Origin of the sequence: Congzhengia sp. (assembly GCF_037235575.1) — a bacterium.
In the GTDB taxonomy this organism is placed as follows: domain Bacteria; phylum Bacillota; class Clostridia; order UBA1381; family UBA9506; genus Congzhengia; species Congzhengia minquanensis.
In genome coordinates this window covers 1-40,942 of sequence record NZ_JAXUNN010000022.1, presented here as the reverse complement: position 1 = coordinate 40,942, position 40,942 = coordinate 1, and the positions used below count along the sequence as shown (strand labels likewise).

42 protein-coding genes and 1 tRNA gene are annotated in these 40,942 nt (G+C 47.5%); 26 read left to right on the top strand and 17 right to left on the bottom strand.

Going from position 1 to position 40,942, the window contains the following annotated elements:
- The 5 genes from WIG73_RS04155 to WIG73_RS04135 form a co-directional block, all read left to right on the top strand.
- Window positions 1-5,044: S-layer homology domain-containing protein (locus tag WIG73_RS04155; RefSeq protein WP_337399410.1), on the top strand; the 5,044-nt coding region annotated here is incomplete at its 5' end.
- A 49-nt stretch (window positions 5,045-5,093) separates the two neighbouring features.
- On the top strand, window positions 5,094-6,752 hold the full coding sequence (locus WIG73_RS04150) for an S-layer homology domain-containing protein (RefSeq protein WP_337399409.1): 1,659 nt from the start codon (window positions 5,094-5,096) through the stop codon (window positions 6,750-6,752).
- 12 nt (window positions 6,753-6,764) lie between these two features.
- On the top strand, window positions 6,765-7,679 hold the full coding sequence (locus tag WIG73_RS04145) for a DUF4430 domain-containing protein (protein ID WP_249311182.1): 915 nt from the start codon (window positions 6,765-6,767) through the stop codon (window positions 7,677-7,679).
- A gap of 3 nt (window positions 7,680-7,682) precedes the next feature.
- The gene (locus WIG73_RS04140) at window positions 7,683-8,564 is read left to right on the top strand and encodes an energy-coupling factor transporter transmembrane component T (protein WP_337399408.1); all 882 of its coding nucleotides are present in this window, start codon (window positions 7,683-7,685) and stop codon (window positions 8,562-8,564) included.
- Window positions 8,546-11,212, top strand: a complete 2,667-nt coding sequence (locus tag WIG73_RS04135) for an ECF transporter S component (RefSeq protein ID WP_337399407.1) — start codon at window positions 8,546-8,548, stop codon at window positions 11,210-11,212. The genes WIG73_RS04140 and WIG73_RS04135 overlap by 19 nt, the downstream gene beginning before the upstream one ends.
- 68 nt (window positions 11,213-11,280) lie before the next feature.
- Here WIG73_RS04135 and WIG73_RS04130 read toward each other — a convergent pair whose 3' ends face one another.
- The 5 genes from WIG73_RS04130 to WIG73_RS04110 form a co-directional block, all read right to left on the bottom strand.
- The gene (locus tag WIG73_RS04130; protein WP_337399406.1) at window positions 11,281-12,972 is read right to left on the bottom strand and encodes an FAD-dependent oxidoreductase; all 1,692 of its coding nucleotides are present in this window, start codon (window positions 12,970-12,972) and stop codon (window positions 11,281-11,283) included.
- Window positions 12,972-13,301: a rhodanese-like domain-containing protein gene (locus WIG73_RS04125; RefSeq protein WP_337399405.1), complete on the bottom strand. Its 330-nt coding sequence runs from the start codon at window positions 13,299-13,301 to the stop codon at window positions 12,972-12,974. Before WIG73_RS04125 ends, WIG73_RS04130 begins: the two co-directional genes overlap by 1 nt.
- 137 nt (window positions 13,302-13,438) lie before the next feature.
- A complete protein-coding gene (locus WIG73_RS04120) occupies window positions 13,439-14,101 on the bottom strand; it encodes a Crp/Fnr family transcriptional regulator (protein WP_249311177.1) in 663 nt (220 codons plus the stop codon).
- A 122-nt stretch (window positions 14,102-14,223) separates the two neighbouring features.
- Window positions 14,224-14,310: transfer RNA gene (locus WIG73_RS04115), tRNA-Leu, on the bottom strand.
- Window positions 14,311-14,433: 123 nt separating this feature from the next.
- Window positions 14,434-15,204, bottom strand: a complete 771-nt coding sequence (locus tag WIG73_RS04110; RefSeq protein WP_337399404.1) for a sugar phosphate isomerase/epimerase family protein — start codon at window positions 15,202-15,204, stop codon at window positions 14,434-14,436.
- 247 nt (window positions 15,205-15,451) lie between these two features.
- Between WIG73_RS04110 and WIG73_RS04105 the strand changes: the two genes are divergently transcribed.
- Window positions 15,452-16,735 (top strand): copper amine oxidase N-terminal domain-containing protein, encoded by a 1,284-nt coding sequence (locus tag WIG73_RS04105; RefSeq protein ID WP_337399403.1) that lies wholly within the window; start codon window positions 15,452-15,454, stop codon window positions 16,733-16,735.
- Between the two features lie 92 nt (window positions 16,736-16,827).
- Here WIG73_RS04105 and WIG73_RS04100 read toward each other — a convergent pair whose 3' ends face one another.
- The 6 genes from WIG73_RS04100 to WIG73_RS04075 all read right to left on the bottom strand — a co-directional run bounded on the left by WIG73_RS04100 (window position 16,828) and on the right by WIG73_RS04075 (window position 22,216).
- Window positions 16,828-17,787: a P1 family peptidase gene (locus WIG73_RS04100; RefSeq protein WP_337399401.1), complete on the bottom strand. Its 960-nt coding sequence runs from the start codon at window positions 17,785-17,787 to the stop codon at window positions 16,828-16,830.
- On the bottom strand, window positions 17,784-18,389 hold the full coding sequence (locus WIG73_RS04095) for an ECF transporter S component (protein ID WP_337399399.1): 606 nt from the start codon (window positions 18,387-18,389) through the stop codon (window positions 17,784-17,786). Before WIG73_RS04095 ends, WIG73_RS04100 begins: the two co-directional genes overlap by 4 nt.
- A gap of 81 nt (window positions 18,390-18,470) precedes the next feature.
- Window positions 18,471-19,220 carry a class I SAM-dependent methyltransferase gene (locus WIG73_RS04090; protein WP_337399397.1) on the bottom strand — a complete coding sequence of 250 codons (750 nt, stop codon included), beginning with the start codon at window positions 19,218-19,220 and terminating at the stop codon, window positions 18,471-18,473.
- A gap of 39 nt (window positions 19,221-19,259) precedes the next feature.
- Window positions 19,260-19,796, bottom strand: coding sequence for a DUF5662 family protein (locus WIG73_RS04085; protein ID WP_249311172.1), 537 nt, complete (start codon window positions 19,794-19,796; stop codon window positions 19,260-19,262).
- Window positions 19,789-20,991, bottom strand: a complete 1,203-nt coding sequence (locus WIG73_RS04080; protein ID WP_337399395.1) for an MFS transporter — start codon at window positions 20,989-20,991, stop codon at window positions 19,789-19,791. The genes WIG73_RS04085 and WIG73_RS04080 overlap by 8 nt, the downstream gene beginning before the upstream one ends.
- Before the next feature lie 109 nt (window positions 20,992-21,100).
- The gene (locus WIG73_RS04075) at window positions 21,101-22,216 is read right to left on the bottom strand and encodes a serine hydrolase domain-containing protein (RefSeq protein ID WP_337399394.1); all 1,116 of its coding nucleotides are present in this window, start codon (window positions 22,214-22,216) and stop codon (window positions 21,101-21,103) included.
- A 159-nt stretch (window positions 22,217-22,375) separates the two neighbouring features.
- On the opposite strand from WIG73_RS04075, the gene WIG73_RS04070 reads away from it, so the two are divergent.
- The gene (locus WIG73_RS04070) at window positions 22,376-24,580 is read left to right on the top strand and encodes an alpha-galactosidase (protein ID WP_337399393.1); all 2,205 of its coding nucleotides are present in this window, start codon (window positions 22,376-22,378) and stop codon (window positions 24,578-24,580) included.
- 63 nt (window positions 24,581-24,643) lie between these two features.
- Window positions 24,644-26,305 (top strand): helix-turn-helix domain-containing protein, encoded by a 1,662-nt coding sequence (locus WIG73_RS04065; protein ID WP_337399392.1) that lies wholly within the window; start codon window positions 24,644-24,646, stop codon window positions 26,303-26,305.
- A gap of 49 nt (window positions 26,306-26,354) precedes the next feature.
- Here WIG73_RS04065 and WIG73_RS04060 read toward each other — a convergent pair whose 3' ends face one another.
- Window positions 26,355-27,536 (bottom strand): iron-containing alcohol dehydrogenase, encoded by a 1,182-nt coding sequence (locus WIG73_RS04060; protein WP_337399391.1) that lies wholly within the window; start codon window positions 27,534-27,536, stop codon window positions 26,355-26,357.
- A gap of 115 nt (window positions 27,537-27,651) precedes the next feature.
- Entirely contained in the window at window positions 27,652-28,572 is a 921-nt protein-coding gene (rbsK, locus tag WIG73_RS04055; RefSeq protein ID WP_337399389.1) for a ribokinase, read from the bottom strand.
- Window positions 28,573-28,711: 139 nt separating this feature from the next.
- Here rbsK and WIG73_RS04050 point away from each other — a divergent pair, with 139 nt between their 5' ends.
- Window positions 28,712-29,527: a sugar phosphate isomerase/epimerase gene (locus WIG73_RS04050; RefSeq protein ID WP_337399387.1), complete on the top strand. Its 816-nt coding sequence runs from the start codon at window positions 28,712-28,714 to the stop codon at window positions 29,525-29,527.
- Window positions 29,528-29,604: 77 nt separating this feature from the next.
- Here the strand turns inward: WIG73_RS04050 and WIG73_RS04045 are convergent, their stop codons facing one another.
- The 4 genes from WIG73_RS04045 to WIG73_RS04030 are packed head-to-tail and all read right to left on the bottom strand — an operon-like array spanning window position 29,605 to window position 32,881.
- Complete coding sequence (locus WIG73_RS04045) at window positions 29,605-30,297, bottom strand: 5'-methylthioadenosine/adenosylhomocysteine nucleosidase (protein ID WP_337399386.1); 693 nt, start codon at window positions 30,295-30,297, stop codon at window positions 29,605-29,607.
- On the bottom strand, window positions 30,294-30,770 hold the full coding sequence (locus WIG73_RS04040; protein WP_337399385.1) for an S-ribosylhomocysteine lyase: 477 nt from the start codon (window positions 30,768-30,770) through the stop codon (window positions 30,294-30,296). The genes WIG73_RS04045 and WIG73_RS04040 overlap by 4 nt, the downstream gene beginning before the upstream one ends.
- Before the next feature lie 3 nt (window positions 30,771-30,773).
- A complete protein-coding gene (locus tag WIG73_RS04035) occupies window positions 30,774-31,907 on the bottom strand; it encodes an aldo/keto reductase (RefSeq protein ID WP_337399384.1) in 1,134 nt (377 codons plus the stop codon).
- An 11-nt stretch (window positions 31,908-31,918) separates the two neighbouring features.
- Window positions 31,919-32,881 (bottom strand): RluA family pseudouridine synthase, encoded by a 963-nt coding sequence (locus WIG73_RS04030; protein ID WP_337399383.1) that lies wholly within the window; start codon window positions 32,879-32,881, stop codon window positions 31,919-31,921.
- 539 nt (window positions 32,882-33,420) lie between these two features.
- Between WIG73_RS04030 and rpsJ the strand changes: the two genes are divergently transcribed.
- The 17 genes from rpsJ to WIG73_RS03945 all read left to right on the top strand — a co-directional run.
- Window positions 33,421-33,735 carry a 30S ribosomal protein S10 gene (gene rpsJ, locus WIG73_RS04025; RefSeq protein ID WP_177679181.1) on the top strand — a complete coding sequence of 105 codons (315 nt, stop codon included), beginning with the start codon at window positions 33,421-33,423 and terminating at the stop codon, window positions 33,733-33,735.
- A gap of 137 nt (window positions 33,736-33,872) precedes the next feature.
- The gene (gene rplC / locus WIG73_RS04020) at window positions 33,873-34,502 is read left to right on the top strand and encodes a 50S ribosomal protein L3 (RefSeq protein WP_177679178.1); all 630 of its coding nucleotides are present in this window, start codon (window positions 33,873-33,875) and stop codon (window positions 34,500-34,502) included.
- 29 nt (window positions 34,503-34,531) lie between these two features.
- Window positions 34,532-35,155 (top strand): 50S ribosomal protein L4, encoded by a 624-nt coding sequence (gene rplD, locus WIG73_RS04015; protein ID WP_337399382.1) that lies wholly within the window; start codon window positions 34,532-34,534, stop codon window positions 35,153-35,155.
- Complete coding sequence (gene rplW, locus WIG73_RS04010; RefSeq protein ID WP_249311154.1) at window positions 35,155-35,448, top strand: 50S ribosomal protein L23; 294 nt, start codon at window positions 35,155-35,157, stop codon at window positions 35,446-35,448. The genes rplD and rplW overlap by 1 nt, the downstream gene beginning before the upstream one ends.
- Window positions 35,449-35,478: 30 nt before the next feature.
- Window positions 35,479-36,312: a 50S ribosomal protein L2 gene (gene rplB, locus WIG73_RS04005; protein WP_177679812.1), complete on the top strand. Its 834-nt coding sequence runs from the start codon at window positions 35,479-35,481 to the stop codon at window positions 36,310-36,312.
- Between the two features lie 63 nt (window positions 36,313-36,375).
- Window positions 36,376-36,651 (top strand): 30S ribosomal protein S19, encoded by a 276-nt coding sequence (rpsS, locus tag WIG73_RS04000; protein WP_177679813.1) that lies wholly within the window; start codon window positions 36,376-36,378, stop codon window positions 36,649-36,651.
- A 30-nt stretch (window positions 36,652-36,681) separates the two neighbouring features.
- On the top strand, window positions 36,682-37,023 hold the full coding sequence (gene rplV / locus WIG73_RS03995; RefSeq protein WP_177679814.1) for a 50S ribosomal protein L22: 342 nt from the start codon (window positions 36,682-36,684) through the stop codon (window positions 37,021-37,023).
- 25 nt (window positions 37,024-37,048) lie between these two features.
- Complete coding sequence (gene rpsC / locus WIG73_RS03990) at window positions 37,049-37,705, top strand: 30S ribosomal protein S3 (RefSeq protein ID WP_177679815.1); 657 nt, start codon at window positions 37,049-37,051, stop codon at window positions 37,703-37,705.
- Window positions 37,706-37,708: 3 nt separating this feature from the next.
- Window positions 37,709-38,134, top strand: a complete 426-nt coding sequence (gene rplP, locus WIG73_RS03985; protein ID WP_177679816.1) for a 50S ribosomal protein L16 — start codon at window positions 37,709-37,711, stop codon at window positions 38,132-38,134.
- 4 nt (window positions 38,135-38,138) lie between these two features.
- Window positions 38,139-38,333 (top strand): 50S ribosomal protein L29, encoded by a 195-nt coding sequence (rpmC, locus tag WIG73_RS03980; protein WP_177679817.1) that lies wholly within the window; start codon window positions 38,139-38,141, stop codon window positions 38,331-38,333.
- Between the two features lie 26 nt (window positions 38,334-38,359).
- On the top strand, window positions 38,360-38,620 hold the full coding sequence (gene rpsQ, locus WIG73_RS03975) for a 30S ribosomal protein S17 (RefSeq protein WP_177679818.1): 261 nt from the start codon (window positions 38,360-38,362) through the stop codon (window positions 38,618-38,620).
- A gap of 29 nt (window positions 38,621-38,649) precedes the next feature.
- Entirely contained in the window at window positions 38,650-39,018 is a 369-nt protein-coding gene (rplN, locus tag WIG73_RS03970; protein ID WP_177679819.1) for a 50S ribosomal protein L14, read from the top strand.
- Between the two features lie 35 nt (window positions 39,019-39,053).
- Window positions 39,054-39,377 (top strand): 50S ribosomal protein L24, encoded by a 324-nt coding sequence (gene rplX, locus WIG73_RS03965; RefSeq protein ID WP_177679820.1) that lies wholly within the window; start codon window positions 39,054-39,056, stop codon window positions 39,375-39,377.
- A gap of 27 nt (window positions 39,378-39,404) precedes the next feature.
- On the top strand, window positions 39,405-39,947 hold the full coding sequence (rplE, locus tag WIG73_RS03960) for a 50S ribosomal protein L5 (RefSeq protein ID WP_177679821.1): 543 nt from the start codon (window positions 39,405-39,407) through the stop codon (window positions 39,945-39,947).
- A gap of 22 nt (window positions 39,948-39,969) precedes the next feature.
- Window positions 39,970-40,155, top strand: coding sequence for a type Z 30S ribosomal protein S14 (locus WIG73_RS03955; protein WP_177679822.1), 186 nt, complete (start codon window positions 39,970-39,972; stop codon window positions 40,153-40,155).
- A 30-nt stretch (window positions 40,156-40,185) separates the two neighbouring features.
- Window positions 40,186-40,581 (top strand): 30S ribosomal protein S8, encoded by a 396-nt coding sequence (rpsH, locus tag WIG73_RS03950; protein WP_177679823.1) that lies wholly within the window; start codon window positions 40,186-40,188, stop codon window positions 40,579-40,581.
- Between the two features lie 28 nt (window positions 40,582-40,609).
- On the top strand, window positions 40,610-40,942 hold a 333-nt coding region (locus WIG73_RS03945), incomplete at its 3' end, for a 50S ribosomal protein L6 (RefSeq protein WP_337399380.1).

Here is a 40,942-nt window from a genome sequence, read left to right as displayed (position 1 = left end):
CACTGCGCTTGAAAACATTTCTATCGGCGTATGGGAAAACGGCACTTTTTCTGCAATTGAGGGCAAAACGACTGACAGCAACGGAAACGTGACCTTGTCCTTTGAAGAAGCCGGAACCTATACTGTTTCTGCCGAAGGCTTTGCAGAAGATGTGGTCACCGATTATAATTTAATGAATATGTCTACGCAGGATAATCCTGTATATGGTGTGATGGACTTCAGTACATACGAGACACAGATGGCATATACAGAGGCGGATTATGGCGACGGCCCATATCCGGCGGATGAGGTCCGGTATGTGGACTTCATGGAGTGGAAAGAAAACCAAGAAAGCTACCATACGCTCAGAAGCAACCAGCTTATTGCAGACTGCCCGATTATTGCACCCGTCTGCGTTGTAACGGTTGCAGGCGACGCTCCGCAGATGAGTGACGAAGATGCGGTAAATTCCATTTATGAAGAGTTTTCAAAATCGGAGTATGCCAACCTTACCAAAACCCCTCTGATTTTTCCTCTTGAATATAACGGGACAACATATACCAATGTTCTGTCTTATTTAAAGGCTTGGGCACTTTACGAAACGGGACGAGATGTAACAATCGACTATACGCCGTACATCTATACAACCAATTATAGCGACTGGAGTACCGGAGCTTTAAAAAGCCTGTCCTATGACGGCATGGATATCAACGGTGAAATAACACAGGATTACTTTACAAACAATGCAAATAAAAATATGAACCGTCTGGACAAGGTGACGTTTACAGTCGGCTCGGCATCCTCTGAAGAAATTTCAAAGCTTTGTGTAAGCGTTCAGTCACTGCAAAGAACTCCGGAGGAGCTGGTTAACTATGTTGCAGGCCAGCTGCCGTTTCATCGGATTATTGGTTCAAACGCCTCTGCCAATTCGGTGGTTTCGGCGTTGGGAGAGAAATCTGGTTCGAGCACGGCGCTGCCGAACGCATGCGGCCTTTACAATACGACGGCGGTCGATATAAAATGGACAGCCGAAAACGTAAGCGGAAAAAGTGACGCATTCACAATCAATGAAAGAACAAGGGCTACAACGGTTACACGTCCGAATGTGGGTGAAGAGGATGCTGTTTTCGATTTAACGGCAACCGTTGCTTCAAAAGCAGATACTGCAGTGCGCACAAGCATTACGCATAGAATTACGATTCCGGCGTTTGAAGCAGTAACAGTTCCCTTTCACATTACCGAAGGCGCTTCGCTTTCGCTCACTGACAGCTACTATGGCAATGCTGCAGTAGAGGATAAATATATTGTAAAAACGGACGGCGCGCCGGAGGGCTATGACCGATATACCTGTATGCTGCACACAAGCGCGACAGGCAGTGCACAAAAATTTACATATACAGTATCCAAAGAGGGATATATTACAAAAACAGGAACAATCAGTGTAACGGACGGCGGACTTGAGCCAACGGTGGTTGATTTGCCCATCTCCTCCGAAGATGATACCAAACTGAAATCGTTATCGGTCACCGCTCCGTCAGAAGGTTCGTCAGATTTTGTTACAGGCCTTGTTTTTGACCCGGATACATACGAATATCATATGGATGTTAAGGGAATAAGAACGCTTAAATTTGCAGGCGAAGCGGCCGCGGAAGGCGCAGACATTAAAATTACATCCTATTACAAAAGTCTGGCCGATGCAAACAGCGGCACGCTGACAACAAGCGGAAAGGCAATCACAACCCTTTGCTATCTGCCGGACGAAGCAGATACGAGTTCTGCCATTGTGATAACGGTAACCGCACCTGAAAGCAGCACACAGCAGGAGAAGACGCGCACATATACCATTCATGTAAATAAATCGGCCGCCAGCGGACCTATGACGGCGTTTGCAATTACGCCTTCCTCCACAACAGGCGGAAAGAAAGATAACTGGGCCGGCAAGGATGGCGAAATGCCGTTGGAAGAGGAGCTAACGCCGGTATTCGTGAACGGATCGCTTGTGCTGGGCACCTATACGGTTAATTACTGGCGCGACCAGATTACAGTGAAGCCAACAGCGGCAAATTGTACGATTTTAGTAGGAACTGAAACGGTGGCAAGCGGAAAAGCCTCCTCCGAAATTGCGCTGAATGTGGGTGAAAATAAAATCCCCATTCAAATAACTGATGAAAACGATGTTGTCACCGAATATACCCTTACTGTTTACAGAAAAAGCCAGCTTGATATAACGGCCGTTGAAATAGAAAACGGCGCTTTAAACACAGAATTTGGAGAAAACGGTTCCAATCGCACCGGTAACGGAAGATTCAGCAACGATTCTGATACCCTGCGGTTAAAATTTGACACGAATGTAGCGCAGGACGAGGAAGTTGATATCCGCATTGCATTAAAAGATCAGTCCTACACCGGCAAAGCGGGAGAATTCGTCAACGTGCCGGTAAAAGATATGGACACAGCAATGCTTTATGTGTGGCTCTACCGCACGGTCGACGGGGTGAAGGAAGGGCAGGTATATATTATTAACATGTCCCGCATGCCTGCTGACTCTCCCAGCAGTGTAGCGTCATATCTTCCGGCGCCCGGCCAGTTTGTAAACCAGCCTATCTATGCAAATCCGAACGCCACTTTGGCGGGCAAACAGGCGGTTACCCTGGGCGCTTTCGGCGGCAACGTTGTGTACCGGTATGACACCCCAATAGAAAACAACCCGATGAATCCGTACGGCATTGATTTTATTGTAGAGGGTAATGTGTTTACAAATGCAGATGGTACCAGCTCCCAGTCTGCAAGCGAACCGGCGGCAGTTATGGTATCTCAGGACGGGGAACATTGGTATGAGCTGGCAGGCAGCGAATATTATGACGCGAATACCGTTCATAATTTAACCGTGACCTACACCAACCCGGATCCTTCCTTTGCAGGTGCGGTTCATGTGCCGTGGACCGACAATCAAGGCGGCTCAGGCACCATTTTGACAAACGACCATCACACGCAGCCATATTATCCAAATCCCGCCGTATATCAATCGTTTCAAAACGGCATTGGTAAAAACGACACCTACACGGACAAAAGCGTTTCCTTTACCGGCACAAAAATCTCGGATATGGTACTTCCGTCCTTTGGCTATGCAGACAATCATGCAGCCGGCGATGATTCAAACAGCCCTGCCGCCAACCCAAAAGGAAACGCGGCGGCAAATCCATATATCGAAAACCACTATGCTGTGTATAACGGCGATGGTTTTGATTTGGATTGGGCAGTAGACGGCGAGGGAAATCCTGTAAAGTTAGACAGCATTTCGTATATTAAAATATATAACCCCTGGTTATACGACGGCGGAGCCATCGGTGAAAAATCGCCGGAAATTTTGCAGGTGCTCCGCGCTGCGCCTGCGGAAGAAGCTGTTGGTAAAACAGCGGGGCTTGCCGCTTTAAGCATCAATGGGAAATCCGTTGCGCTGGAAGATGGAACATTTACATATGAAGTGGACGCGGAGGGCGCCAATTCCCTTACCGTTACCCCCACAGCGGCAAATGCGGAAGCGAACATCTATGTTTCTAACCAGAGAGTCAGCTCGGGAGCAAGCACAAAAGCGTTTGCTGCCGTGGAAAAACTGAGAATTATTGTTCAGGAGGAAAAGAAAGAACCGGCAATTTATCTTTTGAACCTCACCAATGTGAAAGCCGGTGAGAGCAATGCCGACTTAAAATCGCTGACGCTGACTCCGGGCGATGATGTAAAAACTCCCGATGAAAACGGAAAGCTTGCATTTTCCGTTTCAAATTCAGTAAAATCGATCCGATTTGCCCCTGAAATGAATTATCAGCAGGCGACTGCCGTTTTAACCGGTGAAAACATAGAAGATATTGCGCTTCAAAACAAAACAACAAGCCCTGCCATTGCTGTAAGCGTAGGGGAAAATCATTTTATCCTTACGGTTACGTCTGCGGATCAAAGCGAAACAAAAAGTTATTCCGTCACAGTAAACAGAGCGGGCAGCGGCTCGTCTTCGGAACAAGATACGATTGACGTAAAATTCTCTCTTACAGGAGACAAGCTGCACTATGATAAAGAAACCGGCTCCAATACAGGAAAACACACAGACCCGGTATGGATCAAATCCCAGTCGGTAAACATACCCGCAGGTTCCACAGTGAAATATATTACGGAAATGATGCTGAACAATGCGGGGCTTGATTACATTTCCGATGGTATTTATATTTCGGAAATAGACGGGCTTGGTGAATTTGACAACGGGCCAAAATCCGGCTGGATGTATAGACACAACGGCAAGATTGCCAACGAAGGCTATGCCACAAGGGTCTTGTCTGAAAGTGATCAGATTGAGTGGTTCTATACCGACGACTACACCAAAGAAAAAGACTATGAAGAGTGGGATCCCGACGAAGAAGACGGCACAGGCGGTGGCTCCGGCGGCGGTTCTGGCAGCAGCTCGGGGCACAGAGGCAGTGGAACCAATGTTGTTTCGCCGGAGGAACCGGACAAGACAGATCAGACATTCCGTGATGTACCGGAAAGTCACTGGGCGGCTGCCTACATCAAAGACCTGGCTGACAAGAAACTGATAAACGGTAAAAGCGAAACAGAGTTTGCGCCGGAGGATAATATCACCCGTGCGGAATTTGCGGCAATCCTTTCCCGCATGAGCGGCGATGATCTTCCAGCGGCAGAAAGTAACTTTACCGATGTTGCAAATGACGCATGGTATGCGGCAAATGTCACATGGGCAGTAACAGCGGGCGTTGTAAAAGGCGTAAGCGAAACCGAATTTGCACCGGACGCCAACATAACCCGTCAGGATATGGCGGTTATGATTGAGCGTTATGCGGCGTATAAAGCATACACGTTTGCGGCGGAGAACGAAGCGGAACGCTTTGCGGACGAAAACGAAATTGCAGAATATGCAAAGAACGCGGTCAGCACCATGCAGCAGGCGGGCATTATCTCCGGCATGGGCGACAACACGTTTGCACCGCTCTTGTTTGCAACCCGTGCACAGGCGGCAAAAATGCTTGGCGTTTTACTGGTTGATATGGACAAATAATCCATTGATACAACGGCTGCAGAAGCGCAGAAAAACGGAGGTATTGAAATTGAAAATCAGAATGAAAAATAAAATCACCATTCTTCTAACAGCAATCATCATACTGAGCAGCTGTATGAACGTGTTTGCGTCAAGCAATCCGAAGTTAGATGAAGCAATTGCTGAAACGGCAGGCTATCTGTATGAAACCGTGCAAAATCCCCAGATTGGCGCAATTGGCGGTGAATGGGCGGTAATCGGGCTGGCCCGAAGCGGATACGATGTGCCGGACAGCTATTATCAGAACTATTACAGCAATGTGGAAACGTATGTAAAGAATTGCGGCGGCAAGCTGCACGATAAAAAATATACTGAATATTCCAGAGTGATTGTTGCATTAACTTCCATCGGCAAAAATCCGGCGGATGTGGCTGGGTATAACCTGCTTACAGCAATAGGGGATTACGACAATACCATCTGGCAGGGGCTGAACGGCCCTATCTGGGCGCTGATTGCTTTAGACAGCGGCGGCTATGAAATGCCGCAGAATTCCGATGCGAAAACACAGGCAACACGTGAACTGTATCTAAACCGCATTTTAGAATGTCAGCTCCCTGACGGCGGATGGTCGCTGTTCGGCGGTACGGCGGCGGAAGAGAGCGGAAATAGTGTTTCCGATCCGGACATCACCGGAATGGCGCTGCAAGCCTTAGCGAAGTATCAGGACAGGCCGGAGGTTAAAAAGGCAACCGAAGAAGCGCTCGCCTGCATGTCTGCCATGCAGAACGAAAACGGCGGTTATTCCCATGGCGGTGCAGAAAATTTAGAAAGCAGCGTGCAGATGCTAACGGCTTTGTGTGAACTCGGTATTTCTGCAGATGATGCAAGATTTGTGAAAAACGGAAACACTCTGTTAGATGCTGTTTTATCATTCCGAAACAGTGACGGCAGTTTTCAGCATACATCAAACGACAGCGGCAACAGCCAAATGTCAACCGAACAGGGATTTTACGCCATGGTTGCCGCCCAGCGTGCATTGGAGGGCAAAAGCAGTTTGTACCGTATGAGCGATTCGCCCGTTTCTGCCGAAGACGGGGAAACGGATAACGCGGCTGGTCTGCCCGGCAAACACGCAGATGTGTCGGTGAAACCGCTTACAAAACCCGGCGTCACCTTTGCAGATATTGCAGGCCACAGCAATCAGCAGGCCATTGAAGCCTTAGCGGCCCGGGAAATTATTAACGGCAAAAGCGCAGATGCCTTTGATCCGGATGCAACCATGACGCGGGCGGAGTATGCGGCAATTGTGGTAAAAGCGTTAGGGCTTCCCATGAAAGAGGAAGCAAAATTCGAAGATGTAACAAAAACGGACTGGTTCTTTCCGTTTGTAAATACGGCATGCAGCTATGGAATTATCAACGGAATTTCCGAAACGGAATTTAACCCCAACGGTACCATCACCCGTGAAGAAGCAGCTGTGATGACTGCCCGGGCAGCAAAGCTGTGCGGTATGAACACGGAACTTGAAACAGCCGCAGTAAGAGATGTTTTAGCCGGTTTTACCGATTATGTGACGGCCAGCGATTGGGCAAGAAGCGCATTGGCATTTTGCCTGCGCGAACAAATTTTATCTGAGGAAGAAATTGAAATTTTGCCAAAGCAGGAAATTAAGCGCTGTGAAATCGCGCAGATGCTCTATCAGATGTTAGGAGCAGCAAACCAATTGTAGAGGTGGAGCGGCATGAGAAAATACAGGAACAAAATAATCCTCGGCGCGGCAGTTTTGGCGGTTTTGGCGTTTGTGTTCTGGTGGGGCGGCAACGCCCCGGGGCTTCGGGGCTGGAATCCGCAAAGCGAACCCGTTGTTACATCTCCCTCTGTTCCGCCGCAGGAAACAGAAATTCCACCGGAGCCAGAGCAAACATCGCTTCCGTCGGAAGCGCCGGCAGAAGCTTCTTCCGCTGCGCCGGAGGCGAAAAAGTCAAACGAACCCGCAACTGTGGAAAACAAGCCGGGCGGCAAGGCGAATAAGCCCTTAACAGCAGAGGAAAAGATTGATTTAGCAGAGAAAATCGCCGGAGAAAACCCGCCGGCAAATGAGGCGGGCAGCAAGCAATATGCAAAGCTGCAGGGAATGGACATTAACGACGCAACCGGGAAAGACCAATATCGCACAGAACCTGTGCCGGAGGGCAGGCCTGCGCCGCTGGAGCCGCAAGATGCGGTGATTACCGATACCGCCCATACCTGTACGATTTCCGTGCGCTGCGATTCCATCTTGAAAAATATGGCGTGGCTCGACCCGGAAAAGACGGAGCTCGTTCCTGAAGACGGCGTAATTCTTCCGCCTACGGAGGTCACCTTTTACGAGGGAGAAAGCGTATTTAATTTGCTGGTGCGCGAGATGAAAAAAAATAAAATTCATTTGGAGTTTGTCAATGCTCCAATTTACAACAGCGCATACATAGAGGGAATTCACAATCTGTATGAGCTTGACTGCGGAGAACTGTCGGGCTGGATGTATCAGGTCAACGGCTGGTTCCCCAATTATGGCTGTTCCCGCTATGCGCTGCAGCCCGGAGATAACGTGGAATGGGTATATACCTGCGATTTAGGCGTGGATGTAGGCGGATATTACGCCTCGGCAGGAGATTAAACAATGAAGCATGCTTTTATGGGCTATCACCCAATTGTGAATTTTACATATTTTACGCTGGTGCTGGTGTGCGCAATGTTTTTGCGGCACCCCGCATGTCTGCTGATTTCTCTTTTGTGCAGTTTTTTTTATTCCGTGAAACTGAATGGAACAAAGGCATTAAATTTCAATTTGTTCTTTCTGGTGCCCACGCTGCTTGTTTCTGCACTGATGAACCCTGCGTTTAATCACGAAGGCGTGACGATTTTAGCATATCTGCCCAGCGGAAATCCCTTAACACTGGAATCTGTCATGTATGGATTGGCGGCGGCAGCCATGCTGGTAAGCGTTATCAGCTGGTTTTCCTGCTACAATGTAATTATGACCAGCGATAAGTTTCTTTATCTGTTCGGGCGCATCATTCCGTCATTGTCGCTGATTTTGTCTATGGCGCTGCGGTTTGTGCCGAAATTCAAGGCGCAGATTCAGGTGGTGTCCAATGCGCAGCGGTGCGTTGGACGGGATGTGTCAAACGGAACTGTTTTTCAGCGTGCAAAAAATGGGTTGACAATTTTGTCCATAATGGTAACATGGACGCTGGAAAACGCAATTGAAACGGCAGACAGCATGAAAAGCCGCGGCTACGGAAGGCCCGGACGAACGGCGTTTTCCATCTTTACCTTCGATTCGCGCGATGCTAAGGCCATGCTTGCCATCTGCACCGCCGGACTTTATACGGTAATCGGCGCATTTTGCGGCGGGCTGTATTACCGCTACTTTCCGTCCATGAAAGGAACGGCTGTAACGCCATATTCCATCAGCGTGTTTGCAGCATATTTCATTCTTTGCATCACGCCGGTGGCGATAGAGCTTTGGGAGGACAGAAAATGGAAAGCTTTCAAATAAATCATGTTACATTTACCTATCCAAATCAATCGAAGCCCGCGCTTTCCGACCTTTGCCTGACCATTCAAAAGGGCGAATTTATAACGCTGTGCGGAAAATCCGGCTGCGGCAAAACCACACTTTTACGGCAGCTCAAGCCGGTGCTTGCCCCGCACGGGACAAAAAGCGGACAGATTTTGTTTGAGGGAACGCCCCTTGACGAATTGGACGACGGCACACAGAGCGAAAAAATCGGTTTTGTTATGCAAAGCCCGGATAATCAGATCGTGACGGACAAGGTGTGGCACGAGCTGGCGTTCGGATTAGAAAGCATGGGGCTCAAAACGCCGGAAATCCGCACAAGGGTTTCGGAAATGGCATCTTTTTTCGGTATTCAAACGTGGTTTCACAAAAAGGTAACGGAATTATCCGGCGGACAAAAGCAGCTTTTAAATTTAGCGTCCATTATGGTGATGCAGCCGTCGGTTTTGATTTTAGACGAACCGACCAGCCAGCTTGACCCCATTGCCGCTGCGGATTTTTTGGAAACCGTGCATAAAATCAACCGGGAATTAGGCACAACCGTCATTCTGACGGAGCATCGGCTGGAAGACGTTTTTCCCATGTCTGACCGTGTGATTGTCTTAGAAGAGGGCAGAATGATTGCCGACAGCACGCCGGGCGGGGTGGGGGCAAAGCTGAAGCAGATGAACCATGAGCTGTCTGTCGCTTTGCCGACACCCATGCGCGTCTATGCAGGGGTGGATAATGCTTATGACTGCCCGGTTACCGTTCGGGAGGGCCGCAAGTGGCTGGAAACCATTGCGGCGGAAAAGGAGCCGGACCTGTCTGCAATTCCGAAGGACCCGGCTTTTTCCTACACCAAGCCGATGATCGAATTGCATGAAGTGTGGTTTCGATATGAAAAGGATGCGCCGGATGTGGTGAAAGGGCTTTCTGCGGATATTTACGAGGGCGAGTTTTTTGCAATCGTAGGCGGCAACGGAACCGGGAAAACCACGACGCTTTCCATCATCAGCGGCATTTTAAACCCCTGCCGCGGTGAAGTGAAATTGGACGGACGGAAGCTTTCAAGCATCAGCGACGCGGAAAAATTCGGAGGGCTTTTGGGCGTATTGCCGCAAAGCCCACAGGCATTATTTGTAAAAAAGACGGTGGCACTGGACTTGCAGGAGATGCTAAAAGGCAAAAAGCTGACCGCCGCAGAAAAGGAAGAACGCATTGCACAGGCCGTGCGGCTGTGTGAATTGGAGCCGCTTTTAACCATGCACCCATACGACCTATCCGGCGGGGAACAGCAAAGAGCGGCGCTGGCAAAGGTGTTGCTTCTGCGTCCGCGCATTTTACTTTTGGACGAGCCAACCAAGGGGCTGGACGGGCATTTTAAGGAAAAGCTTGCGGGTATATTAAAGAATTTGCAAGCTGCCGGCACTACCATTGTGCTGGTGTCGCACGACATTGAATTTTGCGCCAAATATGCCGACCGCTGCGCCATGTTTTTTGACGGCGGCATTACCAGCTGCGATACGCCCCGCAGGTTTTTCGGAGGCAAAAGCTTTTACACCACGGCGGCAAACCGGATGGCCCGTACCACCATGCCGGACGCGGTGCTGGCTGAGGACATGATTCTCGCATTGGGCGGCAGAGTGTTGAAGCAGAAAAAACAAAAGCCCGAAAGCGGCTACACAGTGCAGAACAATTGGGGCTTAAAAGAAAAAACGGAAGAAACAAAAAAACGAACGCCGAAGCGAACGGCGCTGGGCGGTGGAATGATTGGGTTATTTGTCATAACGGCGCTGTTGTTTCACGAAAAGTTTGCAGACTGGCGGCAATATCTGGTGCAGTTTGCCCTTGTGCTGGAAGCAGGGCTTGCTCTTTCGGCTTTTTTTCCCGGACAAGAGCTGACGGCGGCCAACCGGTCAGTTCAGCCGCAAAGCGAAAAGCGAAATTTATCCAAACGTACATGGGCGGCGCTTGCAATGGTTTTGCTTGCCGTTCCGCTGACTATCTTTATCGGCTGTTTTTATCTGGCTGACCGGAAATATTACTTTATCAGCCTTATGATTATATTAGAAACATTTTTGCCGTTTGGCATGGTTTTTGAGGGAAGAAAACCCCAGGCCCGTGAACTGGTGATTGTCAGCGTGCTGTGTGCGCTTGCGGTTGCAGGACGTGCGGCATTTTTCATGCTGCCGCAGTTTAAGCCGGTGGTAGCGGTGGTGATAATCGCCGGAGTGTGCTTCGGCGGAGAAACAGGCTTTTTAGTGGGCGCAGTTACCGGCTTTGTTTCGAACTTTTTCTTTGGACAAAGCCCGCTGACACCGTGGCAGATGTTTTCCTTTGGCATCATCGGATTTTTTGCGGGTGTGCTATTCCGCAAAGGGCTTTTGCGGAAGACGAAAAGCGCGCTGTGCATTTTCGGAGGGCTTACGACATTTTTCCTCTACGGCGGCATTATGAACACAGCGTCTGTGTTCATGTGGCAGGCAAAACCGAATGCCGCAGCGTTTATGACAGCCTATCTGATGGGAATACCGTTTGACTTAATTCATGCGTTCGCTACCGTGTTTTTTCTCTATTTTATCTCCGGCGCAATGATTGAGAAGCTGGACCGGATTAAGGTGAAATATGGATTGCTGGAACGGTGAAAAGGACATTTAAAGTATATCCAATATTTAAATGCCGTCTTGATATTCTCAAGACGGCATTCTTTTTTCTATTGATTCATACCGCAAGGGTATGTGGTTTCCGATTGTTTTTTGCCTTGCTTTACCAAATTATAGAAGCGATAGCCTCCCGAAAAGTTATAGCAGTCGTAATCATTTTGCGAGAGTATCCGGCAGGCAAGGTAACTGCGCAGACCGCTTTGACACATCACATAAACTGGTTTATTTTTCGGGATTTCACTCAGCTGTTCCCGCAGATCATCCACCGGAATATTCATAAACCCGTCTGCGTGACCGCCTGCATATTCCATAGGCGTTCTGCTGTCAAGCAGCGTTACGCTGCCGTCACGGGGAAGCGCGTCCACCTCGTCGTGATGAAACTGTTTTACCTTCTCAGTAACAATATTTTCAATCATAAATCCTGCCATATTCACAGGATCCTTTGCCGAGGAATAGGGAGGCGCATAGGCAAGGTCTAGGTTTGCAAGGCCTGTCGCTTTCATTCCGGCGCGGATCGCTGTTGCCAGCACGTCAATCCGCTTGTCTACGCCGTCGAAGCCCACAATCTGCGCACCCAAAAGCTTTAAGGTTTTCTTTTCATAAAGAACTTTCATGGTCATTACCTTGCCGCCCGGATAGTAGCCTGCATGAGAAGCCGGAGATAATACGACGCGTTCGTAATCAATCTCCGCCGCTTTTGCCGCCGCTTCGTTAATTCCTGTGGAGGCCGCGGTCATGTCAAACACCTTAATCACCGATGATCCCTGCGAACCCCGGTAAACACTGTTTCCGCCGCAGATGTTATCTGCCGCGATGCGCCCTTGCTTGTTGGCAGGGCCGGCAAGTGAGATTAAGGCTTTCTTACCCGTTACAAAATGCCTTATTTCAACTGCGTCGCCCACTGCGTAAACGTCCTGTGCAGAGGTTTCCATTTTGTCGTTTACGAGAATACTGCCTTTCAACCCAAGCTCTAAGCCTGCTTCTTTGGCAAGTGCTGTATCGGGTGTTACGCCTATGCTAAGCAACACAATGTCTGATGCAATCTCACAGCCGCCGGCTGTTTTGGTTACTGTAGTATTCTCCTTTGTTTCAAATCCTGTTACAGCGGTATTCAGCATCAGACGAATTCCGTGGCTTTCCATTTGCGCATGAACTGCACACGCCATGTCAAAATCCAACGGCGCCAACAAATGGTCGGCATATTCAATCAAGGATACTTTTAACCCTAATTCTGCAAGATTTTCTGCCATTTCAATGCCGATAAACCCGCCGCCGATCACCGTTGCTGTTTTTGGTTTTTCTGCACTGATAAATTGATGAACTTTCAGCGTATCCTCCACCGTGCGAAGCGTGAAAATTTTGTCGCTGTCAATTCCCGGCATATTCGGCTGCGTGGGCTTTGCCCCGGGAGAAAGAATCAGCTTATCATAGCTTTCTTCATAGGTTTTTCCTGTGTCCAATCCACAAACGGTAACAATTTTCTTTTCCGTATCGATTGCAGTAACCTCATGGCGAACCCGCATATCCACCCGGAATCTGTCCCAAAAGCTGCCGGGAGTCTGCAAGGTAAGCTGATTTTCGTCCGTTATCACACCGCCGACATAATAGGGCAGACCGCAGTTGGCATAGGAAATATAGCCTGTTCGTTCAAAAACAATGATTTGTGCATTTTCGTCAAGACGACGAATTCTTGCAGCAGCAGATGCGCCGCCTGCAACACCGCCGACAATCACTACTTTCATTATGATTCTCCTTTCTCAGTTTCCCCGTTATATTGATAGATACCGCCGATATTGGTAACGTTGGTATATCCAAGATGCTTTAAACCGCGCTGTGCCTGTGCGCTTCTTCCTCCGCTCAGACAATGAACAAAAATCGGAGTGTTTTTGTCTGTTATTTTTTGATTTACCGTTTCTAACTGATTCAATGGAATGTTCATACTGCCTGGAATATGAACCTGTTTATATTCTTCTGGTGTGCGTACGTCTAATAGAACAGCGCCCGGCGTATTTTTCATTTTCTTTACGCCGTCATTCATATTCATGGGTTTCGATAAATGAAATAGGCTCATTTCTTATCCTCCTTTAATTTTTAGATTTATAATAAATTTTATTTTATTATATCATTAAAGTCTAGATGGAAAAGTGACTAAGTCTCATTTTGACAAAAAAATTACACGAAACTTTTTAATTCCGTGTAACCTGCCATTTAATTCAATTGGCGAAGTGCATCAATATCTTTTAGCGTAATGCAACCCCGCTTATACGCAACCAATCCATCAGATGCAAATCGCTTAAGCATTCTTGCTACTACCTCGCGTGCCGAATTGGTATGCAGCGCAATCTGTTCATGAGTCATTTTTATGTTCCGCAGACCGGTGCGTTTATATTCATCTAGTAAAAAAGACGCCAGTCTGCGGTCATAGCCTTTGAATAAAATCATTTGCATTGTCCACATTACAGAGGAAAAACGTTCCGTAAGCAATTCATACATAAAACAACGTACATAAATATTCTGCCTTGTAAGCCTTTCGAACGCTGCGGTATTGATTACCAGCAAATCGCAATCTTTTGATGCTGACATCTGCGTATCAAATGTAATTTGATTGACTGCGCAAGAGGCTGTCAGTACGCAGAGTTCTTCTTGTTGAAGCCGGTACAGCGTAATTTCCCGACCTTCTTCAGAAAGGATACAGGTGCGCAGTTCGCCGCTTAATACCATTGTTAAGCCAAGACAATCTGTTTCGCAGTTATGAATGATTTGATTTTTTGAGTAATGCCGCACCGATGAAGATGCTTGTACAAGTTCTTTTTCGTCCTTTGAGAGCTGTTCCCAGAAGGGAAGTTTTTTTAATACCGTTAACTCTGTCATTTTTATTCCTCTTTTCGTTTCTGCAATAAGGGAAGGGAGCCGTTACGTCTTATCTATCATAAGCCGGTCTGCTATATTTAGGGAAAAGAAAAAGTACAGCACTTCATGTACTGTACAGATGGTGGTGCGGATAACAGGACTTGAACCTGCACGATATTGCTATCACAGGCACCTGAAGCCTGCGCGTCTGCCAATTCCGCCATATCCGCATATTTATTTCTTATTTGACAACAAAAATTATTTTAACATAGTTTCAACAAAAAGTCAATATCTTTCCGAAAAAAATATGCGGCAAAAAACGGCCGCTTTAAAGTTATGGCGGCCGTTTGAGACTAACAGAAAACAGATTTTAAAAATTGCAGGCTTTCTTCCGCACTCTTTACAAAGTCGCCGGGGCTTGCCCCCTCAACGCTGATGCGCAGATCGTAGCCCGCTTTGTCAAGGGCATTTTTCACCGTGCGGTAGTCAAACCCGTCGTGTTCCATAGGATACAGCCTGCCTTCAGGCCGCGCAATGTGAACGTGCCTTAAAATGTCCCCATTTTTAGAAATTTCGTCCAAGGACTCGTTTTCCAGCGCTACGTGGTAGATATCCGCCAGCAGCATTACGTTGGGGTGGTGTAGCTTTCTGCACAGCGCCGCTCCTTCTGCAACGGTGTTTAATACATTGGTTTCTTTTTTGTTCAGCGGCTCTAACACAATGGTTGTACCAAATTCGTTCGCCGCGTCGCCGGCAATGCAGATTGCTTCCTCAAGCTGTTTCATGCAGTTTTCTTTTTGTTCTCCTTCTTCAATGTATCTTGCCTTTCCGCTGCCCAGCACACAGGTGTGAATTCCAAGCTGCGCACCGTTATATAGCGCCCTTTTGCAATATTCACGAACCCGTTTTTTGTCAAACAACCGGCCGCACAGCTTTACCTCCGCAGGGAAAAAGCCGTTTGCCGCCTCGGCGGGCACGCCGCAGGCCGCCAGCACCATTGCTGTATCTTTCAATTCGCCGTCTGTCATTTCATACACATGGGAGAGGTTGAGCTCTGCATAGTCTGCCATGCCTGTTTTGAGCTGGGCAATTTGTTTTGCCCCCGTACATATTCCAATTTTCATTTTTCCGCCGCCTTCCTTTTAAAATTCAATGGTATCTTATCACAACCGCAAAATAAAGTCAATACACAGAATAAAATTTATTAAATATCCCTTAATTTGCGCAAATCAAGCTTTTTAAAAAAATATTTCGATTTTAGGGAACTTTTTTGTTAAGAAAATGTCTAAGTAAGTAGAAGCTGAAAAACAAGCAGCTTAAAACGGACAAATATAAATATACATAAAAGTCCAAAAACAAGGAGGAACGATTATGAACAACAAAAAAAGAATATTGGCAATCGCCGCAGTGATTTGCGTACTTTCCGGCAGCATGGCTTATGCGGAATATGACCCGGATAAGGTGATTGATCCCACCAATCCGATTATGACATTGTCGGCTGACAGTGAAGCGGAGGATGCGCCGAGCGTAATGAATGGTGCAACACTTCCCTCTGTATCGGTAAAAGAAGTAAACGGCGTTAAAATGATTCCGCTGCGCAGTGTGGCGGAAGGCTTAGGATATACCGTAACCTGGAAGGGTGAAAGCAGATCCATCGACGTGTTGAAGGGCGCACAGTACATAACGATGTCCATCGACAAAGACGAATATGCATTCTCCCGCCGTGCTCCCCAGCCCCTGGGCGCAGCACCCACTCTGGTTGGCGATTCAACCTTTGTTCCGCTAAGCTTCGTTGACGAAATCATCGGCGGATATTATGAGGAAAACGAAGATGGCACCTATAAAATCGTAAACCCCAGCATTGTGACCGTAACCGAAGTTACTGAGGGCGGCTCGCTGGTTGTTGAGGACGGCTATCTGGGAACCGTTGTGGTTCACATTGGTGAAGACACCGTAATCACTGCCGGCGGCAAAGAAGCAAAAGCAGAGGACATTAAGGCTGAAATGGTTTTGGGCATTGAATATAGCCCGGCTATGACCGCAAGTCTGCCCCCTCAAACCACAGCAGTGAAAATTATGATTGAAAACCAGGAAATGGAACCGGAAGACGAACAGAAAGAAGAGTTTACGTTTGACGGCGAAATTACAGAAATCAGCGAAAACCTTGTAACCATTGGCAAAGCGTTTGAAGACGAAGATGCAATGCGTCTGGTTGTTTCAGACGACACCGTGATTACAAAGGGCAACGACAAAAGAGTTTATAAATTAGAAGACTTAAAAGTCGGTATGGAAATTTCCGGAACCCACTCAGAGGCAATGACCATGAGCATTCCCCCCCAGACGGCTGCATTCACAATCAACATCAAGGCTGATGCAGACGTTGAAGAAGGAGACGAGCTTGAAGCCATTGAGGCAGAAGGCAAAATCATTGAAATTACAGAAGACGGCAAAGTTGTTATCAAAGAAGATGAAGACGACATGGGCGTAGCTTTAATCGTAACAGACGAAACCGTTATTAAAAAAGGCAACGACAAGAGAATTTATAAACTGGACGATTTAGAAGTGGGCATGAAAATTTCTGCAAAACACAGCCCCATGATGACCAGAAGCATTCCCCCTCAAACAGTGGCGTTTGAAATCACCATTGAGGACTAATTAATCCCACGATATACCCCTATATTAACCATAAAATACCCTCTTTAAAAAACCCCTTCCCGGCAAAGCTTTGCCGGGAAGGGGTTTTTGCTTTATGCACAAATATCTTTTGCACAGGGCAGTCCGCTGCCGGGGGCTGCGCTCATTACCGCGTTTATAATTGCTTGTTCCACAACCTCCGCCGCAATGGTGCCTGTTACATTCACGTCTGCATTCACATCTCCGACCGACATGGCATAAATGCTGTCCCCGTCCGCCGAGGTGTTAACGGGAGAAATGCATCGCACCAGGCCGTTGTGAGCCATCTGCGCAATTTTGTTCATTTCAGATTTTGAGAATTTTCCGTTGGTAACAACCACACCAATGGTGGTGTTTCCCACAAAGGGGTTGTCTACCCGTTGGATAGATTTCAGCATTTCGTCACAGGTGCTGCGAAATCCCTTTTTGTCCTCAGACAGCAGTCCGGCAACAATTTTGCCGCCCTGATAAATATCGCCTAAGGCATTTACGCAAGCAATTGCCCCCACCTTCAGTGTACCAAGCTGAACGGCAAAAGAGCCAATGCCCGATTTTAAAGCAAATTCCGGGCCCAAAAACTTTCCAACTGTTGCGCCGCAGCCAGCACCGAAGCTGCCGTTTTGATAGTTTCCCGCTTCTGCATTTACGCAAGCCCGATAGCCCATGTTAAAATCGGGCCGCACGTTTTTGTCGCCCAGACCCAAATCAAAAATGGAAGAGGCGCAAACCAGCGGCACCTTTGTAATACCTGTGTCAAACCCAATGCCTTTTTCTTCTAAATAGCGCATTGCGCCGCCTGCCGCATCAAGCCCAAAGGCGCTGCCGCCGCACAGCAAAACTGCGTGCACGCCGGTTGACGCCGCTAAGGGCGACAAAAGAGGCGTTTCCCTGGAGGCGGGGCCGCCGCCGCGAATATCCACGCCGCAGGGGGCGCAGGTTTCACAGAGAATGGCCGTAACGCCCGTTTTTGCCTCCTGATTTTCGGCGTTTCCAATCTTTATATTTTCAATTTCTAAGATGCTGATTTCTTTCATGCTTCATTCCCTTTTTTCAGGACTTTCAACAGCGGTTTGCTGATTGCCGTGCCGATTACCGCGCAGGAAACTGCCTCCACCACGCCGTTCACGCCCACCATTGCGGTTAAAAAGGCAAACACGTTTACGCCGCCGCGCATGTTCAAAACATATTCTGTGTTTCCAAAGAATAGCAGAAACGCAGACATGAAAAACAGTGTATTCATCAGTGCACCGGAAATGCTGGCAATGCACACGGAAACTACGCTGTCATTTCCTTTGCGGTTTAAGCCCCGGTATAACAGGCCGCAGAGCCAGCCCATTAAAATTCTGGGAATAAAGCACAAAATGGCAGAGAAGAACGGGTTAATGGAAAATAACACGCTTCCTAACGGGCTTGCACCGCCAACCGCCTGCATAAAACTGGTAAGGCCGAATATGGCACCTAAAAACGCACCCACTGAAGGCCCGGTTGTAATAGCGCCGATGATAACCGGAATGGTTAGAAACGTAATATCAAAGGGCCCCACCTTTAAATATCCAATGGGCGTAAAGGACAGGACGAAAATCACTGCTGTTAAAAGCGCCGTTCGTGTGAATACCGAGATTTTTAAATTTTTCATTTTTGTCTTCCTTTCATTCTGTATTTTATTGGTTTTATAGACGGGATTGAATCTGAAACCCTTTTATAAATTAAAATTTTTTTAATAGCTGCATTCAAATAAAAACATATCACAGTTATTGTCAATGGCAATGTCTTTGGAAAAAGAGGAATACGTTTTAATTGTTGTAAATCCGATTTCCATCAAATATTGTTCCATTTCTCCGAACTGATAAAGATGTGTTTGAAAATCCATAGGCTCACTTTGTATCAGTTCTGTTCCATTATATAGTTCATAGATGCTTGGGGAAAACTGTGTTTGACTTTTTTCGTTATAATAATTTTTACTTTTTAAGATTAAATCAAATCCCTCTTTGGTCTTTACAGAAACTGATACATTGTATTCGCTGTCATCTGGACACCGATCGGCAACTGTATCGACTGCAAAAACCAATTTACCCCCAGGCAGCAGCAATTTTTTCAATTTGTTTAAAATAGTTTTACACAAGCCTATGTCTGTGAACAATGAAACTGAGCCGGAGGAAATAAAAATATAATGAAATTTTTCCTCGCAGGCATAGTCTGTAATATCTGCCTGAATAACTTGTGCATCTGATGCCTTATGTTTTAGTTTTTCCAGCATTTCACCCGACAAATCTATTCCGCTGATATGAAGGCCCCTTTCCATAAAGGGGATAAGAAAACGTCCGCTTCCGCACAAAGGTTCTAAAATTTTTTCTCCTTGTTTTGCATAGGACAGATAAAATTCCAGTTCGTCCTGCGGCGCCTTTTTATGTAAAATTTCATACATTTCGGTGCACAAGCTGCCGTAATAATTTTGTTTTAATTCCATCGTTTTGGTACCTCTATTTGTTTCAGCCTTTTCAGCTTATCAACGTTCAATGCCTTTTTTTATTTTCTTAATATAAGCAAAAGTTTTTTCTTCTCCCTGGTCTTTGAGCATAACCAGCCAGCTTTCCAAAAGGTCTGATGTTTCGGGATGAATGGCCCTTCTTGCCTTTCCTCGCTGAAAATATTCTAAGGGCTGTGCGTTTTGATAATTTTTGCCCTGATACACCTTGCTTGCCGCCACCCGGTCGCAGAACATCTCTTTTACAAACACAACGGGCATTTTCACAGGTCCAACCTTTTTGGTTTCGGGGTTGTAGTCCGTCCAATATTCAAAGTGGTGGCGGTTTCTGCCCTTGTGGTGCATCCAGGCGGCAGAATAGCCCTTTTGCTCCCGCTCGCCTTCGTTTGGGCTGCGGGTGCCTTGATAGTATTTCACCCCTGCCGAAAATTCCGTCCACGAAAACTTGGACAAATCGTGCAGAAGCCCCCGCCAAAGGATTCCTGCTTTATAGCAGTGGACAATTACCGTGTGTCGGTGCTTTAAAATGGTTTTTAGGTGAGAAAAAAATTTATTCATGGTTTTTTTCTTTCCTGTCTTTCATCACTTTTAACACGAAGGTACACAAAATCATAATTACGGGGAAAATCACACAGCCTAAAAGGCCGGCTTTTAAAGCAGAACCCCCAATGGTAAATTTTTCAGAAATTGCCGCCGCTGTGTTGGGGCCTGTAAAGCAGCCAACGTCGCCTGCAAGGGCCAAAAGCGCAAACAGCGCCGTGCCTCCCTGAGGGCACCGCCCAGCCGCTAAGGACAAAACTCCCGGCCACATTACGCCCACGGAAAAGCCGCAGAGCGCACACCCAATCAGCGACAGAACGCTGTTTGGCGAGAGGGAAACCAACAGGTAGCTCGCAATGCACAACCCGGCACAGGTTAAAATGTAATTTGCAAGGTTTAACTTTGCCGCCGCTTTTCCGTAAACCACCCTGGAAATTCCCATTGTGATTGCAAACATACACGGCCCGAACAAATCGCCTACGGTTTTCGACACACCCAGGGCAGACTCTGCAAACAGCGACGCCCATTGCGCCATTCCCTGTTCTGCCGCGCCGGAGCACAGCATTAAAATTAAAAACACCCAAAAGATTTTTATTCCAAACAGCTTTCTGATGGGGATTTTGTTTTCTTCATTGGTAAATGAGTTAATTGGCACCTGGGAGTAAAGCAGGGCGGTGAAAATGGGTAGAATAGCCCAAATAACGCATATAACAGTCCAGTTTTTTGTGCCGAAAATGCTGAAGTAAAGCGTGGTGAGCAGCACCACCGCCACGTGTCCCCAGCAGTAGAACGAGTGCAATAAGCTCATGGACGCGGCTTTTCCGTCTGTGGGGAGCGCCTCTACAATGGGGCTTACCAACACCTCTAACAGGCCGCTGCCCACGGCATAGGTCACGACCGCAATTACCAGCCCGGCAAACGGGTTCATTAAGAAGGGAAGCGTACCCATTAAAATCAGCCCGGCGGCAGAGAAAATGTTTGCCGCCACCACAGAAATTTTGTAGCCGATTTTGTCTGCAAAATGAGCGCCTAAAAAGTCCACCGTCATCTGTACGCCGAAATTTAAGGTAATTAAAAAGCTGAGCTGTCCCATTGTTATGCCAAAATCTGTTTGGAAAATGATAAACAAAAGTGGCGTAAAGTTATTGATAACCGCACTGACGATATAGCCGCAGTAGCAGGCAAATTTTGTGTGTTTAAAGGTAAATGTCATTTAATTTGTAACCTCCGGAAGTTTAAAAATATTATAGCATAAAATATGTCATTTTTCCATATTAAGCACAAAAAAGCAAATTACATGAATTGTTGTTTCATATATTTTGCTAATCCACACATGCATACAATACGTTCCGAAGTCTCGGGTGAGTGTAGGGCTCTTTGTTGTTCAGCATGTGCTGGCAATAAAACAGCGCCGTGCGGCTGCTTGGGTCGATTAAAACATAAGATCCTGCTGCGCCGCCCCAGCCAAATTCTCCAACGGGGCCAATTGCGCCGCCCTTAGCCCGGTCGATCATGGTGCGCACGCCTAGGCCATAACCATAGCCTGTGTGCTGAATCCAGTTTAAATCTGTTAAAGCGGCGCCCTCTAAACAGTTCGTCCGCATTAAATCAACCGTGGCCGGCGACAAAATTCTGCTGCCGTTTTTGCCAACGCCGCCGTTTGCCAATGCGTCGGCAAATAAAATATAATCATCCGTGCAGGAAACCATTCCTGCGCCGCCGCTTTCATATTCCGGCGTTAAAATATAGCTGCAGTCTCTTTTTTGCAGCTCCGGCCGGTTGGTTTCGTCGTTAAACCGATAGAGGGGCGCTAACTGCTCCTTATTTTTATCGGAAACGCCAAACGACGTTTTCGTCATCCCCAGGGGTTCAAAAATAGTTTCTGTTACATACTCACCGAACCGTTTGCCGGAAACCACCTCCACCAGACCTGCCAGCACGTCGTGGCATAGGCTGTATTGCCAGTGAGTGCCCGGCTCGAAGGACAGCGGCTCCTTTGCAATGGCGCGGACAACGTCGAGGGTTGTTGCACGGCCATTTTTTTCACGGATGACCTGGGTAATGGAGGGAGACGCAATGTCATAGGTAAAGCCTGCCGACATGGTGAACAGGTCGCGGATTTTAATTTCGGTTTTTGCTTTTTCTCCGTTGGTTAAAACCATTTCAGAAAATTCCGGAATATAGGCCGCAAGCGGGTCTGTCAGCAAAAACTTGCCGCGCTCTAAAAGCGTGAGCGCCGCGGCGCAGGTAACCACCTTTGAGCAGGAAAACAAAAAATAGGTTTCCTTTCCCGTAATGGGAAGCTTCCGCTCCAAATCGGAATATCCTGCCCGGTGGCGGAACGCTTCCTCGTGGTCTTGATAAACGACACAGTCCACGCCCGGAATTCCAATTTCTAAAAACGAATCTAATAAATCGGACAGTTTCTGAAACTGCATACAATCCCTTCCTTTTATCATTATTATGGAATCTATTATATAACAAAAAATGCCAACATGCAATGGGTTTTATAAATTTTTGCCGGTTTCTTGACTTAGAATACCCCCTGTGTTATAATAATTTTTCACTCAATTATTTTTCAGTTTGGAGGGAGTCTTTTGCCGATTTTATGGAATGAAACAGAAAAACTGTTTCACTTAAAAACAAAACATTCATCCTACATATTCTGCATTGCCCATGGGAAATATCCCGTTCACCTCTACTACGGCAAGCGGCTGGAAAACACTCAGGGCCTTGCCGTCTTTTTAAACAAACTGGGGGACAGGCCTTCGGTTTACGCCAAAAGTCCGGAATTTATTGGAAAAGAAGACGATTTTCGGCTGGAGCTTATGCCGCAGGAGTATCCCTTTTACGGGAATACCGACCTGAAAACCCCGGCGTTTTCAGCGCGGTATGAAAACGGTTCAAGAATTACAAACGCCGTGTATGCCGGCCACAGAATTATGGACGGAAAGCCCCGGCTGTGCGGCCTGCCGTCTACCTACACGGAAAGCGACGCAGAGGCCCAGACATTAGAACTAACCCTGACGGACGAGCTTACCGGGCTAAACATCATTTTAAGCTACACAGCCTATGAGGAAACAGATGCTATCTGCCGCAGTGTGCGCGTGGAAAACAACGGCGAACAGACAGTGGACATCACCTCTGTTATGAGCGCCAGCGTGGACTTTTTAAGCGCTGATTTCGACCTGGTTACTCTGGGCGGAACATGGACAGACGAGTGCAACATTACCCGCCGGCCGCTTGCCTTCGGCATCCAGTCGGTGGACAGCAAGCGCGGTTCGTCGGGCCATATGCACAGCCCGTTTCTGGCGCTGGCGGAAAAAGGCGCCCGCGAAAATTCAGGCGAGGTTTTCGGCTTCAGCCTGGTTTACAGCGGAAACTTTGTTGCCGGAACAGAGGTAAATGAGTTTCATATCTCCCGTGCGTTTATCGGCATGAATCCCTTCGACTTTAACTGGCGCTTAAATCCCGGCGAAACCTTTACCGCGCCGGAGGCCGTTATGGTTTATTCCGGCAAAGGGTTTGGCGGAATGTCCCGCACCTATCACCGGCTCTACCGCACCAGGCTTGCCCGGGGCACGTTCCGGGACAAAAACCGCCCTGTTTTGGCAAACAACTGGGAGGCCACAACGTTTCAGTTTAATGAAGACAAAATTATTGCCATTGCGCAAAAAGCTAAAGAGGCAGGCGTGGAGCTGATGGTGCTGGACGACGGCTGGTTCGGCAACCGCAACGACGACACTACCTCGCTGGGGGACTGGTTCCCCAACCAAGAAAAGCTGCCAAACGGCATTGGCGGTTTGGCAGAAAAAATTGAGGGGCTGGGGCTGAAGTTCGGTCTCTGGTTCGAACCGGAGATGATTTCGCCCAAAAGCAAGCTTTATGAAATGCACCCCGACTGGTGCATTCATGCTGAAGGCCGGGAACGGAATTTGGGCCGGCAGCAATTGATTTTAGACCTGACGCGGCAGGACGTGCGGGACTTTATTATTGGATTTTTAACCGATATTTTGAAAAATAACCCCATCTCCTACATCAAATGGGACTATAACCGCAACTTTACCGACATCGGCTCGGCCATGCTTCCGCCCGAGCGGCAAAGCGAGGTGGCGCACCGGTATATTTTAGGGCTTTATGAGATTTTAGAAACCATTACCACCGCGTTTCCCAACGTGCTGTTTGAGGGGTGCGCCAGCGGCGGCGGACGGTTTGATCCGGGACAGATGTATTATTTCGACCAGTATTGGACCAGCGACAACTCCGACGCCATTGCGCGTTTAAAAATTCAGTATGGAACAAGCCTGGTGATGCCCGCCGTCATGCAGGGGGCCCATGTTTCGGCCTACCCCCACCACAGCCTGCACCGTTTTGTGCCCATGAAAACCCGGGGACACGTGGCTATGACAGGGCAGTTTGGCTATGAGTTTGATTTGTCCAAAGCAACAGATGAAACCATTGCCGAAATGAAAGAGCAGATTGCACTTTCAAAAAAAATTGAGTCTGTTGTGCACTTTGGCGACATGTATCGTTTAGATTCTCCCTTTGAAACCGACTGTTCCTCTGTGGAGTTTTTGTCAGAGGATAAAAACACGGCAGTGCTGTTCCATTGCTGCACGCTGGGAAAAATAAACGGCGCGCCCCACTTTGTGAAAATGAGCGGGTTAGACCGGGCAAGCGAATACGCCTGCGAGGAAACGGGCGAGGTGTTTTCCGGCGCGGTGCTGGAAGATGTGGGGCTTGCCTTTCGCCACAGCAAAGATTTTGAAAGCTGGATTTATATTTTTCACAAGCAGAAATAATTCGCAATCGGGTTATAACCCGTTTTGCGTCATTTGTGATATGGTTATCACGAGGTGATTGTTATGCTGATAACAAAGAATGAACAGTTAAAAAAGTTTGCGCCCGAAACCCGGCTTTGGCAGGGGATTCCGGCAATTGAAAAAACAAGGGGAGGAAAGCTGTTTGCCGCACTTTATTCCGGTAACACCAAAGAAACCGTGGGAAACTACTGCGCGCTTTTGGTAAGCGCAGATGACGGCAAAACGTGGGCCGACCCGGTGGCCGTGGCGTATATCGGCGAACATGGCCGGTGTTACGACCCCTGTTTGTGGATAGACCCAAACGGCAGGCTGTGGTTTATTTGGGCGGAGCACCCCGCAAGATGTGTGAAAGCCGTGATTTGTGACAATCCGGACGCAGAACCCTTAGTTTGGTCAGACGAGTTTTGCCTCAGCGGCGAGGTGATGTTAAACAAGCCCATTGTGCTCACTTCCGGCGAGTGGCTTTTCCCCAGTGCCTTTTGGGATGGGAGACTCTACGGCTTCCCCGGTCAGCAAGATGTGTTCGGCGAAAGCACTGTTGGCGGTTCTGCGGTATTAAAATCGGCAGACCGGGGTAAAACCATTTCTCGCATTGGCGGCGCCATTGTCCCCTCCCGCAGCTTTGACGAGCACATGCTGCTGGAAAAGCAGGACGGCACGGTTCACATGTATGTCCGCACCACCTACGGCATTGGGGAAAGTGTGTCTTATGACCGTGGGAAAACCTGGACCACGGCTTTCGACAGCAAGTTGGGTGGCCCCTGCTCACGGTTTCATATCAGAAGACTGCGGTCGGGCAGCGTTCTGCTCATAAACCATGTGAATTTTACCGGCAGGAACAATTTAACCGCGCTTCTTTCAGACGACGACGGAGCAACGTGGAAATGGAGCCTACTGCTTGACGGGCGGAACGATGTGTCATATCCCGACGTAACGGAGGACGGCGACGGAAACATTTATGTTATCTACGACCGGGAGCGGGGCTGTTTTAAAAAGTCCATGGCCGAAGCGTTAAAGGACGCACGGGAAATTTTGCTGTGCAAATTCACAGAAGACGACATTAAGGCCGGGCGCGGGGAAAATATAAAACGTAGCACCGTAAGCAGGCTGGGAGAATATCGCGGGGAGGACAAAAACCCTTATGGCGAGCTTGCGCTGTATTCCGACGAAGAATATATAAAACTGCTTGTAAACACTGCCGAACCACAGGACGCATTAGAGAAAATATTTAGTCGCTTTGGCGTTTCGTGCAGCCAAATGCACCAAATTGACCGCCGCGCCTTAGACGGTGCCATTTCAGAGCTTTTAGTGGGTGGTGCAAGCCTTGCGTTGGTTGAAAGGGTAGTTTCCATTCTTTCGGCGAACAAAACGGTAAGCGATGGGGCCGGCGCGGTGTTTGGCAGAATGATGGACTATATCAGTGAAAACCTGACGCAGGATTTTACGCTGGACGATATGGCGGAACGCCTATCAGCCTCCAAGTTTTATTTGTGCCACCTGTTTAAGGAGAAAACAGGCACCTCGGTTTATCGCTATCGTCAGGAGCTGCGGCTTTCCAAAGCAAAAAAACTGCTGCTTGAAACAGAATTTTCCTTAGGGGACATTTCAGAGCAAAGCGGATTTTGCGACCAGAGCTATTTTACAAAGCTGTTTAAGCTTTTAGAAAATATAACGCCCACAGAATATCGAAAGCTAAACAAATAAAAGAAAACGGAACGCAAACTGCGTTCCGTTTTCTTTTATTTTGCAGGAATTAAAAATCAACTTCTGTGCCGTAATAAATGCAGGTAAATAACTGTTCCATCTGCTCCGGCGTAATTTGCCTTGGGTTCGAACCTGTGCAGGCATCGCCCACAGCGTTAGCCGCAATGTCTTTCAGTTTGGCTTTAAATTCGGCCTCTTCCACACCGAAATCCTTCATGGTTTTCGGAATTCCCAGAGTCTTGTTAAAGCACTCAATCTTTTCAATTAATGCATTGATTAACGACTTTTCAGAAAGACCGGAAAGGCCAACCCGTTTTGCAATTTCCGCATAGCGGCTGCTTGCAACAGGGTCTTTTGCGTTATATTTGATAACATAGGGCAGATACATAGCGTTTGCGCACCCGTGGGGAATGTGGCCGGTTGAGAACGCCGCGCCTGTCTTGTGGGCCATGGAATGGACAATGCCCAAAAGCGCGTTTGAAAATGCCTGGCCTGCCAAACACTGCGCATAGTGCATTTCTTCCCTTGCGTGCATGTCGCCGCGGTAGGATTCCGGCAGATAGTCGAACACCATTTCAATGGCTTTTATAGCCAGCGGGTCGGTGAAGGGGGAGTTCAGCGTGGAAACAAACGCTTCAATGGCGTGTGTCAGCGCGTCCATTCCCGTATATGCCACCTGTTTCGACGGCAGAGTTTCAACCAAATCGGGATCTACAATTGCAACGTCGGGGGTAATTTCAAAATCTGCCAGGGGATATTTAATGCCCTTTGCATAGTCTGTGATAACAGAGAACGCCGTAACCTCGGTTGCCGTGCCGGAGGTTGAAGGAATTGCGCAGAATTTTGCCTTTGTGCGCAGTTTCGGGAAGTTAAACGGTGTGCACAGCGCTTCAAACGTGGTGTCGGGATATTCATAAAACGCCCACATTGCCTTTGCCGCGTCAATGGGGGAGCCGCCGCCGATGGATACAATCCAATCCGGCTCAAAATCCGTCATCGCTTTCGCGCCCTTCATAACCGTTTCAACAGACGGATCTGGCTCAACGCCTTCAAACAGGGTAACCTCCATGCCCGCTTCCTTTAAATAGTCCTCGGTTTTTTGCAGAAAGCCGCTGCGGCGCATAGAACCGCCGCCGGTTACAACAATGGCTTTCTTTCCAACAAGGTTTTTGAGTTCGGAAAGCGAACCCTTTCCATAAAACAGGTCTCTTGGTAACGTAAATCTTGCCATAATGATGGCCTCCTTTAATAATAAAATATGTTTGATTGTTATTTTTTTAACGATTTCAAACATATTATATCATTCATCTTTTACAATTTCAACCCTTTTTATAAAAATTGTTAAATTATTCACAATTTGATAATGAAAGAAATGCCAAGACCTCCTCTTTACTAGGAACAGACACGCTTGCACCAAACCTGCTCACCGCGATGGCCGATGCGGCGGACGCATAGCGAACGCTTTCTTTTAAGGTTAATCCGCGGCAAAGACAAGCACAAATCCCGCCGATAAATGTGTCGCCTGCGGCGGTGGTGTCTACCGCAGTTACGCGGAATGCTGGCTGAAAAACAACCTCGCCGCCATACCGAAACGCAGAGCCCTGGGCCCCCAGGGTAATAACGGGCTGTTTTATGCCCATTTCCTCCAGTGCGCAAATTGCTTTTTTCACTTGCTCTTTTCCGCTGATTTCGAACCCAACCACCTGTGACGCTTCAAATTCGTTGGGGACAAAAAGGTCCACATTTAAAATAAGCTCACGGGACAAGTGCTGAAACGGCGCAGGGTTTAAAACCACCGTGCATCCGTGCTTTTTTGCCAGGCGCGCCGCCGTTTCCACAGCTTCCATGGGAATTTCCAGCTGAAGCACCACAATGTCTGCCGCTTGAAACAGCGCCTCGTTTGCCGCAATCATTTCTTTTGTGACCAAACCGTTGGCCCCGGCGTCTAAAATAATGTGGTTGTCGCCGCCGCAAACCGTTATTACCGCCACGCCGGTGGGGGCGTTATCGCACACCTTCACAGCCGGACACACGCCGGCCTGGTTTAAGTTAGAAATTGCCATTTTGCCGTAAACATCATCCCCCACGCAGGCCAGCATGGTAACGTCGCCGCCGCTTTTGGCAATGGCGACCGCCTGATTTGCACCCTTGCCGCCGCAGATGGTGGAAAACCCGCTGCCCGACACGGTTTCGCCCAGGCTTGGAATTCGTTCCGTTTTTATCACCAAATCAATGTTAACAGAGCCTACCACTAAAATTTTGTTCAATTTCTTCTCTCCCTCCCTTTTGGGGACAGTATATCAAAAAAAATTGGGTTTGTAAATAAAAATTTCTACGAAATTTGTGTTGCAATTTACACCCCGCTGTAATACAATTAAGAAAAACTTTTGAAAAGGAGTGGGGCACATGGAACTATGTTTTAATTTAGAATATTTATCAAAGGACATTGGAATACCCCAGGCTGCAAAAACGGTGAAAGAAGCAGGCTTTCATCTTTTAGACTACACGCCCGATGTAACCCAAAACTGGCGGGGGGATTTAGAGCAGACACAAAGCTGTTTTGAACGAAACGGCCTGTCTGTTTATCAGTGCCACGCACCCTTTAACCGATATCACCAATATGGCAGCTCGGAAAACCATAAAAAATTGGTAGATGAAAGCCTCAGCGCCGCAATTGAGCTAAGCGCAAGCTATTTGGTTGTGCATGGTGATGAATTTGACTTTGATCGCCTTGTTTATTCGCCGGAAGCTGCGCTGCGGTTTAACTATGAATATTTTGCGCCTGTGGTGGAACGGGCGGAAAAGCACGGCGTTGGCATTGCCTTTGAAAATCTGTTTGAAGATTCGGACGTTCCCAGAAACTGCTCAAAAACAGAGGATTTAAATGCGCTGATTGAAAAATTTCACTGCGACGCCGTTTGCTGTTGCTGGGATTTTGGCCACGGAGCAGTGTCTTACCAGGAAAAACAAAGCGAAGCCATTGAAAAAATGGAGAATAAAATCCGCTGTACCCATGTGCACGACAACTATTTGAATGCCGATTTACATCTGGTGCCTTATCTTGGAAAAATCGACTGGGTATCTTGCGTGAACGCATTAAAGCTTGGCGGACTGCCGGAGGTTTTCAGCTTTGAGTTGGTTTACGGACACGTTCCCGCCACCGCCGCGGCAGAATTTATGGGCTTTCTGTACCGGATTGGCCAGCGGCTTCTCTCAATTTAAATAACAAGGCAATGCAAAAGGGGCATATGCAAGAGCCGTTTTTGCAGAGCGCGCGGAAAAAGAAAATGAGCGGGGATTTATTCCCCGCTCATTTTTATAAATCTGTCAATCACGTTCACCGCGGTTTGGGCGGCCTGTTCTAAAAATTCAAAATAGTTTTCTGCGCCGGAACCGTCTGCCCGGTCGGAAATGGCTCGCAAAACACAGAACTTAACGTTGTTAATAAAGCAAACCTGCCCAATGGCGCCGCCCTCCATTTCGCCGGCAATGGCGCCAAAGTTTTTAACAATTCTGTCCTTCACTTCTTGGGAGGCTAAAAATTGGTCGCCGGAGCAAATTGTTCCTGTGCGGTAGTTTACGCCCAGCTGTTTGATGCAATCCACCAACAGCTGGCGGGTTTTTCCGTCCGCCGGGATTTTAATGATGTTAATGCCAGAGAGGAACCCGGCAGGGTCGCCCAGGGCGGTGGTGTCCATGTCGTGCTGGGCCACGTTTTCCGAAACTGCAATGTCGCCGATGGTGAGGCTTTCGGTGAGCGTGCCGGCCACGCCGGTGTTAATAATCACGTCGGGGGCAAATTTTAAAATCATGGTTTGGGCGCACACGGCGGCAAACACTTTGCCGATGCCGCACACAGCCAGAACAACTTCTCTGTTGTGAATGGTGCCTTTTGCATATTCAATTCCGCTCACGGTAACGGTTTCGCGGTTTTCCAGCATTTGCACAAGCGACTGGATTTCAACTCCCATTGCTCCGATAATGCCAATCATTTTTGGTCCCCCTTTGGATATTCAAAATTATTCCGGTCGTTTTTTAAATCTTCTAAAAAGCGCGCACATTCGCGCTGTGCATCTTCCACGCTAAGATTGCGAAAGTTTCCGCACTCAATTTCGCTGTTTCCAAACATTTCACCTGTGTGGGCCGCAATTTTTTTCAGCATTTCCAAAACCACCCAGCGCACCGTTTTATTGTCTGCGTTTCTCACCAGCAGATAAAACCCAGTTTGACAGCCCATAGGGCCAAAATAGACCACGTTTTCGGCAATTTCTGAGTTCCGTACATAGGTGGCAAACAGATGTTCAACTGAATGCATTGTGCGGTTGTCCATATAGTCGCCGCAGTTGGGCTTTCTGGTGCGCAGGTCGTAGGTGGTGATGTCACCGTCGGTGCGGGAAACATAAATCCCCGGGGTGATAAACCTGTGGTCGGCCTCAAAACTTGCAATTTTTTTTATGTGTTTCATTGCTTACTCCTTTAACAGCCCGTCAAACGTAGCCTGCACCTGTTTTAAGTCTTCACGGATGTGCAGCTGCTGGGGACAGACGGTTTCGCACTTGCCGCAGCCAATGCAGTTTTTGGCCTGTTTTTCCTCTGGCATATTGTTTTTCCAGCCGCGGAGGGCGGTTTCCCGGTTTTCATACATGCCGTAGCCGTTCCAATGGGCAAAGTTTCCGGGAATGTCCACCCCGGCGGGGCAGGGCATGCAGTAGCGGCAGGCGGTGCAGCCGTTTTTCACCCGGGCTTTTAAGTTGTGCATTACCTCGTCCACCGCCGCAAACTCCTCTTGTGTGAGGGGCTTAAAATTGGTGAAGGTGTTTAAATTGTCTGACACCTGTGCAGGAGTAGACATGCCGCTTAAAATTACTTTCACGTTGGGCTGTGAGGCAACCCAGCGGAGCGCCCAGGAGGAAGCGGATTTTGTGCTGTCAAGTTTTTCAAAGGGGGTCTTCACATCGTCAGGAAGAACAGCGAGCTGGCCGCCTTTAACAGGCTCCATCACGATAACGGGCACGCCTAAGCTCTCTGCCAGCTTTAGCCCTTTAAGGCCCGCCTGGTCGTTTTGGTCCATATAGTTAATCTGCAATTGGCAGAAGTCCCATTTCCTGTAGGCAATCATTTCTTCAAAGGCCTCGTAGTTGTCGTGGAATGAAAAGCCCAAAAAGCGGATTTTTCCCTCGGCTTTCAGCTTTTCACATTCTTCAATTACGCCTAAGTCCCGCATTTTGCGGAAACGGCCCAAATCCAGAGCGTGGAGCAGGTAAAAGTCGAAATAGTCTTTGTTCAGTTTTTTCATCTGCATGTCGAACAGCCTGCGCACGTCGGATTTGTCGTTTACGTCCCAGCAGGGAAGCTTGGTTGCCAAAAGGTAAGACTCCCTGGGATATTTTTCTAAAACGCGGCCTACAAACGGCTCACTGCTGCCCTCGTGATAGGGCACCGCCGTGTCGTAGTATGTAACGCCTGCGGCCATGGCGTCATCCATCATTTGTTCTGCCAGGGGCTCGTCGATTTTGCCGTTTTTGTCTAAGGGAAAGCGCATGCAGCCAAAGCCCAACAACGAGCTTTCCACGTCTAAGTTTTGAAATGTTCTTTTTTCCATTTTAAATCCTCCTACAGTTGGTTTTCTATGTCAGCTTCACAAAGCACGGGGTTTTTCACTTTCAGCTCCATTCCCTTTAAATAGGAAAGAACGCCTGCGTCGGTTTGAAAATCAAACCGAATTTTATATGCAATGAGCGCCTGGCGGGTTTGTGAAAGGGTTTTGTCCGGCCGGCCATATTTGCCGTCACCGAAAAGGGGATGACCGATATGGGCCATGTGAGCGCGGATTTGGTGGGTGCGGCCTGTGACAAGCAGCACCTCCGCCAGGTCGTGGTTTTTGAAACGTTTCACCACTTTATATTTTGTGATAATCTCTTTTGCGCCGGGAGCGGGGCGGTCAAATATTTTGGCCTGTTTTGTGGTTTCGTCTTTCCTGTGATAAGCCCTTAAGGTTGCGCTTGGTTCAGGAAGATGGCCGCAGACAATGCAAAGGTAATATTTTTTAATTTCCTTTTGTTTTATTTTTTCGCACAGTACCCGCAGGGCCTCGGCGTTTTTTGCCGCTAAAACAAGCCCCTGTGTGTTGCGGTCAATGCGGTGGGCCAGGGCGGGGGCAAAGGTGCGGTCTTGCCCTGGGTCATATTCGCCCTTGTCGTACAAATATTTTTGAATGCGGTTAATCAGCGTGTCCGGCGAGCCGGTTTCGTCAGCGTGAACGCTTAAGCCCTGGGGTTTGTTTGCCAAAAGAATGTTTTCGTCCTCATATACAATGTCTAAGGAGGCGGAGGTGAGGAGCAGAAATTCTTTTTCGCTGTCTTTCAGCTCAAAAAACTCGTCGTTTATGTAGGCCTCCAAAACGTCGCCCTCATACAGCATAAGCCCGCCGTCGGTAATACGTTTGCCGTTAATTTTCACTTTCTTTTTCCGCAGGGATTTATACACCAGGCTTTTGGGCATGGTTTTTAAGGTTTTGATTAAATATTTGTCCAGCCGTTGACCTGCGTCGTTTTTTGTGATGGTGAATTGTTTCATGTTGGGTTCCTTTTTTATGTAATGATACTATTATATCATAGGAGAAGGTGAGTTTCAATTTTTTTTACGCCATTTGAGGTGTGTCTCGGGCGTTTTTTACAGGCGCCTGCGGCAGTGGTGAAATATGCACAAATATACTTGCGAAATACATGAAAAATTTTGGTATATATTTTTTTCGGTTTTATGAGAAAAAACTTGCAATAATGCTAAGAATTATAGTATAATATAAGGGCTGTGACATGGCATACGAGGAAGTGGGAGGTTGCCGCGCGCAAATAAGCGGGTTTTTCCATGGAGAATGTCCGATTCATGAAACCGGGCGACAGTCATACGCAAAACGGCTTACTTATTACAAAAGAGGCGCTGGGGACAGTTGTGCCCTGAGCGTGTGTCCGTTTGTGCAGATTGAGCATTTTTAAGACCCGGAGACCGATTTGGTTTTCGGTATTATTTATGAGCGGGCGCTAAACGCCCGGCTCGGTGTCTTAGAAAACGTCGTTCCATCACAGACAAAAATTTGATTTAAGGAGGAAACACAAATGGCACAGGCAAGCCAGAAAATGAGAATCAGACTCAAATCTTACGACCACGTGTTGTTAGACCAGTCCGCAGAAAAAATTGTGGAAACAGCAAGAAGAAACGGAGCAAAGGTATCAGGCCCGATTCCCCTTCCCACAAAGAAGGAAATCGTAACCATTCTCCGTGCTGTTCACAAGTACAAGGACTCGAGAGAACAGTTTGAGATGAGAACTCACAAAAGATTAATCGAAATCTTGCTGCCTACACCGAAAACGGTTGACGCTCTCATGAGAATTGAGCTGCCCGCAGGTGTTGACATTGAGATAAAGAACTAAGCGTTTCGCAAATTTACGCTTGGGCAAGCTGCAAAGCGGCTTGAAAAAAGGCACTGCCGCATTCTTTTCAGCGACGCGGCGGGTCATGTTCGTCTGGCAATTGGACGAACCAATAACCAAAAATTGGAGGTGCTTTTATGAAGAAAGCGATTTTAGGCAAAAAGCTCGGCATGACGCAGCTTTTCGGCGAAAACGGCGTTTTAATTCCCGTTACCGTTGTTGAAGCAGGCCCGTGCAGGGTAATCCAGAAAAAAACAGTGGACAGCGACGGTTATGAGGCTGTTCAGGTTGGTTTCGGCGAAAAGAAAGAAAAGCATACGCCGAAAGCAATGCAGGGACATTTTAAAAAGGCAGGAACGGGATATATGAAATATCTCCGCGAGCTCAAACTCGACAATTCCTCCGAAATGAATGTCGGCGATGAAATTAAGGCGGACGTATTCGCTGCCGGTGATGCGGTTGACGTAACCGGCATCACAAAGGGTAAAGGTTATGCCGGCCCGATTAAACGCTGGGGCGCGCACAGAGGTCCTATGACCCACGGTTCCGGTTACCACAGAGGCCCGGGCTCGCTGGGCGCATGTTCTACACCGTCCCGTGTTATGAAAGGCAAAAAGCTTGCCGGTCACCTGGGCGTTGAAAAAGTAACAATTCAGAATCTTGAAGTCGTTTTGGTTGACGCAGAGAAGAACGTTTTAGCAATCAAAGGCGCAATCCCAGGCCCCAAAGGCGGCATGGTTATCATCAAAGATTCTGTTAAGGCATAACAAGAACGGATACGAAAGGAGGAAGTGAAATGCCTAACGCGAAATTATTTAATATGGAAGGTAAAGAAGTCGGAAACTGCGCGCTGAGCGACGCGGTGTTCGGAATTGAACCGAATAAAACGGCTATGCATACAGTAGTAGTCAGCTACCTCGGCAATCAGAGGCAGGGCACACAGAGCGCTTTAACCCGTGCGGAAGTTCGCGGCGGCGGCATTAAGCCGTGGCGCCAAAAGGGAACAGGCCGTGCAAGGCAGGGTTCTATCAGAAGCCCGCAGTGGACAGGCGGCGGCGTGGTTTTTGCGCCGAAGCCGAGAAGCTACAGAACAAGCGTGAACAAAAAGATTAAGCAGCTTGCAATGCGCAGCGCGCTTTCTGCAAAGCTTGCGGACAATGAAATGCTCCTTTTAGACAGCATTGCGGTTGAGGAAATTAAAACAAAAGCAATCGTGAATATGCTCAAAAACCTGGAGGTTTCTGAAAAAACATTGATTGTTCTTGCCGACAAAGACGAAAAGGTTTATCTTTCGGCTAAGAACATTCCCGGAGTCTGCGTGTCTTACGTTGGAATGCTCAACGTGTATGAAGTGTTAAAGTATAAAAAAGTTATTTTAGCAAAAGACGCCGCCGACAAATTAGGGGAGGTGTATGCGTAATGAAAAGCTCTTACGATATTATTTTAAAGCCCGTCATTACAGAAAACAGCATGGATATGCTGGCAGACAAGAAATATACGTTTAAAGTGGCAACCGACGCCAACAAAATTGAAATTAAAAAGGCTGTTGAAGAAATTTTCGACGTGAAGGTTTCAAAGGTTACCACCATTAACATGGACGGCAAAATGAAGAGAATGGGCAGAAATGAAGGCAGACGCGCTGCCTATAAAAAAGCTGTCGTAAAGCTCACCGAGGACAGCAAAACCATTGAATTCTTTGAGAGCATGGTTTAATTAACTATTTGTATTAAGGAGTGAACGTAGATGCCGATAAAAAAATATAATCCTACGTCTCCGGCAAGAAGATTCATGACGGTTTCCACCTTTGATGAAATTACAAAGACAGAACCGGAACGCTCTCTGCTTGAGCCCATGAACAAGACCGGCGGCAGGAACAGCTATGGCAGAATTACCGTTCGTCACAGAGGCGGCGGTAACAGAAGAAAATACAGAGTAATTGATTTTAAAAGAAACAAAATTGGAACGGCTACCGTAATTGGTGTTGAATATGATCCTAATAGGTCTGCCAATATCGCATTGGTAGAGTATGAAGACGGCGAAAGAAGATACATCTTAGCACCCTTAGGCGTAACAGACGGAACAAAAATTGTTACCAACCCTGAAGGCGCAGACATTAAGCCGGGCAATGCAATGCACATTGCAAACATTCCCGTTGGTACGCTGATTCACAACATTGAGCTGCGTCCTGGCAAGGGCGGTCAGCTTGTCCGCACAGCAGGCGCAAGCGCACAGCTCATGGCAAAAGAAGATAAATATTCACAGGTTCGGCTTCCCTCCGGCGAAGTTCGCCTGATTGCAATGAACTGCATGGCAACCATCGGCCAGGTCGGCAACTTAGACCACGAGAACGTTTCCATTGGTAAGGCCGGCAGAAAACGCCACATGGGCTGGAGACCGACGGTGAGAGGTTCCGTAATGAACCCCTGCGACCACCCCCACGGCGGTGGTGAAGGTAAGTCCCCCGTTGGACGTCCGGGACCTGTTACCCCCTGGGGTAAACCGGCTTTGGGCCTGAAGACCAGAAAGAAAAAGAACTTAAACGACAAGTTCATTGTAAAGAGAAGAAACGATAAATAATGTTTGGAACGGAAAAGTCCCGGGGCAAATCCCCCGGGAAATCTTCGGCGAAGGAGGATTAAGATGGGTAGATCGATTAAAAAAGGACCTTTCGTGCAGGAAAAACTTTTGGCAAGAATTATTAAGATGAACGAAGCCAACGAAAAAAGAGTTTTAAAGACATGGTCGAGAAGCTCAACCATTTTCCCTGAAATGGTAGGACATACCATCGCAGTACACGACGGCAGAAAACACGTGCCGGTGTTTATATCGGAAGATATGGTTGGTCACAAGCTTGGTGAATTTGCACCGACAAGAACATTTAAAGGTCATGCCGGAAATAAAACAAGCGGCAAATAATATTTCCTTTTAAGAGAGGAGGAGTCACTAGTGGAAGCGAGAGCAAAACTTAGTTACGCTCGGATTTCATCCAGAAAAGTTAAAATCGTAATCGATATGATTCGGAATAAGCCCGTGGGCGAAGCAATGGGCATTTTGAAAAATACGCCGAAGGCAGCCAGCGAACTGCTGATAAAACTGCTGAACTCGGCGGCAGCGAACGCTGAAAACAACCACAACATGGACAAAAACAACCTCTATGTTGCAGAAGTTTATGCAAACCAGGGACCGACCTTGAAAAGAGTCCGCCCCAGGGCACAGGGCAGAGCGTTCAGAATTAGAAAAAGAACAAGCCACATTACCATCGTGTTAAAAGAGCTTGGTCAGGAATAATTTTTAAGAAGGAGGTAGATTCAGTTTGGGACAGAAAGTACATCCACACGGTTTAAGAGTTGGTATCATTAAAGACTGGGATTCGAAATGGTTTGCAAACGACCGTGATTTCGGCGATTACCTGGTTGAAGACTATAAATTAAGAAAATTCTTAAAAGCAAAACTGTATGCCGCAGGCGTTGCAAAAATTGAAATTGAACGTACGGCAAAGAGAATTAAAATCAACATCTTTGCTGCAAAGCCCGGTATTATCATCGGTAAAGGCGGCAGCGAAATCGAGAAGGTTAAAAAAGAATTGGAGACCATGACGGGCAAAAGTGTTGCATTAAACATTGAAGAAGTAAAACAGCCCGACATGAATGCACAGCTGGTTGCAGAAAACATTGCAGGTCAGCTTGAGCGCAGGATTTCTTTCAGAAAAGCAATGAAATCCACCATGGGCAGAGCTATGAAGCTGGGTGCAAAGGGTATTAAAACAACTTGCTCCGGCCGTTTGGGCGGCGCAGAAATTGCGCGGTCTGAGCACTATCACGAGGGCACAATTCCGCTGCAGACTTTAAGAGCCGACATTGATTACGGCTTTGCAGAAGCAAACACAACCTATGGTAAAATCGGTGTAAAAGTCTGGATTTATAAAGGAGAAATCCTTCCCGAGAGCAAAAAGAATAAGGGAGGTAAATAAGTCATGTTATTACCGAAAAGAGTAAAATACAGAAGAGTAATGCGCGGCAGAATGAAGGGCGTTGCCACACGCGGCAACAAGGTTACCTACGGAAGCTACGGCCTGCAGGCTTTAGAGTCTTCCTGGATTACCAGCAACCAGATTGAGGCTGCCCGTATTGCAATGACGCGTTACATCAAAAGAGGCGGCCAGGTTTGGATTAAAATATTCCCCGACAAGCCCGTAACCGAGAAACCGGCTGAAACCCGTATGGGTAGCGGTAAAGGTTCACCGGAATATTGGGTGGCTGTTGTAAAACCCGGCAGAATTCTCTTTGAGATTGACGGCGTTACGGAGGATATTGCAAGAGAGGCACTTCGTCTTGCTATGCACAAACTTCCTATTAAGTGTAAGTTTGTAGCCCGCGAAGCTGAAGAAATGGAGGGTTAATTTGATGAAGGTAAACGAAATTCGCGAATTAAGCGGAACAGAACTTGAAACTACTCTCGCTGACCTTAAGAAAGAACTCTTTAACTTAAGATTTCAGAATGCTACAAATCAGCTGGATAACCCAATGAGAATCCACGAGGTTAAAAAGACCATTGCCAAGATTAAAACAGTTATGGCAGAGAGGAAGCTTGCAGAGTAAATTAAAGCTTTGAAAGGAGTGAGATCATGGCAGAAACGAGAAATTTCAGAAAACAGAGAATCGGAAAGGTTGTCAGCGACAAAATGGACAAAACCATCGTCGTTGCAATTGAATATAATGTTAAACACCCTCTTTACGGCAAAATCATAAAGAGAACCTATAAGCTGAAAGCCCACGACGAAAACAATTCCTGCGGAATCGGCGACAAGGTGTTGGTTATGGAAACAAGGCCAATCTCGAAAGATAAAAGATGGAGACTGGTTAGCATTTTGGAAAAAGCACAATAATTGATATTTAAGAAACGGAGGTAACCAATATGATTCAACAGCAGACGCTTTTGAAGGTTGCGGATAACACCGGAGCAAAAGAACTGATGTGTATCAGAGTATTGGGCGGTTCTAAAAGAAGATACGCGGCAATCGGCGATGTGGTTGTTGCTTCTGTTAAAAAGTCAACGCCCGGGGGAGTGGTTAAAAAAGGTGATGTCGTTAAGGCAGTCATCGTAAGGTCAGTTTCCGGCGTAAGGCGTAATGACGGGACATACATCAAGTTTGACGAAAATGCGGCCGTTATCATCAGAGACGACAAGAACCCGAGAGGGACGCGTATATTCGGCCCTGTTGCAAGAGAGCTGAGGGAAAAAGAATATATGAAAATTCTCTCTTTAGCGCCTGAGGTACTCTAAATTTTCAACGAGTTAAATGAAGGAGGAGCCGAAAAATGGCAAAAATGAATATTAAATCCGGCGACGAGGTAGTTGTCATTTCCGGAAAAGATAAAGGGAAAAAAGGTAAAGTAATTGAGGTTCTGCCGAAGAAAGGCAAAACCATTGTTGAAGGGGTTGCAGTTGCAACAAAGCACGTAAAGCCCAAAGCACAGGGTCAGGTTGGCGGCATTGTAAAGCAGGAGCTTGCAATTGACGCGTCGAACGTGATGGTGGTTTGCGGTAAGTGTAAAAAAGCAACAAGAGCTGCCCGCAAGGTGTTAGAGGACGGAAGCTCAGTTCGTTACTGCAAAAAGTGCGGAGAGACCTTTAACGACTAATTTTGCAAAAGGAGGTAAAGAAAGCAGATGGCAAGATTGCAGGAAAAATACAGCAAGGAAGTTGCGCCGGCTTTGATGGAAAAGTATTCCTATAAAAGCGTTATGCAGATTCCGAAGCTTGAAAAGATTGTTATAAACATCGGCTGCGGCGAAGCGAAAGACAACGCAAAGGCGTTAGACGGCGCAGTCAGCGACCTGGCCCAGATTACTGGCCAGAAGCCTATTATTACAAAGGCAAGAAAATCTGTGGCTTCCTTTAAAGTCAGGGAAGGCATGTCAATCGGCTGCAAGGTAACCCTTCGCGGCGCGAAAATGTATGAATTTTTAGATAGATTCTTCAATGTTGCGCTACCGCGCGTAAGAGACTTCCGCGGAATCAACCCCAACTCCTTTGACGGCCGCGGCAACTATTGCGTAGGCGTTAAGGAACAGTTGATTTTCCCCGAAATTGACTACGACAAGATTGACAAAATCAGAGGTATGGATATAATCATGGTAACAACGGCTCACACAGATGAAGAAGCAAGAACACTTCTTTCACTTATGGGCGCGCCGTTCGCCACGAAGTAATTCGGGTAGAGGAGGAAATTAAATGGCTAAGAAAGCGATGGTAAATAAACAGCGCAAAACGCCTAAGTTCAGCTCAAGACAGTATAACAGATGCAAAATCTGCGGTCGTCCTCACGCGTACCTCAGAAAATACGGCATCTGCCGTATCTGCTTCAGGGAACTGGCTTATAAGGGACAGATTCCCGGCGTGAAAAAGGCAAGCTGGTAAGATTTTTACAATTCGGAAGGAGGTATAAAGATGCATACAACCGATCCTATTGCGGATATGCTGACGAGAATCAGAAACGCGAATTCTGCGAAGCATATTTGTGTAGATGTTCCTGCGTCCAACGTGAAGAAGGCAATTGCCGAAATTCTGCTGGAGGAAGGATATATTAAGAACTATCAAATCATAGAGGACGGAAAACAGAATATTATCCGAATCGCTCTTAAATACAACGGAAAAGAAAAGGCAATTTCCGGCCTTAAGAGAGTTTCAACACCCGGACTCAGAATATACAAGAATAAAGAGGAGCTTCCAAAAGTGCTCCGCGGCTTAGGTATTGCAATCGTTTCAACATCCAAAGGCATTATGACCGATAAAAAGGCACGGAAAGAAAATGTCGGCGGAGAAGTTATGGCGTTTGTTTGGTAAGCAAGATAAATTAAGGAGGTGCAAGTAAGTGTCCAGAATAGGAAGAATGCCTATCGCGGTTCCCGCAGGCGTAACCGTTACGGTTGCAGACGGCAACGTGGTTACCGTTAAGGGTCCGAAAGGCACGCTGACAAAGGAATTACATCCTGACATGATTATTAAAACTGAGGGCAGCGAAGTAACCGTTTCCCGCCCTTCTGAAATAAAAATGCACAAGGCGCTTCACGGCCTGACCAGAACGCTTTTAAACAACATGGTTGTTGGCGTAACAGACGGTTTTGAAAAGAAACTGGAAGTGAACGGCGTTGGTTACAGGGCGCAGCTGCAGGGCAAAAAGCTCGTGATGAACTTAGGGTATTCC

Excerpts from the sequence above, each read along its gene's own strand:
- WIG73_RS04145 (WP_249311182.1), top strand. The coding sequence starts at position 6,765 with ATGAGAAAATACAGGAACAAAATAATCCTCGGCGCGGCAGTTTTGGCG.
- WIG73_RS04140 (WP_337399408.1), top strand. The coding sequence starts at position 7,683 with ATGAAGCATGCTTTTATGGGCTATCACCCAATTGTGAATTTTACATAT.
- WIG73_RS04135 (WP_337399407.1), top strand. The coding sequence starts at position 8,546 with ATGGAAAGCTTTCAAATAAATCATGTTACATTTACCTATCCAAATCAA.
- WIG73_RS04130 (WP_337399406.1), bottom strand. The coding sequence starts at position 12,972 with ATGAAAGTAGTGATTGTCGGCGGTGTTGCAGGCGGCGCATCTGCTGCT.
- WIG73_RS04125 (WP_337399405.1), bottom strand. The coding sequence starts at position 13,301 with ATGAGCCTATTTCATTTATCGAAACCCATGAATATGAATGACGGCGTA.
- WIG73_RS04120 (WP_249311177.1), bottom strand. The coding sequence starts at position 14,101 with ATGACAGAGTTAACGGTATTAAAAAAACTTCCCTTCTGGGAACAGCTC.
- WIG73_RS04110 (WP_337399404.1), bottom strand. The coding sequence starts at position 15,204 with ATGAAAATTGGAATATGTACGGGGGCAAAACAAATTGCCCAGCTCAAA.
- WIG73_RS04105 (WP_337399403.1), top strand. The coding sequence starts at position 15,452 with ATGAACAACAAAAAAAGAATATTGGCAATCGCCGCAGTGATTTGCGTA.
- WIG73_RS04100 (WP_337399401.1), bottom strand. The coding sequence starts at position 17,787 with ATGAAAGAAATCAGCATCTTAGAAATTGAAAATATAAAGATTGGAAAC.
- WIG73_RS04095 (WP_337399399.1), bottom strand. The coding sequence starts at position 18,389 with ATGAAAAATTTAAAAATCTCGGTATTCACACGAACGGCGCTTTTAACA.
- WIG73_RS04090 (WP_337399397.1), bottom strand. The coding sequence starts at position 19,220 with ATGGAATTAAAACAAAATTATTACGGCAGCTTGTGCACCGAAATGTAT.
- WIG73_RS04085 (WP_249311172.1), bottom strand. The coding sequence starts at position 19,796 with ATGAATAAATTTTTTTCTCACCTAAAAACCATTTTAAAGCACCGACAC.
- WIG73_RS04080 (WP_337399395.1), bottom strand. The coding sequence starts at position 20,991 with ATGACATTTACCTTTAAACACACAAAATTTGCCTGCTACTGCGGCTAT.
- WIG73_RS04075 (WP_337399394.1), bottom strand. The coding sequence starts at position 22,216 with ATGCAGTTTCAGAAACTGTCCGATTTATTAGATTCGTTTTTAGAAATT.
- WIG73_RS04065 (WP_337399392.1), top strand. The coding sequence starts at position 24,644 with ATGCTGATAACAAAGAATGAACAGTTAAAAAAGTTTGCGCCCGAAACC.
- WIG73_RS04060 (WP_337399391.1), bottom strand. The coding sequence starts at position 27,536 with ATGGCAAGATTTACGTTACCAAGAGACCTGTTTTATGGAAAGGGTTCG.
- WIG73_RS04050 (WP_337399387.1), top strand. The coding sequence starts at position 28,712 with ATGGAACTATGTTTTAATTTAGAATATTTATCAAAGGACATTGGAATA.
- WIG73_RS04045 (WP_337399386.1), bottom strand. The coding sequence starts at position 30,297 with ATGATTGGCATTATCGGAGCAATGGGAGTTGAAATCCAGTCGCTTGTG.
- WIG73_RS04040 (WP_337399385.1), bottom strand. The coding sequence starts at position 30,770 with ATGAAACACATAAAAAAAATTGCAAGTTTTGAGGCCGACCACAGGTTT.
- WIG73_RS04035 (WP_337399384.1), bottom strand. The coding sequence starts at position 31,907 with ATGGAAAAAAGAACATTTCAAAACTTAGACGTGGAAAGCTCGTTGTTG.
- WIG73_RS04030 (WP_337399383.1), bottom strand. The coding sequence starts at position 32,881 with ATGAAACAATTCACCATCACAAAAAACGACGCAGGTCAACGGCTGGAC.
- rpsJ (WP_177679181.1), top strand. The coding sequence starts at position 33,421 with ATGGCACAGGCAAGCCAGAAAATGAGAATCAGACTCAAATCTTACGAC.
- rplC (WP_177679178.1), top strand. The coding sequence starts at position 33,873 with ATGAAGAAAGCGATTTTAGGCAAAAAGCTCGGCATGACGCAGCTTTTC.
- rplD (WP_337399382.1), top strand. The coding sequence starts at position 34,532 with ATGCCTAACGCGAAATTATTTAATATGGAAGGTAAAGAAGTCGGAAAC.
- rplW (WP_249311154.1), top strand. The coding sequence starts at position 35,155 with ATGAAAAGCTCTTACGATATTATTTTAAAGCCCGTCATTACAGAAAAC.
- rplB (WP_177679812.1), top strand. The coding sequence starts at position 35,479 with ATGCCGATAAAAAAATATAATCCTACGTCTCCGGCAAGAAGATTCATG.
- rpsS (WP_177679813.1), top strand. The coding sequence starts at position 36,376 with ATGGGTAGATCGATTAAAAAAGGACCTTTCGTGCAGGAAAAACTTTTG.
- rplP (WP_177679816.1), top strand. The coding sequence starts at position 37,709 with ATGTTATTACCGAAAAGAGTAAAATACAGAAGAGTAATGCGCGGCAGA.
- rpmC (WP_177679817.1), top strand. The coding sequence starts at position 38,139 with ATGAAGGTAAACGAAATTCGCGAATTAAGCGGAACAGAACTTGAAACT.
- rpsQ (WP_177679818.1), top strand. The coding sequence starts at position 38,360 with ATGGCAGAAACGAGAAATTTCAGAAAACAGAGAATCGGAAAGGTTGTC.
- rplN (WP_177679819.1), top strand. The coding sequence starts at position 38,650 with ATGATTCAACAGCAGACGCTTTTGAAGGTTGCGGATAACACCGGAGCA.
- rplX (WP_177679820.1), top strand. The coding sequence starts at position 39,054 with ATGGCAAAAATGAATATTAAATCCGGCGACGAGGTAGTTGTCATTTCC.
- rplE (WP_177679821.1), top strand. The coding sequence starts at position 39,405 with ATGGCAAGATTGCAGGAAAAATACAGCAAGGAAGTTGCGCCGGCTTTG.
- WIG73_RS03955 (WP_177679822.1), top strand. The coding sequence starts at position 39,970 with ATGGCTAAGAAAGCGATGGTAAATAAACAGCGCAAAACGCCTAAGTTC.
- rpsH (WP_177679823.1), top strand. The coding sequence starts at position 40,186 with ATGCATACAACCGATCCTATTGCGGATATGCTGACGAGAATCAGAAAC.